Origin of the sequence: Aliiroseovarius sp. (assembly GCF_965228805.1) — a bacterium.
Classification (GTDB): domain Bacteria; phylum Pseudomonadota; class Alphaproteobacteria; order Rhodobacterales; family Rhodobacteraceae; genus JASBTN01.
Map to the genome: position 1 here is coordinate 1 of NZ_CBDDIE010000001.1, position 57,135 is coordinate 57,135.

Consider the following 57,135-nt stretch of genomic DNA (forward strand, 5'->3'; position numbering starts at 1 on the left):
GTCCAGGTGAGCACCTGCCGCCTCGCGCGCAGCCTCGATGCCGCTTTCTTCAAAGGCTTTGGAGATGGCAACTTTCCCCTCTCCCCAGGCGTTACGTGCGGCAAGCAGGTCATCAGAGGTAATCGGCATGGTGTCGTCCTTCTGGCTAGTCATGTTGGCATGTGGCTATTTAAAGCACCCCGGCCACATAGCAAGAGGCTCTGCGGCGTCAGATCTCGTCCTCGGGGTCCAAAATTGGGTCCAATACCAGCAGAAGCCGCGACTCTCCGCTGCCCCCGATCGGTGGTGATCGGTGCAGCAGGCCGGATCGGGGCTGTTCCGGCCAACGGGTGCCGCGCAGAAGGATCGGCGTGCCGGTGGGCAAGGTCAAGATGGGCTGCGGATCCGCATTCTGGCGCCCGATACCATACTGCGTGCCCGTGCCGCGATAGGTGCAGACCAGCCGCGCGGTCACGGCATCCACGTGGAATTTGCGACAGGCATTCGTCGTCACCACGTCCAGACGCAGCCGCAGATAGGGGGTGCGCATCACACCGGCGAAGATCTCGGCCAGGGCGGCGATGTCGTCGATCAGCCGCGTGCGGTCCTCCCCATCCGGCGTCGCGGCGGCGTCACAGGCATGACGCACCGCCTCGCGCACGCCAGCGGGGCGCAGGATCAGCCGGGTGCGGGGCAGCTGTGCGGGGGACAGCTGATCCATCCAGGCCTGAAAGCCCGGCAGAGGTTTACGCTGCCAGATCGCGGCCGCGCAATCCGGCGCATGAATGGCCGAGAGGCCCTCGGGGGTGTCGTCGATGCGCACCCCGGCAAGCCGATCCGGAAACAGCCTGTGCAACGCGGCGCTCTGCATCAACGCTGGCCCCAGCGCGGGAAGGGATCGGGCATGTCGGCCCAAAGCTCCGGCGTGAACGCATCGGCCTCGATCAGCGCCGCGTTCAGCCGCGCGCAGATTGCCTCGCGATCCATGGCGGTGCCGATGAAGACGATCTCCTGTCGGCGGTCGCCCCAGGGTTCGACCCAGTTCTTGGCAATCTCGGCCTGGGCCTGGGGGTGGGTCGGCAGGCGTTCCTCGGGCACCGAGGCCCACCAGAGCCCCAAGGGGGCGACCGAGGACAGGGCGCCCGCCAGGCTGTATTCCGCCGCCCAGGCGGGGCGCGTGGCGATCCAGAAATGCCCCTTGGCCCGGATCACACCGGGCAGGTCGCCGTTCAACACCGCGTGCAGCTTAACGGGGTCAAACGGCGCGCGGGCGTGGTAGGCGAAGGAGTCGATGCCGTATTCCTCGTCCTCGGGCGTGTGGTTGGCAAACCCATAAAGCTCCTTGGCCCACATCGGGTGCTCATGCGCCGTGTCGAAGTCGAACAGGCCGGTGTCCAGGATGGTATCTGCGGGCACGTCGGAATGATCGGTCTCGATGATCTTGGCATCGCCATTCAGCGCGCGGATGATCTTGCGCGCGGCATCGGTGCGCTCCGGCCCCGCGTCGGAGACCTTGTTCAGGATCACCACATCGGCGAACTCGATCTGCTCGGTCAGAAGGCTGACCAGGCTGCGGTTGTCCTCTTCACCCAGGCTCTCGCCACGGTCATTCAGAAAATCGTGGCTGGAGAAGTCCTGCAGCAGGTTCACCGCATCGACCACGGTAACCATCGTGTCCAGGCGGGCGACGTCGGACAGGCTTTCACCATGCTCGTCGCGGAAATCGAAGGTCGCGGCGACGGGCAGCGGTTCGGAAATGCCGGTGCTTTCGATCAGCAGGTAGTCAAAGCGGCCCTCCTCGGACAGGTGGCGCACCTCTTTCAACAGATCGTCGCGCAGGGTGCAGCAGATGCAACCGTTCGACATTTCGACCAGGGTTTCCTCGGACCGCGACAGTTCCGTGCCCTCGCGCACCAGATCGGCGTCGATGTTCACCTCGGACATGTCATTGACGATGACCGCGACGCGGCGGCCATCGCGATTGTTCAGGACGCGGTTCAGCAAGGTCGTCTTGCCCGCGCCCAGAAAGCCGGACAGCACGGTCACGGGCAGGCGGGCATCGGGAGTTGCGGTCATGTCATTCATTGTTGGCATCCTTTGCAGAAGGGGCTGGCGTGGCGCGCAGCATGTCGAAGCTGCGCTGCAATTCTGGGCGGGTGATGTCGCGGGCGATCACCACAATGCGCGAGGTCCGATCGCCGCCGGGCCAGTTGCGCACCGGCAGGGGCGGGTCGAAGATGTTCTGCACCCCGTGAAAGACAAAGGGCAGATCGACGCCCTCCAGGAATACGATCCCCTTGACCCGCAGGATGTCCTTTCCGCGCAGAGAGATCAGGGTGTTGAGCCAGGTGTCGAAGACCTTGTCCGACAGAGGTTCCTCCAGAATGATCGAGGCCGACCCGATCCGACTGTCATGCGGTGAGAAGGGCGCCGATGTGGTCGGCGCGCTGGCCCCGACAAGGCCCGAGAGGTTGGCCAGAGGGTCTGGCTGTACCCCTGCCCCGCCCGTTGCGTCCAAACCGCCAGCCGGGCGCATCCAGTCCAGCGCCTTTTGCGGCGTCACACCCACATGGATGCCCGACAGGCCCCAGATCTGCTCGGCGACGCCCTTGCCTTTGATCGCGTGGGTGATCCGCGCCGTCGGGTTCAGCCCGCGCAGGCGTTCTTCGAACATCACCACCTGGGTGGGGTCGACCAGGTCGGCCTTGCTGATCACGATCAGGTCAGCCATGGCGACCTGGCTGACGGCCTCGAATTGTTCGTCCAGGGTTGTCGGGCCATTGGCCGCATCGGCCAGGGTCACAACCCCATCCACCCGGGCGGCCTGGGCCAGGCTGCGATCGACCAGCATGGTCTGAAGGATCGGCCCCGGATCGGCCAGGCCCGTGGTTTCGATCACCACCCGGTCAAACTCCAGCTGCCCCACGTGGCGCCGGTTCAGAAGCGAGGCCATCGTCTCGGCCAGTTCGCCGCGCACGGTGCAGCACAGGCAACCGGATTTCATCAGCACCACGTCGTCGCTGGTGGTTTCCATCAGGTCGTGGTCCAGCCCCGCCTCGCCGAACTCGTTGACGATCACGGCAATCCGGCCCGAGCTTGCGTCATTCAGCAATGCGTTCAGAACGGTCGTCTTGCCCGCGCCCAGAAAGCCGGTCAGCAGGGTAACGGGAATGCGTGGGTCTTTCATGCCTGTCTCTCCAAGAGTGTCGCGGCGGGTCCGCCTGTGTGCCAGCGGCTGCGCCGCACAGGTAGTGTGCCGTTTCTGACCGGCGAGGGAATACGTTATATTATTACATAACACAACCCTTTCAATAAGACCCCGTGGCGCACAGGCCTGAAGCCGCCTGCGCGTAGGGCCTGACCTGTTCTGAACACCGTCGGAACCCGCTCGGAGTTCACCAACCAAAAAGCCCCGCCGATTGGCGGGGCTTTCGGTGTTTTCGGTGTGCAGGTCTCAGAGGATCTGGGACAGGAACAGCTTGGTGCGTTCGCTCTGCGGGTTGTTGAAGAACTCCTCGGGCTCGTTCTGTTCCACGATCTGCCCCGCATCCATGAAGATCACGCGGTTGGCGACCTCCTTGGCGAAGCCCATCTCGTGGGTGACGCAGAGCATGGTCATGCCCTCTTCCGCCAATTCCACCATGGTTTCAAGGACTTCCTTGATCATCTCGGGGTCAAGCGCCGAGGTCGGTTCGTCAAACAGCATGATCCGCGGCATCATGCAGAGCGAGCGGGCAATCGCCACACGCTGCTGCTGACCACCGGACAGCTGGCCCGGATACTTGTTGGCCTGCTCGGGGATCTTGACCTTTTCGAGGAAGTGCATCGCCGTCTCTTCGGCCTCCTTGCGGGGCGTCTTGCGCACCCAGATGGGCGCCAGCGTGCAGTTTTCCAGGATGGTCAGATGCGGGAACAGGTTGAAGTGCTGAAACACCATGCCAACCTCGGACCGCACCTTGTCGACATTCTTGAGGTCCGAGGTGAGCTCGGTGCCATCGACGATGATCTGGCCCTCCTGGTGTTCCTCCAGCCGGTTGATGCAGCGAATGAGCGTCGACTTGCCCGAGCCCGAGGGCCCCGCGATGACGATGCGTTCGCCCTGGTTCACGGTCAGGTTGATGTCACGAAGCACGTGGAAGTTGCCGCACCACTTGTTCATGCCGTTGATTTCAATCGCAACCTCGTCCGAGACGGACATCTTGGAACGGTCGGCGTGGTGGTCGAGTTCGATGGAAGACATATCAGGTCTCTCCTCTTAACGGGTGGCCGTCATGGCGGCGGCAAGATCCATCACCGCGTTGCCGACCGATTTGAACAGGGTGATGTCCTGCGCCGCACCGCGCCCGATCTTGCCCTGCGCCAACGCCTCAAGATCGCCGAGGATATCGTCGCAGGCGATGGCGCCGGTTTCCAGCGGGGTCTTCAGCTCGCCCGCCTCGATGGCGGCGAAGGGCGTGTCGACGAACAGACGCGCGCGCTGCAAGGCGCGGTCATCTGCCTCGCGCATGGCCGGGGTAAAGGCGCCGATCAGGTCCACGTGCTGACCGGGGGCCAGCCAATCCCCCAGCAGCAGAGGCTCCGTGGCCAGGGTGGCAGCGCTGATGATGTCGGCCTGCGGTACGGCCGATTGCAGGTCGGTCACCGCCTCAGCGTCCCAGCCCTCGGCACGCAGGCTTTCGGCCAGGCGCGCGGCGGCGTCAGGGAACAGGTCCCAGATGCGCAAGCGGTTGATCGGGCGCACGCTGCGGAAGGCGTCGGGCAATTGCGCCGCGACCCGGCCTGCGCCCAGAATCAGCAGGCTTGCGGCCTCGGGTCGTGCCAGATACCGCGCCGCCACGGCCCCGGCTGCCTCACGTTCGACCTGCGCCGTGTCATAGGTCACCAGCACCGACGGGCCGGCGGCCGAAACGTCCGCGTCCGTAAAGCCAGCGTTGATCGCCACGTTCAGAAGGCCTGGCACCTGCATTTCACCTGCCGCGTCCTCCAGCAGGCGGCACATCGGCCCGTCCTCGGTGGTGCGCCCGTCGTCGCAACCGACCAGCATCGGCGGGCGGCGTATCAGAAGTTTGGGGGTGATTTCCCCCTCCAACGCGTGGTGCAGCAGCTCGCAGGCTTCCACACCAACCTCTCGCATGTCCACATGCGGATAAGTACGGAAGGACACGGCAATCTGCGCCTGACCCGCCAGTTCGTCGGCGATATTGGCGTGCAGATCCAGGGTCACGGCCAGCGGAATGTCATCCCCGACAACAGCCCGGACCGCGCGCAGGAACTGGCAGTCGCCGTCCTCATCTGTTTCGGTCACCATCGCCCCATGCAGTGCGACGAACACGCCATCAAACGGCCCCTCTTCGCGCAGCCGACGGGTGCATTCATTGGTGATTTCTGCCCGGGCAGCCTCGGTCACCGGGCCGCCAGGTTCGGCATGGGCGGCGGTGATATAGAAGGCCTGCCAGTCGCGCGCCTCGGCGACCTCGATGGCGCCACCGACCTCCGACCCGGTGCCGCGGAAATTGGCCGGTATCTCATCGCCGGTGAACCAATGCGAGGCGTGAAAATCCTCCATCCCCGTGCGCATGACGGTAAAGGTATTGCTTTCATTGATGAACTCGATGATGGCGACGCGGTGGGTCATGCGACCTCCTTGCGCCCTGCGGCGCGGGCGCAGATGTATTCCAGCGCGAGGGACGCCCCCAGCAGGGCGGTCGTGCCGGTGGGGTCATAGGGCGGCGAAACCTCGACGATATCCATCCCGACAAAGTTCATCCCGACACTTCCGCGCAGGAACTGGAGGATGTCGTTCGGGGTCAACCCGTCCACCACCGGCGTGCCCGTGCCCGGCGCATAGGCCGGGTCCAGGCTGTCGATGTCGATCGACAGATAGGCCGGGCGATCCCCGACAACATCGCGCACCACCTTCAGCGCGCCACGCCAGCCGTGATCATGCAGCCAGTCGCGATAGAGCACCGTCATCGGATCGTCATGGTCATAGAAGGTGCGGATACCGATCTGGACCGAATGCGTGGGGTCGATCAGCCCGTCCTGGATCGCGTGATGCACGAAAGTGCCGTGATCGAACCAGTTGCTTTTCTGCGTGTCGCGATGGGCATCGAATTGCACCAGGGCCAGCGGTCCGTGCCGTTCGGCATGCGCCTTGAGCGCTGTATAGGTGGTGCAGTGATCACCGCCCAGCATCAGCGTGTCGGCCCCGGCCTGTGCGATATGGCGGGCCATGGCGACGGCGCTGTCGCGCATCTGGTCCGCCTGGCCACGGCGGAAGGGCACATCGCCGCAGTCCACCACCGACAGGATATCGAACGGGTCGAACCCCCAGGGCCAGACCTCGCCCCAGGCCAGCTGCGTCGAGGCCTCGCGCAGCGCGCTGGGGCCAAGCCGCGCCCCGGGCCGGGCCGAGGTGCTCAGGTCGAACGGAATGCCATAGACCCCGATATCAACCCCTTCCATATCCACGCTTGGGCGGCGGCGCAGGAAGGTGCGGATGCCGGAATAGGGCATTTCCACATGGGTGCCGTCCGGGCCGGGCGCGGTCTGAAACACCCCTTCGCGGCCGAACACGATATCATCTGACTGGATCTTCATTGTCGTCTTATCCGTTGTGTTGCAGCCAGGTATTGCGGTGTTCCAGCCTGCGCCAGATCGCCTCGATCACCAGCACCACCAGAAGGTAATTGGCCGCGGCGATGTAAAAGACGCTGAGGTCGAAGGTCTCGCCAAAGAGATAGCGCGCCTGCCCCATGACATCGCGTACGGTGATCACGCTGACCAAGGCCGACGCCTTGAGCAGCAACACCAGCTCATTGCCGAAGGCGGGCAGCATACGCGCCACGGTGATCGGCAAGACCAACAGGCGAAAGCGCTGGAACCTATGCAGCCCCAGGGCCAGACCGGCCTCGATGGTGCCTCTGGGAATGGTCAGGATGCCCCCGCGCAGGATCTCGGCCTGATAGGCGGCAGAGTTGAGGGTAAAGGCCAGCAGGCCGCAGTTATAGGCGTCGCGAAAGAACCACCACAGGCCCAGGGCTTTGAGCTCTCGGTGAAATTGCCCCAGCCCATAGTAGATGATGAAGATCTGAACCAGCAGCGGCGTACCGCGCACCAGGTAGATATATCCATAGGCCAGCCGCGACAGCAGCGCGGTCTTGCTTAACCTGGCGGCGGCCAGCGGAATGGCGAGGATGAAGCCAAAGACAAAGCCCAGCACGGTCAGGCTCACGGTGTTCTGGAGCCCTTGCGCCCAGAGGTCCAGATGATCGGCCAGATGGGTCAGCATGTCAGTGTCCCCCGATCAGATTGCGATTGGCGCGCCGCTCCAGCACCGTCTGGATGCGGCCCGACAGGAAGGCCAGCCCGACATAAACCAGGGCCAGAATCGTGTAGAAGAAAAACGGCTCGCGGGTGGAGGCGATCGCCATGTTCGCGTACCGCATCATGTCGTTGACCGCGATGATCGAAATCAGCGAGGTATCCTTCAGAAGGATCAGCCACAGGTTTCCGAAGGCCGGGATCGCATGGCGCCACATCTGCGGCAGGATCACCAGAAAGAATGCCTGTCCACGGTGCAACCCCATGGCAGCGGCGGCTTCGGCCTGACCCTTGCCCACCGCTTGATAGGCCGAGCGCACGACCTCGGACCCCAGGGCCGAAAACACCAGCGTCAGCGCGACCACCCCGGCGGCAAAGGCGTTGAGCGAGATATTGGCCTGCGCGACGAACAGCCCCGCGCCCAGGTTCTGAAGGCTTTGCAGCTGGTAATAGATAATGATCAGCGTCAGGATCTCGGGCAGGCTGCGAAACACGGTGGTATACCCCTTGGCCAGTCCCCGCACCCAGGCCCGCCTGGCCTGTTTGCCCCAGGCAATCAGGAAGGACATGATCAGGGCGAACGGGGCGGTCACAAGTGCCAGGGCCATGGTCACCCAGAAGCCGCGCAGCAGTTCATCCCCCCAACCCGCATCACCATAGGCAAGCAGGGACATCAGTTCAGTCATGGCGAAGGCTCCCCAAGATCCACCCGTCCGGGCGGCCGGAAAGGCGGGTCCACGCCCCGGCGTGGACCCGGCCCGGTTCAGTTGCCCAGATGCTCGGAGGCCTTCTGGGGCTGGGTCATGATGTCGAAGTCGAAATAGGCGCTGCGGATCCGGTCATAGGTGCCATCGGCAACGATGGCCGCCAGCGCCGCATTCAGCGCCGCGCGCAGGTCTTCGTCATCCTGACGCACGGCGATGCCGGTGCCCTTGGCAGTGTCGGGCAGGAAAGCCTGGTCCACGAATTCGCAGCAGGCGCCGCCTTCGCCTGCAGCCAGTCGCCCAGCACGAATTGGCTGGCCAGCACCAGATCGACCCGGCCGGTTTCCAGATCCAGCAGCGCATCATCCAGCTTGGGGTAGAGCTTGAGCTCGCTGTCGGGGAAATACTGCTCCAGGATATCGACCTCACCGGTCGCCGATTGGGTGCCGATCACCAGCCCCTTCAGATCCTCGGGCTGGGCCGCGCTCAGCCCGTGCCCCTCGGCGGCAACAAAGCGGATCGAGTTGAAATAATAGGGGGCCGAGAAGCTGACCACCTTGCTGAGTTCATCGGTAATGGTCATCGACGCGATGATCGTGTCGAACTTGTCGGCATTCAGCGCCGGGATGATCCCGTCCCAATCGGTGGTCACCCATTCACATTCGACCTGCATCCGGGCGCATAGCGCATTGCCGATATCAATGTCGAACCCTTTGATCTGACCCGCGCTGTCAAAGAAGTTGAACGGCGGGTAATAGCCTTCGGTGCCCATCCGCACCACTTTTTCCTCGGCAAAAGCGGCGCCGACGCACAGCGAGGCCACTACGGCCGTCATCGTGATTTTTGCAAACATGGTTTCCTCCCGATCGTCTGCGATCTCTGGTATTGAAGGATTCCCGACCGATGCGCCTAACTCAAATTTATAGTCTTCACATGTAGTATTTACGAAACTTATCCAATAGCGTTGCCGAATGAGTGATTTTGCCCGCAATCTGGACTGGAATCTGCTCTACACCTTCATGGTGGTGGCGCAGAACGAAAGCATGACCAAGGCCGCCGAGGAGCTGTTGCGCTCGCAACCGGCGGTGAGCCTGGCGATCAAGCGGCTGGAGACCAGCACCGGAAAGCGGCTGTTGAGCCGCAAGGGAAACCGGTTGGCCATGACACCGGCCGGACAGGCGCTCTTTGAACAGGCCAGCGAGATTTATTCCGCGATATCAAGGCTTCCGCTTACGTTCGAAGCCGCCCACACGCCTTGATCGGCAAGATTACCATTGCCTCGATTGACCAGGTTGACAGCGCCGATCTGAATGACCGGATCACGCAGTTCTTCAAGCAATATCCCGGTGTCGAACTGGAGATCCTGATCGGAACGACCGCGGACGTCATCCGCATGGTCGAGCTGGGCACGGCGACCCTGGGCCTGTGCGACGGGGTCATTCCGCGCAGCCTGACCCGTCGTGAGCTTTTGAACGAGCGTTTCGGCCTCTATTGCGGGGCCAAGTATCACCTTGCCGGGCGGCGCGACCTGGTGCCGGGCGACCTGCGTGGCGAACCCTTTGTCGGCTTTACCTTCGACGCGCTGAACCGGCGCGCCACGCGGACCAACCCGCTGGGGCAGACCATGGCGATGGGTTACGATGGGCGCGACAACCTGGTGCGCCTGACCCGCGAGGACGGGGTCGAGGAAACCGCCACCTATGACGGGCTGTCGCGGCGCATCACCGTCACCGCGCCGGACAATACGATCAGTTTTGCCTATGATCCCTCGGGCAATCTGGTCGAGGCGCGCGACGATGACAGCGCCTTCACCGTGACCTGGGACAACCGCCACCGGGTCGCGACGATTGCCACCGATGGCTCGGTCGGCCCGCAGCCCGCCGCCAGCCTGACCTATGCCTATGACCAGATCGGCCGGCGCCTGTCGGTCACTGACGGGCAGGCGGCCAGCTGGACCTACGGGTTCGACGAGAAATCGCAGCTGGAAAGCCTGACCGCGCCCTGGGGCGATGTCACCAGCCTGGCCTATGACCCGGCCGGGCGCCGGGTGGAGCTGTCCAGCCAGTCCGGCCGCCTGACCCGCGCCGCCTGGTCCGAGGACCGCCTGGCGGAACTGGAGCACTTCCAGGACGGCACGGCGATTGCCCGGTCTGGCTTCGACTATGCGGATGACGGCGCGGTGCGCCTGTTGCGCGACCTCGAGGACCCCGCCGCCTCCGAGACCCTGACCTATGACGCGATCGACCGGCTGATCATGGTCGCCCGCGGCACCCCGGCCGAAGATGGCGGCACCCCGATCCCGACCGAGGATTACGCCTATGACCCGGCGGGCAACCGCACCGCCGGCCCCGGCGCCAGCGGCCATGTGGTGGATGATCACAACCGCCTGCTGGAGACTTCGGAGTTCACCTACGCCTATGACGACAAGGGCAACCGCACCGCGCGCACACGCAAGTCCGAAGGGCGGGTCGAGACCTTCAGCTACAACGCGATGAACCAGCTGGTCGGCTATGACAGCGGCGACGGCACCCAGGCAGCCTATGCCTATGACGCCCTGGGCCGCCGCATCGCCAAGACGGTGAACGGCGTGACCACCGCCTGGGTGCATGACGTGGGCGACATGCGCGATGTGACCACCCATGACGCGCTCTTGGAGTTCGAGAACGGCACGCTCAGCCGCCGCTGGCTGTTCGGCGCACGGGTGGATGAACCGCTGGGCTTCGAGGCCTACACGGCTGACACCACCCCCGGCGCGGGCACCGCCTATGCGCTGCACGCCGACCGCCAGGGCTCGATCATCGCGGTGACCGACCAGGCCACCGGCACGATCGCCGCGCGCTACAGCTACGACGCCTTCGGCCAGCGCGAGGTGACCCTTTCCACGATCACCCAGGACTACGGGTTCACCGGGCGCGAATATGACGCCGAAAGCGGCCTCTACCACTACCGCGCGCGCCACTACGACCCGACCGAGGGCCGTTTCGTGCAGTCCGACCCCCTGGGCTTCGCCGCCGGAGACCTGAACCTCTTTGCCTACACCTGGAACAACCCGGCCAACTGGACCGACCCGAGCGGGCTGACCTCGACCGGAGGGGCCACGACGACCGCCGGTGTGGTGGGCATGGGCGGTGCGTCGGGCGCTGTCGTAGGTCAGGGCGCCCGCTGCGTTGCGCGCAAGATCGCGACCGCGCTCACCAGTGTCGCAATGAACTTGGCCGCGGGCCGGGAGGTGTTCCGGGGCAAATTCGTGAACCGCCCCGGTTGCCGCACCGGTTTCAAGGCCCCCAAATGCCGTTGCGCCGGGGGTGGAGCGGGTGGCGCCGCCGGAATGCTCGCGGGAAGCTCCTCCTTCGCGCCGGGCACCGAGGTCCTGACCCCCACCGGCAAGGTCGCCATCGAGACCTTGCGCGAGGGGGATCTGGTGGTGGCGCGCGACGAGGAGACGGGGCAGTCCGGCGTGTTCCCGGTGACCGCCGTCATGTCCCGTCAGGCGGTGGACCTGCTGTGGGTGACGCTGGAGAGTGAGGATGGGACGACCACCCGCCTCGGCGTGACCTCGGAACACCCGATGTTCGTCACCGGGCAGGGCTGGACCGCAGCGGGCGAGGTTGCGCCCGGAGACACAATCCGCAACGCCGATCTGGCCGAGTTGCGGGTGCTGGCGGTGGCGGCAGACACCCTCCCCACCCGCGTCCACAACCTCGAAATCGCAAGCGCCCACACCTATTTCGCAGGCGAACTGGAGGCCTGGGGGCATAATGCGTGGTATAATCTTGATCCCTTCAAGTATCCGACCAAACCGGCGGGTCCCGGTGGGACACGGTGCCAAGCATTTGACCCCGAAACGGGAAAATATGTGCGGCAAGTCTACGAGGGGACTATAATGGACTTTGCGACTGGCGTTGTTGCCGGAGCATCCGGCTCGGGTGCGCCTCCTCCGGATAACGATGCGGGAAGCAAGGGAAATACGTGTGGAAGTGCACTTGGAACGATCATTGACATCATTACCAAGTTCTAGCGAGAGTTGATCATGCAGGTTGTGACAGTCGTTTGGCAGGTCCTTCTTCTGGTGTTTGCTGCGTACGGGATCGGGTTCGTTCTCCTGGCGGTTCGGGCACATCTTGCCGCAGAGCGCATACTGGTGGGTCGCCTTGCGACTGCGCTTCAGCGGGCGTTTCGTTACATGGAGCCAAATGAGGTTTGTGTCTTCTCGACGCGGGATACGGGTATACAGTTGCATTTTCACAAGTATCGGGTTGCGCGTGAAGACGGAGAAAGCTCCGAGGGCGTGGACTGGATTATTCTCATGCAGCGGGCGGAGTGGAACGCCGGTTCCGCCATCGCACAGGTCTGCATGAAATGGGGGATCGAGGTGAAGTCGCTACCGGTGACGCCGAATATGACGGCCTGGTTCCTGGACCTGGGTGCGGAACCTCAAAGATATCAAAACGGCGTCAGCGACATTCTGGCCAGCCATTTCGGATTGAACGATAGCTCGGTCTTGAAGGCGCATGACAGAGATCTGATTACGCCGAACAAGACATATGAGAGGCTGCGGGCGCGGGCCCGTCAGCGCACGGTATTCCAGAACCTGAGGTTCGACCAGGAACACTTGTTCGAGCCAGGGCATGGCCTGCTCTCCCTCCGGCGTCCGGCGCCCGTGCAGATCCCACCGGGAGCTTCGAAATGAAGATTGCCTTCCTCGTTGCCTGCTCGCTCCTGCTCGGTTGCGCGTATGGGTTGGCCATCGTGGCCCGCCGGAGGTATCGCCGCCGTATCCGTTTGGGAATGCTTTCCTTTGGTGACCTGATCCGTGAAGTTACGCGCTTCTTCGGGCTTGGAAGAAGTGGTGAGTTCCTTGTGGCGGAAACCATGCGCTCTGGCCGGTTTTTCCAGTTCAAGCTGGTGCCTGGGTCGGATGGTGACCCCATGCTTGTTTCCGATATCCCACATGTGAATGTGCCCCGGGAAGCAATTCTTTCACTGGAAACCCACCTGTCCGACAGCAACTGGACCTGGACCCTGCACGAAGAAGAAGGGATGAAATTCACCCGGGTTCGGATCGGCGCGTCGCCTGAGGCCATTGAGCGCTTTCTAACGGGCCTGTGCACCCTTCTGGGGATCGGCGACACCGAAGTTTTCAATATTGCCGAGGGGAGCGCGACCTACAGATTCGATGGCATCGACTGAACAGGAAACGGAACCGAAGAAGTTTGATAGATTCTGACAGGTAAGAGGCACATTTCCACCCTTGTTCCGGCGATTGCGTCTTGTTTGATTTGTTACAGCCGTCTTTGCCCGCACCGCGCCGGAGATCTTGTGGCTGACCTTGGAGGGCGAGACTGGCGCCACCACCCGCCTCGGCGTCACCTCCGAACACCCGATGTTCGTGGCGGGGCTGGGCTGGACCGCAGCGGGCGAGGTTGCGCCCGGAGACACAATCCGCAACGCCGATCTGGCCGAGTTGCGGGTGCTGGCGGTGGCGGCAGACACCCTCCCCACCCGCGTCCACAACCTCGAAATCGCAAGCGCCCACACCTATTTCGCAGGCGAACTGGAGGCCTGGGGGCATAACTCCACGGCACCATCCTTGCCGCCCACGCGAGTTGCGCCGAATATCACACACAACTTCGGAAATGCTTGCCCTCTGCCGGGCACACCAGTTGAACATCCGCCGGTTCATGTGAACTTTACATTTGGTGGCAAGACGTATCGCTTGGGCGGAAATGGCAAGCCGATCCTGAACGATCCTCCGCTGCCACGAAATGTTGCAAAGGCCGTTGCGTGCCAGAAGGGGCTCATCCGCAGAACGGTCAACAAGATTCAGAGGTGGTATAAGTGGCATCAGAACTAGGAAATGCTGCGGTTGTCTATGTGCTTTACACCGGCCAGTCGCACCAGCCGGTTGGAGTCTTCTCGTCCAAGGAAAGAGCGGCCCGGTTCCTGATAGACAACGCGCTTTGGGGGAATGTGGCCAGGTATGAGCTTGACATGGCGCTGATGGATTTTGTCATGGCGCGCGTTGACATCGGGACATCCAAAGACCGCAATAATCCATCCGACGTCGCTGCGTTCTCATCGGCCCTTCCGCTGGTTCTCCAGGCTTCGATACGGGATGGAAGAGGAGAGATCGTGGACAGAGAGACTGGAGATACCTACTCGTTTTCCGACTACGCAGCTTTGTTGACGTAATAGCCAGCCGAACGCACAACGCCGACCTGGCCGAATTGCGGGTGCTGGCGGTGGAGGCAGACAGCCTCCCCACCCGCGTCCACAACCTCGAAATCGCCGAGGCGCATACCTACTTCGCGGGTGAGCTGGAGGCTTGGGGGCATAGCGCTCATCCCTTCGGTCCGAGAGGGGGAAGCGGTGTGGGGCCCTGGGCAAAGGGATGTGTTCCCTTCTCTCTCTTCCCCAAAGTCAATCCGAATGGAAAATATATTGGCACCGCCATGCAATCTGCTGTTAACGCTTTGGGGAATGCTTTCGGATGCCATACCTGTGGCTCTCCGAGCCCCGGCACGTCCAGCGGCAACTGGGTGGGCGACCACCAAGTGCCAAGGTCGACGGGGACACCAAAGGCCTTGTACCCTCATTGCTGCAGCTGTTCATCGCGGCAAGGGGGGTTGCTGCGCGGCGGAGGAAAACGATGATGTCTTTGATCGGGTCTGTTGAAACCTACGGTGGGCCTTTCGTGGTACTGCCCACCGCAAAGCTTGGAAAGTGGTCGGGCAACGAAGCAAATCAGTTCTTCGGCGACGAAGAGGAAAGCGACTACGAACGGCTGTGCGACATCGCAGCCCTCGGGGACCAACCCGATCCCGCGATCGGGGCGTTCCCTCTAATGACAGAGTTTCCCGCCCTTGAGGTGCATACCACGCAACAGGGGGTGCTGATTTCGCCATGCCTCCAGCTGGAAAGTGGGGATACCCTTGCCAATCTGATCTGCACAGGCCGCATCGTGCCCCCCCCGCCGGAATATGAGGTGGCCCTCCCACCAGATTTCCTGCCGCTTGCCATCTTTGATGCTGCCCATCCCGGTTCCGGGCTCAGCCCCGACCAATTCATCACCTTGGATGTCGAACAACTGGGGCAGCGGGTGCTTCGCGAGTACCGGTATTTCATCGATGACCTAACCGTCATCTGCTGGGGTATCCACTAGAAAGCCCACCCGCCTGGGCGTGACCTCGGAACACCCGATGTTCGTGGCCGAACAGGGCTGGCTCACCGCCGGAGAACTGACCCCGGGCGACGCGATCCGCAACGCCGACCTGCGCGCGTTGGTGGTGCTGGCGGTGGAGACCGACGACACACCTCAGCGCGTCCACAACCTCGAAATCGCCGAGGCCCATACCTACTTCGCCGGGGAGCTGGAGGCCTGGGGGCATAATGCCGTTTTCGACTGGGTGACCGGGCGCGTGACAAAATACCCGGAGCGAAGAAACAGAGGCTGCAAGCTTCAGCCACGAGGCAAGGACGGGCGGTGGAAATCCTATGATGACCAAGTCGTCTATACGGAGTCGGTCCCAGATGTCGCAACGGGCGTTGCAGCGGGGCTTGATCCAAGTGGATCCATCAGCCCCCAAAACTCTGGCGGGACAATGTACTCAAATCGGCGTAAGTTTCCTGTCGAAACTGTTTGGCGGATGAGATGGGATATTGGAGCTTTTTCCTCCTAGTCTTGGCTGTGGTCTTGGGCGTTGCGCTGATCGTACGTGGCCGGAGGGCATGGTTGGACATTGCGCGGTGGGCGCGGATGCCGAGCGACCACCTCCCGACAACACTCCACCGCGCCCAGATGGCCCTCGCGGATGGGGACATTCTGGCCTTTGATCACTGGAAATCCGGAGTTCGCCTGAACTTTCGCAAGTGGGGCAACTGTTTTGATTTGATCGTAATCGTCGAAGAGGGCGCGCGTGGCGACCTTCAACTGACCCTGGAGGCGACACGATTGGGGTTCGACAGTCACCGGTGCGCCCTTGATCGGGGCAGGGTTGCCCTGCTGATCGTGGTTTCAGGCCGGGACGGAAAAGACAGGCTGTCGAAGCTCCTGTCGTTTCTGGGAATCCCTCCCAAGTCGAAGCTGTTCCTGAACCGTTATGGTTGTGTTTATGCCCGACAAGCAAAACCCCGCAGCCATGGCGCAACGGGCCGCACGGGCGCCCGCACGATTTGACATCGCGGCCCTGATCTGTGGTGAACGAAACGCGAGCCCCCGCTTCGATACGCTTGATCGACAAAAACTGCAGGTCTTTGATCCCTAGAGCCGAATAGGTCGGGTTTTCCCTCCGCAACGCCGACCTCGCCGAGCTGCGGGTGCTGGCGGTGGAACAAGATCTTCTCCCGGTTCGGGTCTACAACCTCGAGATCGCCGAAGCGCATACCTACTTCGCGGGTGAGCTTGAGGCCTTGGGGGCATATGCGGTTGATGACAGAGGCCTCCTGCAGTTCATTGTGAAGCTGCAGCTCTGGGTCTATGTGAGGACCGCCAGGGATCGATCACCGCGGTGACCGGCCAGGCCAAGGGACTGATCCGCTGCACCGTACTATCCAGCGGGCAGGACATGTTCATCGCAAGCAGGACCGAGGTCAGCGGCGACGAGCCGGGGTTGGCATCCGTCGACACCGCCATCGCCACGCCATGTTTGCGCAACAGATCAATCGGCGGGGCCTGCGTCTCGCGCAGGGTATAGAAGGCGCCGGGCAGGATCACCGCGACCATGCCCTTGTCGCCCATCGCCGCCACGCCCTCTTCGTCCAGATATTCGATATGGTCAGCCGACAGCGCGCCGTAGCCCGCTGCCATCTTCGTCCCGCCCAGATTGGACAGCTGCTCGGCATGGAGTTTCACCGGCAGGCCCAGTTCACGCGCAACATCAAACACCCGCGCGACCTGTTCCGGCTGAAAGGCGATCCCTTCACAGAAGGCATCGACCGCGTCCACCAGCCCCTCGGCATGGGCGGCGCGCAGGGCGGGGATGCAGACCTCGTCGATATAGGCGTCAGCGCGCCCGGCATATTCCGCCGGCACCGCATGGGCGCCCAGGAACGAGGTTTTCACCGTGACCGGCCGCTGTTCAGCCAGCTTGCGCGCCACACGCAGCATGCGCAGCTCGGTCTCCTGATCCAGACCATAGCCGGATTTGACCTCGACCGTGGTCACACCTTCACGGATCAGCGCGTCCAGACGCGGCAGGGCCGAGGCCAGCAAAGCCGCCTCATCCGCCGCGCGCGTCGCCCTGACCGTGGAAACAATCCCGCCCCCGGCCCGCGCAACCTCCTCATAGGAGGCACCGTTCAACCGCATCTCAAACTCCACCGCGCGGTCACCGCCAAACACCAGATGCGTGTGGCAGTCGATCAGCGCAGGCGTGACCAGGCGGTGGCCCAGGGGGGTCTGCGGCAGGTCTGCCAGGGCCACGGGCAGCGTGGCCTCGGGCCCGACCCAGGTGATCCGCCCCGCCTCCACCGCAATCGCGGCGCCCCCTGTCAGCCCATAGCCCTCCCCCACCAGGGTGGCGGCGGTGAGCTGCGTGAAAACCTGTGCCGACATGCGAATCTGACCTCGTAGGGATGTTTCCTCTTTTCTGGTACATGTCATTGTGCAATATGTCTATGCATAATAAAGGAGGCGACATGGTGACTCTCTTTGCGAAACGCGCCCTGTTGGCAGAGGGCTGGGTGGAAAATCTGCGCCTTGAAATCACCGGCGGCGCGGTCACGGGCCTGACCCCGGACAGCGCGGCCCAGCCCGGTGACACGCGGGTCGACACCCTGCTGCCGGCGCTCGCCAACCTGCACAGCCATGCCTTTCAACGCGCCATGGCGGGCATGACCGAATATCGCCTGGCCGGGCGCGACAGTTTCTGGACCTGGCGCGATCTGATGTATCGCTTTACCGCGCATCTGGACCCGGAGGGGGTAGAGGCGATCGCGGCGCTGGTGCAGATGGAAATGCTGGAGGCGGGCTATACCTCGGTCGGCGAGTTTCATTATCTGCACCACCAGCCCGACGGGCAGCCCTACGCGCGGCTGGCAGAACTGTCGGACCGGATCATGGCGGCGGCGGCCACGACCGGCATTGGGCTGACGCACCTGCCGGTGCTCTACAGCTATGCGGGCGTGGGCGAGGTGCCGCTGGAGGCGGGGCAGCGGCGGTTCGGCAATAATGTGGACCGGTTCTGCGCCCTGGTGGATCAGGCACGCGGTGCCCTGCGCGATCTGCCCGGGGACTGCCGCATCGGCATCGCGCCGCATTCGCTGCGCGCGACCTCACCGCGGGATCTGAACACGGTGCTGGCCGCACATGGCGAGGGGCCAGTGCATATCCATATTTCCGAACAACCAAAGGAAGTTGAAGAGGTTCTGACCGGTCTGGGTGCCCGTCCGGTCGATTGGCTTTTGGACAACGCTCCGGTCGATGACCGCTGGTGCCTGATCCACGCCACCCACATGACCGAGGCCGAGACCCGCGCCATGGCCGCCAGCGGCGCGGTGGCAGGCCTCTGTCCGATCACCGAGGCGAACCTGGGCGATGGCCCGTTCAATGGCCCGACCTATCTGGCGGCGGGTGGGGCTTTTGGTGTGGGTTCCGACAGCAATGTGCGCATCTCGCTGACCGAGGAGCTGCGCACGCTGGAATACTCGCAACGCCTACGCGATCTGTCGCGCAATGTGCTGGTGGTGGGCGAAGGGTCGGTCGGGCAGAGCCTCTACTCGGGCGCGGCCAGGGGCGGGGCGCGGGCGCTGGGGCGCAGGGCCGGACAGATTGCGCTGGGGCAGCTCGCCGACCTCGTGGCGGTGGACGGCACCGACCCGGCGCTCTGCGCGCTGGAGGTCGATCAGCTGCTGGACGGGCTGGTCTTTGCCGCCAGCGACCGGGTGGTGACCGACGTCTGGGCGGCGGGCCGCCACCAGGTGCGGGGCGGGCGCCATGTGGCGCGCGAGGCGATCCTTGCGCGCTACCGCACCGCCATCGCCGAGCTTCTGCCTCGGCTGTGACGCCCAAAGCCTTTGCATCCCCAATAAAGCGCAGACATGATAGGAATATCACCGCGATAAAAGGAGCCTCCGCGTGCCAGACCCCAAGACCACCGGCTTTCAGGACATTCGCGACGAGGTGATCGAGCGGATCCAGACCCGCGTCTGGCCCCAGGGCAGCCTTCTGCCGACCGAGGTCGAACTGGCCGCCGAATTTGGCGTCGCCCGGGCCACGGTCAACCGCGCCCTGCGCGAGCTGGCAGACCAGGGCATCGTCACCCGCAAGCGCAAGGGCGGCACGCGAGTGGTCACCACGCCGGTGAAACAGGCGAAACTGCCGATCGCCGTGGTGCGCCAGACCATCGAGGAGATGAACGCCACCTATCGCTATGCGCTGGTCAGCCGCACGCTGATGGACTGCCCGCCCTGGCTGCAGGCCAAGCTGGGCCTGGCGGAACGGGCGCAGGTTCTGCACCTCAATTGCATGCATCACGCCGACAACCGCCCGTTTCAGTTCGAGGAGCGCTGGATCGTGGTCGACACCGTGCCCCATGTGGTGGACGAGGGGTTCCTGACCGTCGGACCCAATGAGTGGCTGCTGGCCGAGGTGCCCTTTTCAGATGCCGAGATCGCCTTCTCCGCCGTCCCCGCCGCCGGGTCCTTGCAGGAGTTCCTGGCCGTACCCACCGGTACGCCACTGTTTCAGATGGAACGCACCACCTGGTTTCGTGAACGCCCCGTCACCTTCGTGCGCATGACCTTCCACCAGGGCTATCAGATGCGCACGACCTATTAGGCCCGGTCATGTGGCTCAGGGGCTGCCGTCGCTCGGGGTCAATCTTTTCCGACCGGACGAACACGCGCCAATCCACGCGGATCGCTCAAGTGCCGAAACTGCTCAGCACGTTGCGGGTGATCTGTTCGACTTGCCAGTCGCGGCGGGTCAGCCCCATGACCCATTCGCAGGTGGCGGCGGTAAAAACCTCGCCCTTGCCGCGATGCCAATGCAGGATCACCCCGTTGCCACGGGTGCTTCGGTCGAGGGTCTCGTCAGTGACCTCGCCAAACATCGCTTGCGCCTTGAAGCGCGCATCGCCGTCGCCGATATAAGCGGTCTCGCCCCAAGTCCCGTGCACCGGCTCGACATTGGTGGCCAGCCCCACTGCCAGGATCTCCATCGCGGGATCGGCCCCATCGGCACCGGTGGCAAAGGGCAAGCCGTCCTCCATTCGCAGGTCCACACCGTCGACCTCATAGCCAAAGACGCGCGACCCCGCGCCCAGCTGATCGCCGTACCCCAGCTGCGTGCCCATGAGCGCCCAGTGACCCGGGCGGTAGACGGTAAAACCACCGCTGCCCTGGCCCGCGCAACGCCCAAGCCCCGCATAGATGCCCTTGAGCCCGTTTGCACCGAAGGTCTGCGCGCCGGGCCAGTTGACGGGTGCCAGCTCCCAGGCGGCGGTGACGAGGTGTTCGTCCTCGGTGCCCACAAGAGGGTCCTGATCAGCAGTGTATTTGTAGCAAATCTGCGTACGACCCTCATCCTCGATCCGGGTCTGCCACAGGAAGTTCCCGGCGAAACGCGCCACCCTGCCGCCGCCTTCGGTGAATCGGTCCACCGCATGGCGCATGTTTGCGGTCCAGTATTCGTCATGCCCCACGAAGATCGCGCATCTGTGGCGGGTCAGCAGGTCGGGTTCCGCCTCCAGATCATGCTGCGTGACAATGTCCAGCGCGAAGCCTTCCGCCTCCGCCCAGCGGGCGAAGTGCCTCTCATAACTGGCCCAACCTGCCGAGGCGTATTTCTTGGAATAGCCGTAGGCATAGGCCCATTCCATATAGGGGTATCGCACCATGGCACCGGGCGTGTGCGGCGCTTCGGGCAAGGCGCGCGGAGCCCCTTCGGGCAGTTTGCAAAAACCCCGGGTCCAGGGGCGTTGGGTCGAAACGACGGGCGAGAACGCATTGCCCTCGGGTCCGGTGATGCCCTCGTAATGGTTCGACCCGCCCCAGCAGTTATAGGCCAGCCAGGTGCCCGTGGCGCAGACCATCACGTAAGGCGCGGGTTGGGCCTCGGCGGCGGGGCGGACGAGGATCAGGTGATGTTCTTCCACCCGGTCGCCGTCACGTTCGGCGCGAAACGTGATCAGATAGCCGCCCGGGCGCCAGTCGGCGGGGATGGTGAAGCGGTGGGTCGCCTGCCAGTCGCAGCCGGTGACCGAGCAATCATCAGGCGTCTTCTGATGGGTGCCGGGCAGGCCTGTTTCGCGCAGAACAGGCTCATAGGTCAGCCCGTCGCGCCCGACCTCCAGATCCCAGGCCGCGGCGGTGGTGGAGACATGCAGCGCCACCTCCTCCCCGGGGTGGTAGCTCATGCGCGGCGTGTAGCCCCATATCTCCAACACTGCATCGTCCCGCGCGGGGCCGATGAAGTAATTGTCCAGGATATGGCGCGCCTTGGCGCGGGTGCGGGGCGTGGTGGCGGGGCCTGGGCTTTCGGATCGGGTCATGCGGTTCCTACTCCGGCAGGTATTTCGCCGACCAGGCCTCGCTGGCAGCACCGGAGTTGATCATGGCGGCGATGTGGTCCTCGGAAAAGCCCAAACCGGCCAGGATGCGCCGGGTATCCGCGCCGTATTTCGGCATGGGGCCGGGCACGGTAATGGCGGCATTGGCCGGGCGCACCGCGTTGGGGGCGACAAGGTCGCACCAACGGCCCATCGGGTGCTGGTCGTGGCGGATCACGCTGAAGGTGCCACGGGTCAGGTCGGCGTCGCCTGCACTTTCAGGCTGCAAAACCGCATCACGGGTGTCATGCAGCGATCCCAGCGGCATAACTGTGGCCGATGTGCCCGCCAGTGCGTCGGCCCAATGAGCGGCAGGGCGGGTGGCGAACCGGTCTGACAGCGCCTGCGGCAGCGCCACCTCCGACAGATCGGCCAGATCCGCCAGGTCGGTCACGCCGCGCAGGGCGTCCTGCCGCTCAGTGGGGGCGGCAAAGAACATCCAGCCATCCGCTGCCTTGTAGCAGTGGTAGAACGGCCCCCACCCCATTGCCTCGCGGCCTGCAGGTTCGTCGAAGGGCGCGCGCCCGTCGAAGTCATACATCAGCTGCGCCTGGATCAGATTGCCCGCCCCCGCCAGCGCCGCGCGGGCGATACCGCCCTTGCCGGTCTCATCCAGCCGCAAAAGCGCAGCCCCCAGGGCCACGCAGGCGCAATATCCTGTCAGCACGTCGATCGTGCCGAAGTGGGCATGTTCCTCGGGCGTGTCCATCCCGCCGCCAAAGCGCACCATGACCCCGGTCGCGGCCTGGGCCAGGTCGTCATAGCCCAGGTGGTCCGACTTGGGCCCGCGTGCGGGTCCGCCGAACGCGTCCAGTTGCACCAGGATCAGGCGTGGGTTGATCGCGGCCAGGCTGTCGGCATCCAGCCCCAGCGCATCGCGCTGTTCGTCGGTGCCGTTCATGGTGATGACATCGGTTTGTGCGATCAGGCGCCGCAGCGTCTCCTGCCCGTCATCCGCGCGCAGATTCAGCAGAATGCTGTCCTTGCCGCGATGGGCGTGCAAGCCGAAGACCACGGTGTTCCACGGGTCCACCGATGGCTCCACCGGCTGAACCGAGGTCACCTTGGCGCCGTACCGCGCAAGCGTCGAGCCAATGGTCGGCCCGGCAATGACATTGGTCAGGTCCAGCACTTTGAGCCCATTAAGCCACCCTTCGGAGCCGCCGCCCACCGCCCCCGCGCGCGGCGGTTCCGCCAGGATGGCATCAACCGGCGCGCTGTCCGGCCGAGGCCCTGCGCGTTTGTCCAGCGCGCCCGCATCATCGGCCAGCCAGGCCACATTTCCCATCTGACGCATCCTGCCGTGGCGCGGATCGTCCACTTCCACCACCAGACCCGATGCCAGCGCATGGGGGTCAGCCAGCCACTCGCGGCTGAACCGCTGCGCCGTGGCGGGAGCCTTGGCGGCACCGAACAGCGCCTCCCATTCCTGCGCAGGTTTGGTCAGGAACGCCGCCTTCATCGCCGAGGACACCCGTTCGCGATCCCGATCCCCGACCGGATAGTTACGCAGGGACCATTCATCCGGCCAATCTGCCGTATCCAGATAGGCATCAAAATCCGGCGACTCGTCGGCCAGGTCTTTCAGACCAAGCGTCTCCAGCACCCGGCGCGGGTGGGTTTTCACGCTGCCCGCAACCACATAGAACCCGCGCCCATCCGCGCAGGTATAGGTGCGGTAGAACGGGTCCAGGAACTCTTCCAACTCGGGAAAACTCAGGTTCATCGGCAGACCCTCGGCGGCGCGCCGGTCCAGTTCGACCTCCCGCGGGGATTTGTAGCGCTCGGGGTAATCCTCGATCTGTTCGCAGTTGTAGACGAGCCCTTCCAGAAGGGCCGAAGCCAGCGGCACCTCGATATGCTCGCCGCCATTTTCATCCCGCGCATGCAGGGCGAACTGCACCGCCATCGCCCCGAAACTGGCCCCATAGGCCGAGGCCAGCGTCAGCGGCGTGAAGGACGGGTTGATCCCCATCAGGCGACGATTGAGCCCCATATCGGTGAACTGCCCGGTGCGCGCGGCGATCACCGCCTCCCAGGCGGGCAGGTCGGCCAGCGCCGGATCGGTCGAGGCAAAGCCGGGCAGCGACAGCGACACGATGCGCGGGTTGATCGCGCTGAGGGCGTCCGGCCCCAGCCCCAGACGCTCCATCACGCCCGGGCGGAAGTTTTCGATCACCACATCGGCGCGGGCGATCAACGCGCGGGCGCGCTCCAACCCTTCGGGGGTCTTCAGGTCCAGCGTCAGCGCGGTTTTCCCGCGCGAGAGCATATCGGTCGCCGGTTCCTTCAGCCGCGGCCCGCCGGGCGGGTCAATGCGGATCACTTCGGCCCCCATGTCGGCCAGCATCATGCCGACAAGCGGCCCGGCCAGATATTGGCCGAAATCCAGGACACGTATGTGGCTGAGCGGGCGGGTGGTCATGTCTGTCTCTCCTGTCGCGCGGCGGCATGGGCCGTTGTTTTCGCCAGATTAGGATTGCCATTCCCTGCAAAGCCGCGCCAATCTGGTCAAAATTCGCGCGAATCCTGCCAAAATGACTGACCTGACCGTAAATATCCTGTTGTCCAAGGCCTATTCGAACATGGTTCTGGCCTGTCTTCTGGAGCCGCTGCGTGTGGTGCGCGACAGTGGGCATGCAGATGTGAGATGGACCATCCTGACTGCCGATGACGGGGCGGTGGTCAGCTCATCAGGCATTCGCGTCGAGCCGAACACGCCCCTTCGGCAGGCCGGACCGGCGGATCTGGTGCTGATGGTCGGGGGCGACGAGTTTCGCGCCGAGGTTCAACGGCATGCCGGGCTTCATCGCGTTTCACCGATTCTGCGTTCGGGTGTGGTGATCGGGGCGGCAAGTGCCCCGTGGCTGATGGCCGCCCTTGGCCTGCTGGACGGGCGGCGTGCCACGGTCCATTGGCAACTCAGCGAGGAATTCGCCGAAACCTTTCCGAAGGTCGATGCGACCACCACGAGGTTCGTGCGCGATGGCCGGTTCTGGACCTGTGGAAATGCCGCAACCGCGTTGGATCTGATCCTCCTTTTCATCGAGGAACGGTTCGGCCCCGCGGTGGCCTATGACGCTTCGGCCATGTTCCTGCAAGATAGCGCCCAGACCGATCTCGATCCTGCCAGCCCCCTGCCCCGGCTGCGCGGGCAGACCTCGGACACGGTGCAGCGACTGGTCGCGCACATGTCCGATACTCTGGAAACGCCGCTGCGCCTGAGCGCCCTGGCACGTGCGGCGAACATGTCGGAACGCAGCCTGTCGCGCCTGTTCAAACGCGAGCTGGGCGTGTCTCCCGGACGCTATTATCAGGTTTTGCGCCTGGCCCGCGCCCGCGACCTTGGGGCCAACACCCGGCTCAGCGTCGAAGAGATCGCCCTGCGCTGCGGGTTTTCTTCGGCCTCCGGACTGCGCAAGGCCTACCGCAATTGCTTCGGCACCTCGCTGCGGCGGGGTGCGCCGACGGTCTGAGCCCTGTCCCATGGGCGACCTCGGCGCCGTTTTCGGGCAAGCGACCGGGGCTTGGCCGGGCAAGATGGGCGGCAGGGAGGCACTCAGACATGACACCCACCGACCGGCTGAACATTATCACCGAGGACGCCATGTGCATCGGCTGCGGCCTGTGCCAATCCGTGACCGGGCGGGATGTTGTGCGCGTGGAAATCGTCGAGACCGGCTATGAACGCCCGGTGGTGCACGGGGCTCTGGACCACGCGACGGTCGACCGGCTGATGGAGCTCTGCCCCGGCACGCATGTCGAAGGCCTGCCGGAACGCGAGCGCACGCCCGCCACCAAGACCGACCTGATCTGGGGCGATTACCTGACCATGACCCTAGCCCATGCCGCCGACCCGGAGGTCCGCCATCGCGGCGCGACCGGCGGGGTTCTGACCGCTCTTGGCATGTATCTGATCGACACGGGCGAGGTGGATTTCATCCTGCAGGCCAAGGCGTCGAGCCGCGTGCCAACCTTCGGTGACGCCGCCCTGTCCCACAGCAGCGCCGAAGTGCTGGAGGCCGCCGGGTCACGCTACGGCCCAACCGCGCCGTTGGTGGAGGTGATGGCGCAACTGGATAAGGGCCGACCCTTCGCCTTTGTCGGCAAGCCCTGCGACATCGCCGCCTTGCGCAACCTGGCAAGGGTCGATGAGCGGGTGGACCGGCTGGTGAAATACATGCTGACCCCGGTCTGCGGCGGCTTCATGCCGCCCCAGGGCATGGCGCGATTCCTGCGCGACGAGCTGCACATCGACCCCGACCAGGTCACCGGCTTTCGCTATCGCGGATACGGCTGCCCCGGCCTCACTCGGGTCGAGATGGCCGACGGCACCGTGCACGAGCGGCGCTACACCGATTTCTGGGGCACGGATGAAAGCATGTGGATGCTGCCCTTTCGCTGCAAGGTCTGCCCGGACGGGATCGGCGAGGCGGCGGATATCGCCGCCTCGGACACCTGGCCAGGGGGCTCGCCGGATCCCCGGACCGAGGATGACGACCCCGGCACCAACGCCATGGTCATCCGCAGCGCGCGCGGCGCCGATCTGGTCGACCGGGCCATCGCGGCGGGTTACCTGACCCTGACCGGCCCGGTCGACCCGCGCTACATGGACAGCGTGCAGCCGCACCAGCGGGCCAAGAAACTGGCGGTGGGGTCGCGGCACGCCGGGCTGCGGGACGCGGGCAAGACCGTTCCGCGCACCGAACGGCTGCGGTTGGATGCCCTGACCGAGGCGCTTGGGCCGGAAGAGGCCGCGCGGCAGCGCGCGGGCACACGGGAAAGGGTGCGCATCGGCAAGGCAACAGAGCCGACACCCAAGGTCTGATCGAACGGATCAGACTGGAAAGATCGCCTTCCACGCCGCGCCATCGTCCAGGGCGGCCGGACCCAGGGCCAACACCCCGCTGCCCTTCCGCGCGAAACTGGTCAGGTCGTCGTGCAGGCAGGCTCCGCCCGCCTCGGCAATCAGCAGCAACCCCGCCGCCGCGTCCCACAGGTTCAGGTGTTTCTCATAAAACACATCCGACCACCCGGCGGCCACGCTGAGCAACCCGGTGCAGGCCGCGCCGCTGCGCCGGTAATCCGCGCCACGCGCCACCACCTGATCAATCTGCGTCAGATGTTCTCCAAGGTCGATGCGCGGCGAATACCCAAGCTGCACCAATGCGATGGAGGCTTCACGCCGCGGCGCCACCTTCTCGCCGTTGATCCGGATCCCCGCGCCACGTTCGGCGGCGGCGATCCGCCCCTGGTCCGGACAGGAAATCACCCCGTGGGTGACCTGCCCCGCCACGACACGGGCAATGCAGATGCCCCAGTCCGGCAGACCCTTGAGGTAGTTCGTCGTGCCATCAATCGGATCGACCACCCAGAAGGTCTCGGCCGCGCCACCGCCTTCCTCCTCGCCCAGGATCGCGTCGTCGGGATAGGTTTCGGCAATGCGACGACGGATCAGGCTTTCGACCTGCTGATCGGCATGGGTGATGAAATCCATCTTTCCCTTGACCGACACGAAATCCACCGGCGCCTCGGCCCGCAGACCCTGGGCCAACCGCCCGGCCTCCTCGGCAAGATCGGTGGCGAATGTCAGTTCGGGGGAGGGCGTCATGTGGTCTGCTTTCTTGTTGTTGCCCGGTGTCTCGGCGAAATGCCGATCTCCAGGATTTCATGGGGTCGCGCCGGGTCGGAGATGCGTTTGAGGATCAGCTCCACCGCATCCACCGCGGCGGCCTCGTAACATTGGCGAATGGTCGACAGCTGATAGGATTTCCAACCCGCCTGCGGGATGTCGTCGAAACCTACCACCTGCACGTCATCGGGCACGCGTACGCCATGGGCCAGGCGCAGGCCGTCGAGGAAACCCAGCGCCAGCAGATCGGTTGTGCAGAAGACGGAATCCGCCCCGGAGTTCTTCACGAACAGATCCGCCGCCGCCAGGCCGCTTTCGTAATCCTGGCTGTCGGTCGGGATTGCATCGACCGACACGCCCGCTGCCATACAGGCGTCGGAAAAGGCCTGGGCGCGACCCAGAACCGAATAGGTGCGGTCGCGGGGTTCCAGCACGGCAAAACGGGTGCCACCGCCTTCACGCAACATGTCAAAGGCCATCTGCCCCGAGGCGGCGATGTCGATCAGCACCCCATCCGCCCCACGCATATTGGCGTCGCGGTTGATCAGCACCACCGGCACATTGAGCTGCGCGCATTCTTCTATGATGGCACTGGGCGGGGTGCCCGAGGTGATCATCATGCCGGACACCGAATAATTCAGCAGCCGTTCGACCAGGCCGGTCTGATCCTCGCCCCCCTCCAGCGTCACCAGGATCGGGGTGTACCCATTGGCCAGAAGCTCCCGCGCGGCGGCCCGCACCTGTGAGGCGCGATAGGGCGTGTCGAGCCGCGAGGCAACGATGCCCACCAACCCGGAGGAGCTGGTCTGCAGGCTGCGGGCCAGGAAATTCACGCGGTAGCCCAGCTCCCGCGCCGCGTCGATCACCTTCTGGCGGGTCTCGTCCGACATGCGCCCCTGCCCCGACAGCGCGCGGCTGACCTGGCTGCGGTGCACGCCGGCCAGTTTGGCGACGTCGAAGGAGGTGGGTTTCTTGTGCGGCGTGTCAGTCATCGCGGGAAAAGGTCTGGTTCAGATAGTCGCGGAACAGGAAAGGAAAATGCAGATTGACGATATCGGGACGGACCTCGGTGATCTTGTAGAACATGTCCCGATTGCGGCCCATGTAGGCGAGCATACTGCGCAGGCCCATGCGGCGACAGTCTGCAATCTCAGACAAATCGTCCTGCATGGTGTATTCGATGATTTCCGGCGACAGCGCCTGCGCGGCCTCGAGCGAGGGCACGTCCTGGCGGCGCACCATCAGCCGCGCCTCGGCACTGGCCGCGCGCAGGATCCGCAGGTGTTCCATCGTGTAGGACCAAAAGAAACAGCGATCCAGCATGTCGGCCCGGATCACCTCGGCCAGCACTTTCGCGGCATCGACGGTCTTCAGCTCGACATAGAACTGCCCGTCATAGAGCTTGGCAAGCTCCAGGAACGCGGCAAAACGCGGGATGCGTTCACCGGCGTAGAAGCTTTCATAGCGGCTGCCCGCATCCACGTCCTTGAGCGAGGCCAGGTCGCGCCAGGACAGCGCGCCGCGCGCGGTGGTGCAGCGGTCCAGATCGACGTCATGGAACACCACCACATGGCCATCCGCCGTCTGGCGCAGGTCCAGTTCGACATAATCGAACCCGGCGGCAAAGGCGCAATGGGCACCCGACAGGGTGTTTTCCGGTGCGAATTCGCAGGCGCCACGGTGGCAGGCGACCTCGACCGGCCATTGCACCGGGGGGCGAAACGGGTGCACCAGTTCCGGCCGGTCCGAGCAGATGCCCAGCACCGGCAGTTCGCGCAGCACCGCCATGCGGTCGGGGTCTTCCTCGTGCCAGAGCACGACCTTCTGCCCGCGCCGGTCGACCTCGGCGAAGAATTCCGGCGTCAGCTCGTCCTGCGGACGCTCCATATGCTCCCAGCACAGGTGGATCACATCCGCGCCCGCGGCAAATTCGAACGGATCGACACCGACCGGCACCAGGACCGAGCGCGGATAGGGGCTGTCCGCCTCCTGCAGCATCCTGGCCGCGCGCGGATCGAAGGCGCCCAGGATGGCCTTTTCGATGCCGTGGGATTTCAGCGCCTCCAGCGTGGGCAGGGTGGCGTGGGTGTCCTTGATATCGGCGTAGATGCCTGCCCCCTTCTCGACCGCCAGCGCCAGGACCTCGGCGAAGGGCACGGCGGGCACCGCCTGCGCGCGGGCCTCTTCCGCGATCTGTGCAGCGGTCAGGGAGGACAACCGCTGCCCATCCGGGAAGGCCGCATCGTGATAGGTGATCAAGGTGCCGCAGGCGGCCGAACGGATGTCGACCTCCCACATGTCCGCGCCCAAACGCGCGGCCTTCTCATAGGCGGCCAGGCTGCAATCGGCCGCATAGGCGCTGGCCCCGCGATGCGCGATCGAATAGGGCCGCTTGGGGGACAGCCAGTCGCTCATACCCGCGCGCCCTGCATGTCGAAGATCAGCGCCTGGGTGGTGTCGAAACCCCAGTCGACCTCCTGCCCCAGCATGAGCCCGGTACCCGCCGACTGGATCGAGCGCACCAGCTTGCCCGAGGGCAGCTCGATGTCAAAAAGGTCCTCGCGCCCCTGGGTTTCGACAAATCGCACGATGCCCTTCAGCCCGGTGCCGAATTGCGGCCCGACATGTTCGGGACGCAGCCCGACCTCATGCCCGCCCGCTGGCGGGGTGAACCCGGGCAGGTCCGCTGTATCCACGAAGGAGATCGGCGGGTTGCCCAGGAACCCCGCGACGAACTTGTCCTGCGGGTTGCGATACATCTCGGTCGGGGTGTCGATCTGCGCGATCTTGCCCTCGTTCATCAGGGCGATGCGGTCGCACATCGACATGGCCTCGACCTGATCGTGCGTGACCAGGATCGCGGTCAGCCCGGTCTCCTGCTGGATGCGGCGGATTTCCGAGCGCATCTCCAGCCGCAGCTTGGCGTCGAGGTTGGCCAGCGGTTCGTCCAGCAGCAGCACATCGGGCTTGCGCACCAGCGCACGGGCGAGGGCCACGCGCTGTTGCTGGCCGCCCGACAGCTGCGCCGGGCGACGCTCAAGCAGGGCCTCGATATGCACAAGCTCGGCCATCTCCTGCACCCGGCGGCGGGTCTCGGCCGGGTCGACCTTCTGCACCTTCAGGGGGAAGGCGATGTTTTCGAACACCGACATATGCGGGTAGAGCGCGTAGTTCTGGAACACAACGCCCACGTTGCGCTCCTGACTGGGCAGGTGGGCCACGTCGCGCCCGCCGAACTTCAGCTGCCCGCCGTCGATCCGGTGGATGCCGCAGATGGCAAAGAGCGTGGTGGACTTGCCGCAGCCCGAAGGGCCCAGAAGCGCCAGCATTTCGCCGGTCTTCACGGCCAGGGTCATGTCTTCGATGACGGCCACGCCATCGAAACGTTTGGTGAAATCGATAAGGTCGAGTTGCATCAGCCCTTCGTGCCTCCGCCATAGATGTTCATGAGTTTGTTCTGGAAGACGATGTAGATCACGACGACGGGCATGGCATAGAACAGGCCCACCGCCTTGAAGAGATCGAAATCCGCTTTGGTATCGTCGAGGATCAGCGCCTGCATGTAGGTCGCCAGAACCTGCGCGTCCGAGCCCGGCGCCAGCACCAGGGGCAGGACGAATTCGGACCAGCCCGACAGGAACGAGAAGATCAGGATCGCCGCCAGACCGGGCTGCACCTGCGGCAACACCAGCTGCCACCAGACGCGGAAGCGCGAGGCGCCGTCCTGCACGCCGGCCATCTCGATCTCCCACGGCACGGTGTCGTAGAACCCCTTCATGATCCAGATGCCGAAGGGCAGTTCCAGCGCGGTCTTGACGATGATGACGCCGATCAGCGTGTCATAAAGACCCAGCAGCTGCAGGATCAGGAAGATCGCGATGATCAGGGTCACGGTCGGAAAGGCGTGCAGCACGATCAGACCGGCCAGGAAGAAGCCGCGCGCCGGAAAGTTCAGCCGCGACAGCGCATAGCCCGAGGTGAGCGAGATCAGCGTCACCACCGTCGCCGTGGAGGTGGCGAAGATGAAGGTGTTCAGCGTGACCTGCCAGATGCCCGCGCGCCCGGTGTCGAGGTTGCTCCACAGGAAGCGGAAGTGCTCGATGGTGAACCCGTTGGGGACCAGTGACCCGGGGGCCTTGGTGGTGAAACTGTCCATGATCTGGAAGGCGAACATGATGACCAGCGGCAGCGAAAAGACGCTCAGCACCGCCAGCACCGGCCAGTTGCGGAAATTGTGTCGCATGGATAGTTACCCTTCGATCAGCGGCTTGCCGACAAGCGTCTTGAAGTTGAACAGGCGCAGGTAGAACAGGCTGGCCAGGATGCCGATCACGACCAGCACCAGGGCAAAGGCCGCACCCAACCCGTATTGCAGATTGCCGCCGTAGTTGTTCAGCGCGGTGTGATAGGCGGCCAGGGCCCAGACCTCGGTCGACCGGCCGGGTCCGCCTTCGGTGGACAGCAGGATGTATTCGAACGAGGTCAGCAGCGACAGCGTCTGATACGAGGTGGTGAACAGGATCGGCCAGCGTAGTTGCGGCAGGATGATGTAGCGCACCTGTTGCCAGCGGTTGGCCCCGTCCACTTCGGACGCATAGAGCATCGAGGACGGGATCGCCCGAATGGCCGATGAGAACAGGATCATCCCCATCGAGGCGCCGACAAAGCCGTTGATCAGCACCACCGCCACCCAGGCATGGGTCGAGGTGTCCAGCATCCAGTTCTTCGGGCTGATGCCAAAATAGCTGGTAATGGTCGAGATGAAGCCGGTGTCCCAGGTGAACCATTTCCACATCAGAACATAAAGCACCGGCGGCAGGATGCGCGGCAGGAACCAGATGGCGCGGAAGGTCGCGGCCTGGGCCGACGGCAGATAGAAGGTCGACAGCGCCAGGAACAGGCCGAAACCGATGTTGAACGTGAGCGTAAAGGTCACATAGATCAGCGTATTGCCCGCATAGCGCCAGGTGGATGGCAGGGTGAACAGCAGCTTCACGTTCTCGGTGGTCCACACCCAGCCGGTATAGGCCTGCCGGGTGACCTGTGCGTGGTCCTCGGCAGGAATGCCGCCTTCGCTCAACGCCGCGCGAAAGGCTTCCTCGGTCAGGTAGCGTTCGTTCAGGATCGAGCGTTTGAACAGCTCGGCGGCTTCCTTGCGGTCGCGGGTCTTGCGGATGCGGTTGCGCTTCAGGTCCTTCAGCGCGCGTTCCATGTCGCGCCGGGTGGCGAATTGGGCGCCCGCGTGCAGCTTGGCGAACTCCTCGGCGGTCGCTTCACCGAAGCCCTCCGCCAGGGCCGCCAGCCCCGCCTCGTCCACGGTGTACCCCGCGTTTTCCAGAAGGGCGATGGTGTCGGCGGGCAGGCCCGCATCGCCAAGCGCCCTCAGCGCGCTTTGATTGAGCGTATACTCCCCACCCTTGATGCCGGTGGCCGTGCTCATGTTGGTAAAGGCGAACATCCCCGTCAGAAGGACGGGCGCCAGGAAAAACAGAACCACCACGATCAATGCGGGCGAGAGGAACCCCAGGCCCAACCAGTTCATGCGCGTCATGCAGCTGTCTCCGCAGTTTGAGAGAGGGCGGGAGGCGTCGCGAAAACGCCCCCCACCGGTTCGGGTGAGCTTAGCGAACGATCAGTTCGTCGCCCAGTTTGGCGCGCAGCTCGGCCTCGACCTCGGCCACCGCCTCGGCCGGGGTCTTCACGCCGGTCCAGGCCGCTTCCAGACCCTTCCACAGACCTTCCGAGAAAGTACCGTACTGGATGTGGTTGGGCTGCGCATTGGCCGCGCTCAGCAGGCGTTCGGTCGCAAGCGAGGCCCATTCGTCATTGGCATAAAGCTCGATGTTCGACTGCTGATGGGTAATGCCCAGGTGGGCCGACTTGATCGCGTGCAGCGCGTTCATGCGCGGCTCGGAAGCGATCTTGACCAGCTGGGCGGCGATGTCCTCATGCGCGTCGTCGGTCTGATCGGTGATCAGATAAACCAGCGGATGGGTGATCGTGTTGGCGCGGCCGCCTTCGTTGCCCGCCGGGATCAGCGAGAACTCGATCGTGCCGAAGAAGTCGTCATTGCCTTCCTTGCCGGTGTAACGGGCATAGTGCCAGGTGCCACCGTGCCACAGCGCGGCCTTGCCGTTGGCGACCTCGTTGTACCACTGGCCCCAATCGGTGCCGATGTGGTTCTTGCGCGTCACGCCCGCAGCAACCGCATCGACGAAGAACTGGTACATCGCTTCCATTGCGGCCTTGTCCAGCACCAGCTTGCCCGTTTCCGGATCCTGCAGCGTGCCGCCGAAGGACTGGTAGAACTGGGCATAATCCGGGCCGTTCGACGGGCGCGGATAGAAACCGTAACCCTCTTCGACCAGGCCCATTTCAACCGCGCGCTTGGCGTCTTCCAGGACGTTTTGCAGGCTGTATTCACCCGAGGCCACCTTTTCCGGCAGCGCGGCGATCTCGTCATCGCTGTAGCCGATACCGCGCATGGTGTCCTTCCAGAAGAAGAACGGGCGGCTTTCGGCGTCCTGCGGCAGGCCCCACTGGACCCCGTCAAAGGCGGCGATTTCCATCAGGTTCTCGTAAATGTCGTTCAGCGGCCAGGCGTCCATGTCCAGGTAGTCCTCGGCCGGGACGATCAGGCCCGCCTGTGACCAGGGGGCGATGTCCAGATGCGAGGTGACGACGATGTTCGGCGCCGAGCCCGCCTCGGCGGCCAGGGTCACGGCCTGTTTGAATTCTTCCCACCCGCCGAAGTCGCGTTTGCTTTCGACGGTGATGTTGAGCTCCTCGCCTTCAATGGCGCGCTCGCGCATCAGCATTTCGGCGGCCAGTTCGATGGCCTCCATGCGGTAACTGTCCGCTTCGTTCGACCCGCCGGCCCAAACAGTAATGGTTACGTCTTCGGCCATGGCGGCGGTGCCGGCAAGAACAAGCGCCGTCGTGGCAAGGAGGTTACGCAGATTAGTCATTTTTGAAGTCCCGATCTGTGGTTTGTGAGAGACGTTTATTCAGTGTGAGCACACGTGTGCGCAATCAGAATTAGTCGATTCTTGTAACAGATCAATAAAAGTTTTCACGGCGGGATTCGCGGAACGTGATTTTTGCGTGGGGTCACGCAAGGGGTTGAACCGCATGCACAAATCGTGATGTTCCCCGGGCCATGCTGCGGTTGCGGCACGCACCCGGATTATAGTTTTTGCAAGCGGTTGCAAGATTTTTTGCAATTCGGCGGCACTTCACATTCTGCACCGCGGAAACGGCGTTTCCCGGGGTGTGGAACGGGCCTGGGCGGGACCGTGAGGCCCTCCGAGACGGGGTGCAAAAAACTTCTCCGCGCGGTGTGAAAACGGGGTTCACCGGCAGAAACACACCCCGAATCCGCCGGTTCGCATGCGGACATCGGCCCAAATCACGCTGCGTGGGACAGGAGTCCCTGACGCCCCGCGCACGAACCCCACACATCCCGGCAAAACCCAACACAAAATGCCGCTTTCTGGTTGCATCTGGAAAATTTTGGGCGCTAACGTGATCGGAATTGACTGGAACTGTGGAAAATCAATGTCGCAAACCCACCGAGAGCTGGAATTGATGGAGGCGCTGCGCCGTCTGGGCGGGTCGGCCCGCAACACGGACCTGGCCAAGGCGCTGGATGTCTCCGAGGAAACCGTGCGCCGCACCATCAAGGCGCTGTCCAAGACCTCGATGGTGGCGCGTGTGCGCGGCGGGGCCTATCTGGTCGGCACCCAGAACGACCCGAGCTTTTTCCGCCGCATCACCCAACGCCCGGCCGAGAAACGCCAGATCGCCCAGGCCGTGAGCGCGCTGATTTCCGACGGCATGACCCTGTTTCTGGACGTGGGATCGACCACCGCCTTCGTCGCCGAGGACCTGCGCGCACGCCGCAACCTGACCGTGGCCACGAACTCGATCGGCGTGGCCCAGACCCTGGTCAACGTGAACGGCAACCGCGTGCACCTTCTGGGCGGCGAGATGCAGGCGGACGAACGCGGCACCTTCGGCCATGTCACCCATCGCCAGGCGCAGCGGCTGGTCTATGACATGGCGCTCTTCAGCTCCGATGCGGTCTCGGCCCGCAAGGGGTTCCTGTATCAATCCGGCGCCGAGGCGGAGCTGGCCCAGGTGGTCGCCGAGGTGGCCGAACAGGTGCTGGTTGCCTTTGACCACGGCAAATGCGCCGAAACCGCGCCCTACATCGGCCCCGACCCGCGCCATGTGACCCGCGTGGTCACCGACAAGCCCCCCGCCAAACCGCTGGCCAAGGCGCTGACCGGCTGGGGGATCGACACGCTGGTTGCAGAACCCACCACGCGGGAGGTCTGAATGCCGATCCTGACCTTCCTCCTTGAATTGGCCGGGGCGACGATGCTCCTGCTCTTCGCCGTGCGCATGGTGCGTACGGGGATTGAGCGCAGTTATGGCGCCTCGTTTCAGCGCGTGCTGACCGGGCAACGCACCCTGGCGCAGGCCGGGCTGTCGGGCATGGTGTTGGCGATGGTGCTGCAAAGCTCCGCTGCCGTGGCCTTGCTGACCGCCGGCTTCTCCGCCACCGGGCTTTTGGGCTTTCCCACCGGGCTGGCCATTATCCTCGGCGGCGATCTGGGGTCGGCGATGATCATCCAGATCCTGTCCTTCCGCCTCGACTGGCTGGTGCCGATGCTCCTGGCGGCGGGCGGTTACCTTTTCGTCAAGACCGAGGCGCGCAAGGCCCGGCAGATGGGGCGCATCCTGATGGGCGTGGCCTTCATCCTGATTTCGCTGCGCTTTCTGCGCGAGGCAATGGACCCGATCCGCGAAAGCGCCTTTCTGCCCGCCATCGCGGGCCACCTGGCGCGCGACTATGTCACCGCCTTCCTGGTGGGTGGCGCGCTGGCCTTCGTGATGCATTCCAGCGTCGCGGCGATCCTGATGTGCGTGACCCTGGTGCAGATCGAGGCGATCCCCTTTGCCGCCGGCCTGTCCCTGATGCTGGGGGCCAATTTCGGCTCCGGCTTCATCCCGGTCTGGCTGTCGCGCGGTATGGCGCCCGCGGCCCGGCGGCTGGTCTGGGCCAATGTGGCGCTGCGTGGGGGCTGGGCGATCCTGATCCTCGTCGCGCTCAACCTCATCTTCGGGGCCGGGCTGATGGCCATGCCCGAGGGCGGCCAGGCCCTGGTCACCGCCCATATCGCCTTCAATGCCTCGCTGTTCCTGCTGGCCCTGCCCTTCTGCCGCGCCCTGGAAGGCCCCGCGCGCAGGCTGCTGCCCGACCCGGAGCGCCCCGACGCCAGCCTGCCCGACGCCCTGCGCCCCGCCTCCGCGCTGGACCAGACGCAGGTCGCCAACCCGTCCCAGGCGTTGGCTTGTTTGAAACGCGAAGTGCTGCGGATGGGCGACCTGGTCGAGGCGATGTTCCGCCCCGCGCTCGACCTCTACAAGGGGGGCACGAAAGAGGAAATCGCCCGTCTGCGCGAGATGGATGACGAGGTCAACGCCTGTCTGTCCGGCATTCGCGAATACGTCGCCGCCCTGCCCACCGACCGCTATTCCAAGGCGGAACAGAAACAGGCGCGCGACCTGATGGAATACGCGATCCGGCTTGAAACCGCCGGGGATGTCGTGGCCAAGCGCCTGACCGTGCTGGCCGACCGGATGCGGCGAAAGGGTTCGGCCTTTTCCAGGGAAGGGCGCACCGAGCTGCGCCGGATGCATGAATGCATCCTGTCCAACATGGGGCTGGCCTCGAACATCCTGATCTCGGACGACCTGGAAAGCGCGCGATTGTTGAGCCTGGAAAAGACCGAGGTCAAACGCGCCGAACGCGACAGTCGAAAACGCCACCTGAAACGGCTGCAACAGGGTGGGCGCGACAGTTTCGAAACCTCGGACATCCACCTCGAAACCCTGCGCGCCTTTCGCGAGTTCAACAGCCATATCGCCGCCGTCGCCTATCCGATCCTCTACCGCAACGGCCAACTGCTGGAGACGCGCCTGATCGAGGAGATGGACAGCGAGACGGCCAGCGGCTGAATGCGCCCACTTGCCCCCCTTGCCCTGGCGCGCAGATGCTGAAACCTTGGCGACATTGATCGCACGAAAGGACCCCCCGTGCTGGACGACCTCGACCGCCGCATCCTGGCGCTTTTGCGCAGCGACGCGCGCCTGCCCACAGCCAAGATCGCGGCCCAGCTGGGCGTGGCACGCACCACCGTGCACACGCGCATTGCGCGGATGGAGGAACAGGGCGTGATCGCGGGCTATTCCGTCGTACTGCGCGACCCGTCCCGTGAAAGCGTCGTGCAGGTGGTCATCATGTTGGAGGTGCAGCAGAAGGAAACCGCGCGTATTATCAAGCGGTTGGAAGGCTACCCGGAAATCCGCCTCTGCCTGTCGATCAATGGCGACTTCGACCTGCTTCTCTCCGCCGAGGCACCCCGGATCGAAGACCTGGACGTGCTGGTCGACGAGCTCGGCGCCATTCCCGGCGTGCTGCGCACCAATACCTCGGTCGTCTTCGGGCGACGCATCGACAGATAGCACAACATGACGAAATTCTCGTCACCCTGACGATCATATCCTCCGAATCGTCACATTGATCCCTACGATCTGAACATCACCTGCGTCAAACTGTCCAAAGCGTTTCGAGAATAACCTGCCCGGCTGGTTGTTCTCGAAGCGCCCGCAAGGCGCGTGAGGAGCGCAGCGTTTCGTCTCGAACCCGACACGGGTCCAAGGCGAAGCGCTTTTAGAACAGGCAAGACGGAGGAGCGCATGTCCTGGAATATCTGCGTTGTAGGGGCCGGCAAGATCGGCCAGATGATCGCGACCCTGCTCAAGGGATCACCGAATTACCGCGTGACCGTGGCGGATCACGACCTCAAGGCGCTGGCGGAGATCGCCAAGCTCGGCGTGGCGACGAAACAGATCGACGCGACGGATGAGGCGGGCCTGGCCGAGGGGCTGAAAGGCTTCGACGCGGTGCTCTCCGCCGCGCCCTTCTTCCTGACCCCGGCCATCGCCAAGGCCGCCAAGACCGCCGGCGCGCATTATTTCGATCTGACCGAGGATGTGGCCGCCACCGACACCGTGCGCGCCCTGGCGCAAGACAGCAAAACCGCCTTCATGCCGCAATGCGGTCTGGCCCCCGGTTTCGTGGGCATCGCGGGCGCCGCCCTGGCCGCCGAGTTCGACGATCTCGACAGCCTGCACATGCGCGTGGGCGCACTGCCGCTCTATCCGACCAACGCGCTGAAGTATAACCTCACCTGGTCCACCGACGGGCTGATCAACGAATATTGCAACCCCTGCGACGCCATCGTGGCAGGCGAGCGGGTCAAGACCGCGCCCTTGGAGGATTACGAACGTCTGGGCCATGACGGCGTGGAATATGAATGTTTCAACACCTCCGGCGGTCTGGGCACCCTGCCCGAGACGCTGAATGGCAAGGCGCAGGCGGTGTCCTATCGCTCGATCCGCTACCCGGGCCATTGCGACATCCTGAAACTGCTCTTGCACGATCTGGGGCTGGAACGCCGCCGCGACCTCTTGAAGGAGATCTTCGAAACCGCCCTGCCCCGCACCGACCAGGACGTGGTGCTTGTCTTCTGCACCGCCAAGGGCCGCATCAATGGCGAGCTGCGCGAAAAATCCCTGATCAACAAGAGCTTCGCCCGCCAAATCGACGACGCAACATGGAGCGCCATCCAGGTCACCACCGCCGCCGGTATCCTGGGCGCCGTGGACCTGATGCGCACCGGCAAACTGCCCACCCAGGGCTTCGTCAAGCAGGAGCAGATCAAGCTCGACGATTTCCTGAACACCGAATTCGGCCAGCTCTACCGCGCTGGCGACACAAACCCCATGAACAAGGCGGCCTGAGATGAAGGACATTCACGTGACCCCCGAAACCACCCTGTCGAACCTGGACCTGACCCCTGCCGAGCTGACCGGCGGCAGCCTGCGCGTGACCTCGCCAATTGATGGCCGCGTATTGGGCGAAGTGACCGAACTGCCCGTCAGCGAGATGGCAGGCGTCTTCGCCCGCGCCCAAGCCGCCTTCAAGGCCTGGCGCACCGTGCCCGCGCCGCGCCGGGGCGAGTTGATCCGCTTGTTGGGTGAAGAACTGCGCGCCGCCAAGGACGATCTGGGCGCGCTGGTCAGCTGGGAGGCGGGCAAGATCACCTCCGAAGGGCTGGGTGAGGTGCAGGAGATGATCGACATCTGCGACTTTGCCGTGGGCCTGTCGCGCCAGCTTTACGGGCTGACCATCGCGTCGGAACGCCCCGGCCACCGGATGATGGAGACCTGGCATCCCGTAGGCCCGGTCGGTGTGATTTCCGCCTTCAACTTCCCGGTTGCGGTCTGGTCCTGGAACGCGGCGCTGGCGCTCGTGTGCGGCAACCCGGTGATCTGGAAACCGTCCGAAAAGACGCCCCTGACGGCGCTGGCCTGCCAGAAGATATTCGAACGCGCGCTGGCCCGGTTCGGCGACGCGCCCGATGACCTCTTGCAGGTCCTGATCGGCGGCGCGGACCTCGGCCAAGCGCTGGTTGCCAGCGAAGAGGTGCCCGTCATCTCCGCCACCGGGTCCACCCGCATGGGCCGCGCCGTGGCCCCCATCGTCGCGGGCCGCTTTGGCAAGTGCATTCTGGAGCTTGGCGGCAACAACGCGATGATCGTCGGCCCCTCTGCCGACCTTGAAATGGCCGTGCGCGCCATCGTCTTTTCCGCCGTCGGCACCGCCGGTCAGCGCTGCACCACCCTGCGGCGCCTGATCGTGCACAACTCGATCCGCGAAGACCTGGTCGCGCGGCTCAAGAAGGCCTATGCGGGCCTGCCCATCGGCAACCCGCTGGAGGACGGAACCCTGATCGGTCCGCTGGTCGACGAGGCCTCGGGCGCGGCGATGAGCGCGGCCCTGGACGCCGCGAAAGCCCAGGGCGGCGCGGTCTTCGGCGGCGCGCGCGTGACGGATGGCGTGCCCGAGGGCGGCACCTACATGCAGCCCGCCATCGCCGAAATGCCCGCCCAATCGGAGGTCGTGAAAACCGAAACCTTCGCGCCGATCCTTTACGTGCTGGGCTATGACGCGTTCGACGAGGCGCTCGCGATCCAGAACGACGTGCCGCAGGGCCTGTCCTCCTGCGTCTTTACCCTGAACATGCGCGAGGCCGAACAGTTCCTGTCGGCGGCGGGCTCGGACTGCGGCATCGCCAACGTCAATATCGGCCCGTCCGGTGCGGAAATCGGCGGCGCGTTCGGGGGCGAGAAGGAAACCGGCGGCGGGCGCGAAAGCGGCTCGGACGCGTGGAAGAGCTATATGCGCCGCCAGACCAACACGGTGAACTACTCCGCCGAACTGCCGCTGGCGCAGGGCGTCAAGTTCGACATCTAAGTCGCCATTGAAACTGGCAGGCAGGCGCGGCCCTACCCCCGCGCCTGCCTGAGCAACCAATCGGAAAACAGCTGCGCCGCCTCATTGCGCTGCCCCAGGGGCGTGGCGATGAAATAGGCGCTGTCCGACCCTCCCGCGACCTCCCCCACCACCTGCAAGGCACCCGAGGCCAGCTCTGCCTCGACCAGGTACGATGGCAGGATCGCCGCCCCCAACCCGGCCACGGCCCCGGCAATCAGCATGGTGAACTGGTCAAACCGCAGCCCCGCAAACACCGCCCGCGCGCCCAGCCCCAGTTGGTCGTGATACCCGGCCCAAAGATCGGGCCGCGAGGTCAGGTGCAAGAGCGGCAGGTCAAAGACCTGTTCGGGCGTGGCCACCCCATGGGCGCGGATCAAATCCGGCGCGGCGGTCACCACCAGATGCTCCGGCTGCAAGTGCCGCAGCCGCGCGCCCGGCCAGTCATCCCGCCCGAAGTGAATGGCCAGATCCTTACGCCGTTCCTCCAGGTTGAAGGGCTGGGTGTAGGATTGCAGCTCCAGCTCGATGCCCGGATGGCGCGCCTTGAAATCCGGCAGGCGCGGCACCAGCCAGCGCGCGGCAAAGGTCGGTAAAACGGCCAGCGTCAGCAAGGACGCCCCCTGCCCTGCCGCAATCGCCCGGCCAATGGTGCCGGAAAGTCGCTCCAGATCCCCCGACAGCTCCGCCTGCAAGGCCCGCCCGGCCTTCGACAGCCGCACCGCGCGGCCGACCCGGCGAAACAGCGACACACCCAAAGTGGCCTCCAATTCGCGCACCTGCCGACTGACCGCGCCCTGGGTCACGCCCAGTTCTTCGGCGGCCATGGTATAGCTTTCATGCCGCGCGGCGGCCTCGAAACTGCGCATCAGGGCAAGGGACGGAAGGGCGCTGTATTTCGGCACGGCAACTCATGAGCTTTGGTCATTAATATGATACATATACACGCCTTATCCTCAAGTGATTTCCCCACTAGACTCCGCCGGACCCAGACCACGAGGCCCGCCATGACCTTCCAACGCGCCACCCGCCTGAACGGCATTGAACTCTCTGAAATCGTGCAGATTTCCGAGGCTGCGCGACGCCTGCGTGCCGAAGGGCGTGATATCCTGGCGCTGTCCACCGGAGAGCCCGACCTGCCCACCCCGCCCCATGTGGTCGCTGCCGCGCATGAGGCCGCCTTGGCCGGCAAGACCAAATACCCGCCCACCGCCGGGGTGCCCAAGCTGCGCGCCGAGATCGCCCAGCAGGCCGGGGTGACACTGGATCAAGTCGTGGTTTCCACCGGCGCGAAACAGGTCATCGCCAATGCCATGCTGGCCACGCTGAACCCCGGCGACGAAGTCATCATGCCCGCCCCCTATTGGACCAGCTATTCCGATATCGTGCGCCTGGCCGGTGGCACGCCCGTGGTGCTGCCCTGCCCGATGGAGCAGGGGTTCAAACTGACCCCCGAGCAGCTCGCCGCCGCCATCACACCGCGCACCCGCTGGCTGATGCTGAACACGCCGTCAAACCCCTCCGGCGCGATCTATAGCCGCGACGAAATCGCCGCCCTGGCGCAGGTGCTGGCCCACCACCCCCAGGTCTGGGTGCTGGCGGATGAGATCTATGCCCACCTCAGCTACGTGCCCTTTACCTCGGTCGCCGAAGCCGCGCCGCAGTTGACCGACCGCATGTTGATCGTGAACGGCGTCGCCAAGGCCTGGTCGATGACCGGCTGGCGTATCGGCTGGGGCATCGGGCCTGCGGACCTGATCAAGGCGATGATCACGGTGCAGGGCCAGCTGACGTCCGGCGCCTGTTCGATCTCGCAATGGGCATCGCTCGCGGCAATCACCGGCGACCCGGCGCTCCTGGACCAACGCCGCGCCATCTTCGCCGCCCGCCGCGCCCTGGTGGTGGATGCGCTGAACGCCATCCCCGGCGTGACCTGTGCCGCGCCTGATGGTGCCTTCTACGCCTTCCCGTCGATTGCCGGGCTGCTGACGGAAAACGGCGGGCGTCTTGACAGCGATGCCGCATTCTGCGCCTGGCTGCTTAACGAGGCCGGTGTCGCCCTCGTGCCCGGCCGCGCCTTCGGATTGGCTGGACATGTCCGCCTCTCCTTCGCGTATGCTGAAGACACGATCACGGCGGCGCTGGCGCGCCTGACCTCCGCCCTTGAAAGGACCCCCGCATGAAACCGCAATCCGCCCCGCATCTTGGCCCCTTTTCCTGGTCCGACCCTTTCCTCCTCGAAGACCAGTTGGCCGAGGACGAGCGCATGGTGCGTGACGCCGCCGCGGCCTACGCCCAGGACCGGCTCATGACCCGCGTCACCGACGCCTTTGCCACGGAAACCACCGACCCCGAGATCTTTCGCGAGATGGGCGAGATGGGCCTCTTGGGCACCACCATCCCCGAGGCATATGGCGGCATCGGCGCGGGCTATGTGACCTATGGTCTGGTCGCGCGCGAGGTGGAGCGGGTGGACAGTGGCTACCGCTCGATGATGAGCGTCCAGTCCAGCCTGGTCATGTACCCGATCTACGCCTATGGCACTGACGAACAACGCAAAAAATACCTGCCGAAGCTCGCCAGCGGCGAGTTCATCGGCTGTTTCGGCCTGACCGAACCAGACGCGGGCAGCGATCCCGGAGCCATGAAAACCACCGCCAAGAAGACCGATGGCGGCTACGTTCTGAACGGGTCCAAGATGTGGATCTCCAACGCGCCGATCGCGGATGTTTTCGTCGTCTGGGCGAAATCCGACGCCCATGAGGGGAAAATTAAGGGTTTCGTGCTTGAAAAGGGCATGGCCGGGCTGTCGGCCCCGAAAATCGAAGGAAAACTCTCGCTGCGCGCGTCGATCACGGGCGAGATCGTGATGAATAATGTCGAGGTGGGCGCGGATGCGCTGCTGCCCGATGTCGAGGGGCTGAAAGGCCCGTTCGGCTGCCTGAACCGCGCGCGTTATGGCATCGCCTGGGGCGCGATGGGCGCCGCCGAAGCCTGCTGGCACGGCGCGCGGCAATATGGGCTGGATCGCAAGCAGTTCGGGCGTCCGCTGGCGCAGACGCAACTGTTTCAGCTGAAGCTCGCCAACATGCAGACCGAGATCACCCTGGGCCTGCAAGCCGCGCTGCGCGTCGGCCGCCTGATGGACGAAGCGAAAGCCGCACCCGAAATGGTCAGCCTGATCAAGCGCAACAACTGTGGCAAGGCGCTGGAAATCGCCCGCCACGCCCGCGACATGCACGGCGGCAACGGGATCAGTCAGGACTTCCACGTGATGCGCCACATGGTGAACCTCGAGACCGTGAACACCTACGAAGGCACCCACGACGTGCACGCCCTCATCCTCGGACGCGCACAGACCGGGTTGCAGGCGTTTGTTTAAAGGGCGGAGCCGGGGGCTGTCTGCCCCGTCGCCCATGCCGCTCGGACCAATGGCGCGGCATGGGCAACCCCCGAGGATATTTCTGGAAAGATGAAAAGGGCAGGACATGGATCGCGCCGCCATCGTACATGAGAACTTCCTGCGTCGGGTCGCGGCGGGGGATCTGCCCGCCGGCGCGCCGCCTGCCGGGCCGCTGGACAGCGCGCGCGCCGTGGGGCTCTATCGCGCGCAATGTCTGAGCCGGGCGCTCGACCGGCAAAGCCGCGCGATGCAGAAGGCGGGCCAGGGGTTCTATACCATCGGCTCGTCTGGACATGAGGGCATGGCCGCCGTCGCCGCCGCCCTGCGCCCGACCGACCCGGCCTTCCTGCATTACCGCGACGCGGCCTTTCAGATCGCGCGGTCGGACCAGGTGCCCCGGCAGAATCCGGCCTGGGATATCCTCTTGTCGTTCGCCTCCTCCAGCGAGGACCCGATCAGCGGCGGGCGGCATAAGGTGCTGGGATCGAAGGAGTTGTGCATCCCGCCGCAGACCTCGACCATTGCCAGCCACCTGCCCAAGGCGGTCGGCGCGGCCTATGCCATTGGCGCGGCCCGCCGCCACCGGCCCGAACACGCGGACATGCCCGATGACGCCATTGTCTATTGCTCCTTCGGCGATGCCTCGGCCAACCATTCCACCGCGCAGGGCGCCTTCAACACCGCGCAGTGGACGGCCTATCAATCCGTGCCCCTGCCGCTTCTGTTCTGCTGCGAGGACAACGGCATCGGCATTTCCACCAAGACGCCCAAGGGCTGGATTGCCGCCTCTTTCGCGCACCGCCCGGGGTTGAAGTATTTCACCTGCAACGGGCTGGATATCTTCGAGACCTACCAGGTCGCCGAGGCCGCCGCCGAATACGTGCGGACCCGCAAGAGGCCCGCCTTCCTGCACATCCGCACCGTGCGGCTTTATGGCCATGCGGGCGCCGACATGCCCACCACTTACATGCCGAAGGCCGAGGTCGAGGCGGAGGAGGCAAACGATCCGCTTCTTCACTCCGTGCGCCTGCTGCGCGAGGACGGCGCGCTCATGCCCGAGGCCGCGCTGGCGATCTACAATGACACCAACGCGCGGGTGGCCCGCGTGGCCGATCAGGCCGTGACCCGCCCGCGTTTGCAGACCGCCAACGATGTGATGGAGAGCCTCATTCCCCCCGCCCGCAGCTGCGCAGCAACGAATGGCCCTGATCCTGACCGGCGCGCCGAGGTCTTCGGCGGCGACCTCAAGGCCCAGGCCGAGCCGCAGATCATGTCGCGGCTGTTGGGCTGGACCCTGACCGACCTCATGCTGGAACACGGCGAGGTGGTCATGATGGGTGAAGATGTGGGGCGCAAGGGCGGCGTCTATGGCGTCACGCAGAAGCTGCAGGCCCGCTTCGGCCCCGACCGCATGATCGACACGCTGCTGGACGAACAATCCATCCTGGGGCTTGCGATTGGCATGGCGCAGAACGGGTTCCTGCCGATGCCGGAGATCCAGTTCCTCGCTTATCTGCACAATGCCGAAGACCAGCTCAGGGGCGAAGCCGCCACCCTGCCTTTCTTCTCGAACGGGCAATATACCAACCCGATGGTCCTGCGGATTGCCGGGCTGGGGTATCAGAAGGGGTTCGGCGGGCATTTCCACAATGACAACTCGGTCGCCGTCCTGCGTGACATTCCGGGGCTGATCCTGGCCTGTCCGTCGAACGGCGCGGATGCCGCCATGATGCTGCGCGAATGCGTGCGGCTGGCGCGGGAGGAGCAGCGGCTGGTGGTGTTCCTTGAGCCCATTGCGCTCTACCCGATGCGCGACCTGCACGAGGCGGGGGATGGTGGCTGGATGCGACCCTATCCCGCCCCGACCGAACGCATTCCCTTTGGCGAGGTCGGTGTCGACGGGGACGGCGACGACCTGGCGATTGTCACTTTCGGCAACGGCACCTACCTGTCCCACCAGGCCCGCGCCGCGCTGGAGGCCGACAGGATCAACACCCGCATCATCGACATGCGCTGGCTGTCGCCTCTGCCAAAAGAGGCCCTGACCCGCGCGATCGCTGGTGCCAAACGCATCCTGATCGTCGATGAAACCCGTCACCACGGCGGCGTGGCCGAAGCGCTGATGGCGCATTTCCACGAGGCCTGCGACGTGCCGCTCGCCCGCACCACCGCGCATGACAGTTTCATAGCCACCGGCCCGGCCTATGCCGCGACCATGCCGTCGAAGGACAGTATTGCGGCGGCGGCACGGGCGCTGATGGAGGAGGGGAAATGAGCCTAACCCTCCCAAAACACCCGCCCCACCATCACGGTCAATTCGTGAGCGAAGTCACTCCCGTCGGCAACCTTGTGGACTTCAAGGACCAAGTGGATGGCTCTGTCGTATTTGACACCGTGTGTTTTCATGTTTCGCACCAGCCCTTCGTTGAAAAGGGGCAGGGAAAGGATACCGGGGTATTTCATCGTTGCTCTCCATTGAATCTGAGTTGCGGAGAGCATCGGGCAAGACAAAATGCGCCCCAATGCACACAAGCCTAGAGGGGTCGACATGAAGAAAACTGCCGTCATCATCTGCCCCGGTCGGGGCACCTATAACAAGCCGGAGCTCGGCTATCTCTCGCGCCATTTCCCGGACGCCGCCCTGTTGACCCGCTTCGATGACATGCGTCAGACCGCAGGCCAGGACACGCTCAGCGCGCTCGATGGCGCCGCGCGCTATTCGGTGGCGAAACACACCCGCGGCGACAATGCCTCGGCCCTGATCTATGCTGCCACGCTGGGGGATTTCCGCGCGCTCAACACCGAGACCATCGAGGTGGTCGCGGTCACCGGCAACTCCATGGGCTGGTATAGCGCACTGGCCTGTGGCGGGGCGCTGTCGCCTGAAGATGGCTTTACCGTGGTCAACACCATGGGCACGCTGATGCAGGAGAGCCTGATCGGCGGGCAGCTGATCTACCCTTTCGTGGACGAAAGCTGGGCCCCGAACCCCGCCCGCAAGGCGGAGCTGTTGGAGCTGGTCGACAGCCTCAACACTGGCGCGGCCACTCTGACCCTGTCGATTGACCTGGGCGGCATGCTGGTGCTGGCGGGCAACGAGGCGGGGCTCGCGGCGTTCGAAGCCGCCGTGCCCGTGGTGCAGGAGCGTTTCCCCATGCGGCTCGCCAACCACGCCGCCTTCCATTCGCATCTGCAAGCCCCGGTCGCCGCCGCCGGGCGCGCGCGTCTGGGCGCGGATCTGTTCACCCAGCCCGACCTGCCGCTGGTGGACGGGCGAGGTCACATCTGGTGGCCCGGCGCCTGTGATCTTAGTGCTCTCAGGGATTACACGCTGGGCCATCAGGTCGTGGAGACCTATGATTTCACCGCCGCCACGCGCACGGCGGCGCGGGAATTCGCCCCCGATCTGTTCATCGTGCCCGGCCCCGGCACCACCCTGGGCGGGGCCGTGGCGCAGAGCCTGATCCTGGCCGACTGGGCCGGGATGGGTGACAAATCCGCCTTCCAGACCCGCCAGTCCGCCGATCCGATCCTGGTGTCGATGGGCATGGATGACCAACGCGCCCAAGTGACCTGAACCAAACAAGGACCCCGCCATGCCCCGTTTCGACCAGTTCGCCGCCGATCTTTCCTATGACGACCTGCCGGATGCGGCGCTCTGGACCCTGCGCCGCTCCTTTCTGGACACGATGGGCGTGGCGGCGGTGGGGTCCACCACGCCGATGTCGGCCATTGCCCGGCGCACGGCCCCCCTGATCTTCGGTGCGGGTGGCGCGGGGGCTTCGCGCATGTTGATGGATGGGCGCTCGGTCAGCCCGGTCGGCGCGGCCATGGCCGGGGCCTTTACCGTCGACAGTATCGACGCCCATGACGGCACCACGCCCTGCAAGGGGCACGCGGGGTCGGCGATCTTTCCCGCGTTGATCGCCATGGCGCAGGCGCAGACCGACGCGCTGGACGGCAAGCGTTTTGCCGAGGTCCTGGCCACGGCCTATGAGGTCTCCTATCGCGCCGGTCTGGTCCAGCACGCCACCTGTGCCGACTACCACACCTCGGGCGCCTGGACCGCCGTGGGCGTGGCGGCGGCGGGCGCAAAGCTGCTGGGCGGGAACGCCGATCAGATCCGCCAGGCGGCGGGCATCGGCGAATACCACGGCCCGCGCAGCCAGATGATGCGCTGTATCGACCACCCGACCATGGTGCGTGACGGGGTCGGCTGGGGCGCGCCCTCGGGCGTGACGGCAGCCTACCTGGCGATGGAGGGCTTTACCGGCGCCCCGGCGCTGACCTGCGAGGGGGCGGAGAGCGCAGAATTCTGGGCCGACCTCGGCAGCGGCTGGCGGCTGGTGGATCACACCCATTACAAGGCCTACCCCTGCTGCCGCTGGGCGCATCCCTCGTTGGATGCAGTCGCCGCCCTGCAGGCAGACCACGGGTTCACCCACAGGGATATCGCCAAGGTCGAAATCCGCACCTTCCACTACGCCACCCGCCTCGCGGGCCACGAACCGAAGACCCAGGACGAGTTCGCCTATGCCATCGCCTTCCCGGTCGCCGCCATGTTGGTGCGCGGGCAGGTCGGGGTCGCGGAACTATCGGATGCCGCGCTGAGCGACCCCGAGATCTTGGCCCTGAGCCACAAGGTCACCCTGATCGACGACGACGAGATGACACGGATTTCCACCGACAAACGCTGGGCGCAGGTCACGATCACCCTGACCGACGGGCGCCGGTTCAAAGACGCCCCGCGCAGCCCGCGTGGCGACGCCGACCTGCCGCTGTCGGATGGGGAAATCCGCGCCAAGTACGACCAGCTTGCCCGCCCGGTTCTGGGTCAGGCGCGGGCGGATGAGATCGCCGCATTGGCCGTGGAATTCGACGCGCTGGACGCGGATGGTCTGACCCGCCTTCTGACCCTCTGCACCGATCCGGTCGGGGCCTAACCCGCCCCGCCCCGCTGCCTGAGCCGCTGAAAGCTCATCGAGATATGGGCGCGTTGCATATGGGCCACGGCCTCCAGATCACCTGCACGCAGGGCCAGGCGGATCGCCTCCAGCTCGTGGTGAAAGATGCGGAATTCTTCGGTCAGGTCCAGCTGCGCCTCGATCGCGGCGGTCAGCCACAGGCGTTTGGTCTTGTAATAGAGCCGTTCCAGCATCTCGCGCAGGGGGGCATTTGCGGTCAGCTCCAACAGGGTCTGGAACACCTCCATATCGAACCGGGTAAAGGCGCGCGGCGTGCCGGAGGTGATCATCTCGGCCCCGCGATCAATCAGCCCGTCCAGGCGCACCATGAAGTCAGGCCCGGGCACCACCGGGTCAAGCCGCCCGGTCAGCTCGGTCAGCTCCAGCCGCAGGCGGTATTCCTGCTCCAGCTCGGAAATCTCGGCATCGGTCACGATGGTGCCAACCCCGTGCACGGATTGCACCAGGCCTTCATCCTCCAGCCGCGCCAATACGCGGCGCATGGGCGTGCGGGAGGTGCCGAACTCCTCCGCCAGAGCCACCTCCGACAGGCGGGTGCCGGGTGGGTAGTCCAGCAGGCAGATGCGCTGGCGGATCTCGTGATGCATCGCGTCATGGCGGTCGCGCACGCTGGGGGTGGTGTCGCCCTGATCGTCAGTCATGGAGCCTCTCTGCCAGCCGTTCCAACATGCCCAGACACTGCGCCAGCTGGTCCAGCGCGATATATTCATCTGCCTTATGCGCCTGCTCGATCGAGCCCGGCCCGCAGACAACCACATCCGTGCCCAGGGCCTGGAAAATACCGGCCTCGGTGCCAAAGGCAACCAGGTCGGCGGTATTGGCCCCGGTCAGCTCGGCGACGATGCGGCGGGCTTCGTTTTTGTCGGTCGGGATCAGCCCCGCCACCTCGCCGATCACCTCCAGGTCAATCGTCGCCTCCGGATGCACCGCGCGCATCTGCGGCAGCAGGGTTTCCGCGCAGAGCCGCCGCAGGCTGTCCTTGACGAATTCCGCGTCCCCCGGCTGCACGGGCCGCATTTCCCAATCCACCTGAGCGGTGGGGGCAATCACGTTATGTGCCACGCCGCCGGTCAGGGCGCCGACATTGACCGTGGTCCAGGGCGGATCAAACCGCCCGCCCGCAGGCGCCATCGCGCGCAGCTGATCCTTCAGCCCCAACAGGTGATGCACATAGCGCACCGCGTATTCCACCGCGTTCACGCCGTGGTCGGGCAGCGACCCGTGGCCCGGCAGGCCGGAGAACCGCGTGGTGTATTCGTAACAGCCCTTGTGCCCTTCGATGATGCGCATCTCGGTCGGCTCACCAATGATGGCAATACCGGGGGTCAGGCCGCGCGTTTTCAGCACCTCGGCCAGGTGCTGCGCGCCGAAACAGCCGATCTCCTCGTCATAGGTAAAGGCAAAATGCAGCGGGCGGTCGGCGACCTGCGCCGCGAAACTCGGCGCCATCGCCAGACAGGCGGCAATGAACCCCTTCATGTCGCAGGTGCCGCGCCCGTACAGCCGCCCGTCGCGTTCCACCATGCGGAACGGATCGCTGGTCCAATCCTGATCCGTCACCGGCACCACGTCACTATGCCCCGACAGCAGGATACCCCCGTCCCGCTCCGGCCCCAGCGTCGCAAACAGATTCGCCTTGGTGCCACAGGGCGCGGTGATCAGCTCAACCCGCGCGCCCGCATCCTCCAGCAGCCCGGCCATATGGGCGATCATCGCCAGATTGCTGTCGGCGGACACGGTGGGAAAGGCGATCAGCTCGCCCAGGATCTCGGTCGTGCGGGTCAGGGCCTCCATGATCACTCCTTGACGAACAGCCTGCGCGGCACGTCGCACAGCGCCTCCGCCGACCCGTTCTCGGTGATCAGAATCGTCTCGGTCGTCTCCAATCCCCACGTGTCCATCCACAGGGCGGGCATGAAGTGGAACGTCATGCCGGGCTGCAAGACGGTGGTGTCCTCGGTGCGGATCGAGGCCGAGCGTTCGCCCCAATCCGGCGGATAGCTGAGGCCAATCGGATAGCCCATACGCCCCTCGCGCTGGATACCATGTTTCGCCAGCACGGACATGAAGGCATTGGCAATGTCGCAGGTGCGATTGCCCGCGCGGGCGGCGTCGAGCCCCGCCTCGATCCCCTCCAACTGCGCCTGTTCGGCATCCAGCATCTCCTGCGGCGGTTTGCCCAGATAGACGGTCCGGCACAGCGGCGCGTGATAGCGGCGGTAGCAGCCCGACAGTTCAAAGAACGTCGCCTCGCCCGCCCGCATCGCATCACCATTCCAGGTCAGATGCGCGGCGGTGGCGTCCAGACCCGAGGGCGTCAGCGGCACGATGGCCGGATAGTCGCCCCAATCCTCCCCCACCCCGGTAATCCCGGCGTGAAAGATATCCGCTACCAGGTCGTTCTTGCGCACCCCGGGGGCGGCGCGGTCGATGGCGGTGGTGATGACCTTTTCCGAGATCCGCGCGGCCTTGCGGATAAACCCGATTTCCTCGTCCGATTTCACCAGCCGCTGCCAGTTCACCAGCGCGGTGGCATCGACCAGGGTTGCACCCGGCAGCTCCTCCCCCAGCACCGCATGGGCCTTGGCGGAGTAATAATAGTTCTCCATCTCCACCCCGATGCGCGCGTTCCCGTGCCCCAGCGCGCGAATGTGACCCGCGAGGTCCTGCATCGGGTGGCGCTCGATCGATTGCACGTAATGGTCGCCGTAGCCGTGAATGTTGTCCGCCTCCATCCAGCAGGTGCGGCCCGCGCCGATACTGTCCATGTGGCGCCCCCACCACACCGGCGCGCCCTCCATCCCCAACAGCACCCCCTGGTGCACGTAGAAGGACCAACCGTCATAGCCGGTCAGCCAGGCCTGGTTCGACGGATCCGTGACCAGGATCAGGTCAAGCCCCGCTTCGGCCATCGCGGCGCGGGTCAGGGCGATGCGGCGGTCATATTCGACCTGCGAGAAGGGGGCGGTTCCCTGGGGCATTCTTGATCCTTTCCGGGCTATGAGATCTTGTGATGTATACAACCACATTTCTTTTATGGTGTCTTTTGTCGATTGCTGTAGGTTTTCAGCCGAAATGCAAGCGATTCTGATCGCGTTGTGTACATATTCTACCATCTGCCCATGAAAGGACGCGCCTGATGCTCAAGAACGACCAGCTGGACCAATGGGACCGCGACAGTTTCTTTCACCCCTCGACCCACCTGGCGCAGCACGCGCGCGGCGAGGCCGCGAACCGGGTGATCAAGACCGCGCAAGGCGTGCATATCGAGGACCGCGACGGCACCCGCCTCTTGGACGCCTTCGCCGGGCTTTACTGCGTGAACGTGGGTTATGGCCGACAGGAGATTGCCGAGGCGATTGGCGAACAGGCCAAAGAACTTGCCTATTACCACGCCTATGTCGGCCACGGCACCGAAGCCTCGATCACGCTCGCCCAGATGATCCTGGACCGCGCGCCCACGAACATGTCCAAGGTCTATTTCGGCCTCGGTGGCTCGGACGCGAACGAGACCAACGTCAAGCTGATCTGGTACATGAACAACATCCTTGGCCGCCCGGAGAAGAAGAAGATCATCTCGCGCTGGCGGGGCTATCACGGCTCGGGTCTGGTGACAGGCTCGTTGACGGGGCTTGAGCTGTTTCACCGCAAATTCGACCTGCCGCTGGCGCAGGTGATCCATACCGAAGCGCCCTATTATTTCCGCCGCGCCGACCTGGATCAGACCGAAGACCAGTTCGTGGCCCATTGCGTGGCCGAGCTGGAAGCGCTGATCGAACGCGAAGGCGCCGACACCATCGCCGCCTTCATCGGCGAACCGGTTCTGGGCACCGGCGGCATCGTGCCCCCGCCTGCGGGCTATTGGGCCGCGATCCAGGCAGTGCTGAAGAAACACGACATCCTGCTGGTCGCTGACGAGGTCGTCACCGGCTTTGGCCGTCTGGGCAGCATGTTCGGCTCGGATCACTACGGGATCGAGCCCGATATCATCACCATCGCCAAGGGGCTCACGTCTGCCTATGCGCCGCTGTCGGGCTCCATCGTGTCCGACAAGGTGTGGAAGGTGCTGGAGCAGGGCACGGACGAAAACGGCCCCATCGGTCACGGCTGGACCTATTCCGCCCATCCCATCGGCGCGGCGGCGGGGGTGGCGAACCTCAAACTGCTGGACAGCCTCGATCTGGTGACCAATGCAGGCGAAACGGGCGCCTATCTGAACCGCACCATGGGTGAGGCGCTGGCCGATCACCCGAACCTGGGCGAGGTGCGCGGCCAGGGCATGCTTTGCGCCGTGGAACTCGTGAAAGACCGCGACAGCCGCAGCTTCTTCGACCCTGCCGACAAGATCGGGCCTCAAATTGCCGCGAAGCTCTTGGAGCAGGACAAGATCATCGCCCGCGCCATGCCGCAGGGCGACATCCTGGGCTTTGCCCCGCCCTTCTGCCTGACCCGGGACGAGGCCGACCAGGTCGTCGCGGGCACGGTCCGCGCGGTCAAATCCGTGCTGGGGTAGCACCCACAAGGTGGATTGACCGGCCCACAGGATTGCTCTAGCCCTAGGCCTACGCAGGGGAGTCCCGCTTAGGGGACTGAGAGGCTGACAGGGCATATGCCCGGTGACGCGACCCTTTGAACCTGACCCAGTTGACACTGGCGTAGGAAGCTAGGCGCGACCCGGGGGGCATCCCCCTTGCGACAGCCGACCACGGGGGCGATCCGTCCCCGGCTCCCTCCCAAGCTCACCTGGTGTCTTCATTGAGTGCAAGCTTGAGGAGCGCCAAACATGAACGTCCCGAACCCGAAAATCACCACCGGAGGTCTGCCCGCCTCCCGCAAGATCTATGTGAACGGCACCCTGCACCCCGACCTGCGCGTGCCGATGCGCGAGATTTCCGTGCACCCCACCGCGGGCGAGCCACCCCTGCCGGTCTATGACAGCTCCGGGCCTTATACGGACCCGGACGTGGTGACCGATATCAAACAGGGCCTCGCCCCGCTGCGCCGCAACTGGATCCTCGCGCGCGGTGATGTCGAGGAATATGATGGCCGCGAGATCAAACCCGAGGACAACGGCTTTGCAGAAGGGAATGACGGGGGCGACAAGCTGACGCCCGAATTCCCGGTCAAACCCCGCCCCCTGCGTGCGAAGGACGGCAAGGCCGTGACCCAACTGGCCTATGCCCGCGCCGGCATCGTCACGCCCGAGATGGAATTCATCGCCATCCGCGAATACCAGCTGCGTGACCTCGCCCCCTGCCACGGCCAGCCGCGCGACGGCAATGACTGGGGTGCCAATATCCCCGACTACGTCACTCCGGAGTTCGTGCGGGACGAGGTGGCGGCGGGCCGCGCCATCATCCCCTCGAACATCAACCACCCGGAAAGCGAACCGATGATCATCGGCCGCAATTTCCTGGTCAAGATCAACGCCAACATGGGCACCTCCGCCGTCACCTCCTCGATGGAGGAGGAGGTCGACAAGATGGTTTGGGCGATCCGCTGGGGCGCCGACACCGTGATGGACCTGTCCACGGGGCGCAACATCCACAACACCCGCGAATGGATCGTGCGCAACAGCCCCGTGCCGATCGGCACCGTGCCGATGTATCAGGCGCTGGAGAAGGTCAACGGCATCGCCGAGGATCTAACTTGGGAGGTCTTCCGCGACACGCTCATCGAACAGGCCGAACAGGGGGTGGATTATTTCACCATCCACGCAGGCGTGCGCCTGCACATGGTGCCGATGACCGCCAACCGCGTGACCGGCATCGTCTCGCGCGGCGGGTCCATTATGGCGAAATGGTGCCTGCATCACCACAAGGAGTCGTTCCTTTACGAGCACTTCAACGAGATCTGCGACATCTGCCGCAAGTATGACGTGGCCTTTTCCCTCGGCGACGGGTTGCGCCCCGGCTCCATTGCGGATGCCAACGATGAAGCGCAGTTTGCCGAGCTCGAGACCCTGGGCGAACTGACCAAAATCGCCTGGGCCAAGGACTGCCAGGTCATGATCGAAGGCCCCGGCCACGTCGCCATGCACAAGATCAAGGAAAACATGGACAAGCAGCTGGAATGCTGTGACGAGGCACCCTTCTACACGCTCGGCCCGCTCACCACCGACATCGCGCCGGGCTATGACCACATCACCTCCGGGATCGGGGCGGCCATGATCGGCTGGTTCGGCTGCGCGATGCTCTGTTACGTCACGCCCAAGGAGCACCTCGGCCTGCCCGACCGCGACGACGTGAAAACCGGGGTGATCACCTACAAGATCGCCGCCCATGCCGCCGACCTGGCCAAGGGCATTCCCGGCGCGCAGCGGCGCGACGACGCGATCTCCCGCGCCCGGTTCGAGTTCCGCTGGGAGGACCAGTTCAACCTTGCCCTCGACCCGGAAACCGCGCGTGATTTCCACGACCAGACCCTGCCGAAACAGGCCCATAAGGTGGCGCATTTCTGCTCCATGTGCGGGCCGAAGTTCTGCTCCATGCGGATTTCCCACGACATCCGCGCCGAGGCGCAGAAGGAGGGCATGGCGGCCATGGCGGAGAAATTCCGCGAGAGTGGTGAGCTTTACATGCCCGCCGAGGCCAAGCCGGAGCTGGAGCCGGGCGAATGATCACCATCGCAGGGGCCGGCGTCGCCGGCCTCGCCTCCGCCTATGAGCTGGCGAAACGCGGGGCCGAGGTAATCCTCTACGAGGCCGGATCCTCCCCCGCCGACAACCCAAGCAGCTGGTTCGCGGGCGGCATGCTCGCCCCCTGGTGCGAGGGCAAGGTGGCCGACCCCGAAGTCGTGCGCCTCGGCGCAGGCGCGATCAACTGGTGGGCGCAGTTCACGCCCGTCACCCGCAAGGGCACGCTGGTCCTGACCCCGCCCCGCGACCGGGCCGAGCTGGACCGCTTCGCCCGCCGCACGGATCGTCACCGCTGGGTGGATGCGGGCGAGATCGCGATGCTGGAACCGACCCTTGAAGGCCGGTTCCAACGGGGCCTTTTCTTCGAGGATGAAGCCCACCTCGACCCCCGCCGTGCGCTCATCGACCTGACCGCCGCCGTGCAGGCTATGGGAGTGGACATTCGTTACGACACCCCCGCCCCCGACCGGATCGACGTGGACTGTCGCGGCATGGCCTCCGATCTGCCCGGCCTCAGGTCGATCCGTGGCGAAATGGCCATCATCGAGGCCCCCGAGGTGCAGATCACCCGCACCCTGCGCCTGCTTCACCCGCGCATCCCGCTCTACCTCGTGCCGCGCGGCGACGGGATCTACATGATCGGCGCCACCATGGTCGAAAGCGCCTCGTGGAAGCCGATCACCGTGCGCTCGCTGCTGGAACTCTTGGGCGCCGCCTTCACCCTGCACCCCGCCCTGGGCGAGGCCTCGGTGATCGAAACCGGCGCAGGGCTGCGCCCCGCCTTCGCCGACAATATCCCCGCGCTCAAGCACCGGGGCGAGACAACCCACGTGAACGGCCTCTACCGCCACGGCTACCTGCTGGCCCCGGCCCTGGCCGGTCAGCTTGCCCGCCAATTCTTTCAGGAACCCGCTGATGATCATCACAGTCAACGCCGAACCGCGTGAGGTTCAGGCCACCACCCTCGCCGACGCCCTGCCCGAACTTGGCTTTACCAGCGCCGCGCTGGCCACCGCCTTGAACGGCACTTTCGTGCCCCGCGACGCGCGTCCCGCGACCCCGCTCACCGACGGCGACCGGCTGGAAGTCCTCGCCCCGATGCAGGGAGGCTGACCATGCAGCTCTACGGCACCGAAATCACCTCACGGCTGCTTCTGGGCAGCGCCGGGTACCCCTCCCCCGCCCATCTGGCGGACGCGATCAGCGCCAGCGGCACCCAGATCGTCACCGTCTCCCTGCGCCGCGAAACCGCGCAAGGGTCGGGCGCGGGCTTCTGGGATCTGCTGCGCGACACCGGCGCGCGCATCCTGCCCAACACCGCCGGGTGCCATACGGCGGCAGAGGCCATCACCACCGCGCAAATGGCACGCGAGATCTTCGCCACCCCCTGGATCAAGCTCGAGGTCATCGGCCATTCCGACAACCTGCAACCAGATGTCTTTGCCCTGGTCGAGGCCGCGCGCGAACTAACCCAGCAGGGCTTCCAGGTCTTCCCCTACACCACCGACGACCTTGTG

At 64.8% G+C, this 57,135-nt stretch carries 51 protein-coding genes and 1 pseudogene (1 of these 52 only partly in view); 28 read left to right on the forward strand and 24 right to left on the reverse strand.

Annotated elements, in window-relative coordinates; genetic code table 11:
- Window positions 1-208: 208 nt before the first annotated feature.
- From ACO07D_RS00005 to ACO07D_RS00050, 10 genes are all read right to left on the reverse strand, one after another.
- On the reverse strand, window positions 209-850 hold the full coding sequence (locus ACO07D_RS00005; protein ID WP_421700871.1) for a DUF1826 domain-containing protein: 642 nt from the start codon (window positions 848-850) through the stop codon (window positions 209-211).
- Entirely contained in the window at window positions 850-2,055 is a 1,206-nt protein-coding gene (locus tag ACO07D_RS00010; RefSeq protein ID WP_421701001.1) for a GTP-binding protein, read from the reverse strand. The genes ACO07D_RS00005 and ACO07D_RS00010 overlap by 1 nt, the downstream gene beginning before the upstream one ends.
- A gap of 1 nt (window position 2,056) precedes the next feature.
- Window positions 2,057-3,166: a CobW family GTP-binding protein gene (locus tag ACO07D_RS00015; RefSeq protein ID WP_421700872.1), complete on the reverse strand. Its 1,110-nt coding sequence runs from the start codon at window positions 3,164-3,166 to the stop codon at window positions 2,057-2,059.
- A gap of 267 nt (window positions 3,167-3,433) precedes the next feature.
- On the reverse strand, window positions 3,434-4,219 hold the full coding sequence (locus tag ACO07D_RS00020; protein ID WP_421700873.1) for an amino acid ABC transporter ATP-binding protein: 786 nt from the start codon (window positions 4,217-4,219) through the stop codon (window positions 3,434-3,436).
- A 15-nt stretch (window positions 4,220-4,234) separates the two neighbouring features.
- Window positions 4,235-5,614: a M81 family metallopeptidase gene (locus ACO07D_RS00025; RefSeq protein WP_421700874.1), complete on the reverse strand. Its 1,380-nt coding sequence runs from the start codon at window positions 5,612-5,614 to the stop codon at window positions 4,235-4,237.
- The gene (speB, locus tag ACO07D_RS00030; RefSeq protein ID WP_421700875.1) at window positions 5,611-6,579 is read right to left on the reverse strand and encodes an agmatinase; all 969 of its coding nucleotides are present in this window, start codon (window positions 6,577-6,579) and stop codon (window positions 5,611-5,613) included. Before speB ends, ACO07D_RS00025 begins: the two co-directional genes overlap by 4 nt.
- A 7-nt stretch (window positions 6,580-6,586) precedes the next feature.
- Window positions 6,587-7,270: an ABC transporter permease gene (locus ACO07D_RS00035; RefSeq protein ID WP_421700876.1), complete on the reverse strand. Its 684-nt coding sequence runs from the start codon at window positions 7,268-7,270 to the stop codon at window positions 6,587-6,589.
- Between the two features lies 1 nt (window position 7,271).
- Window positions 7,272-7,988, reverse strand: a complete 717-nt coding sequence (locus ACO07D_RS00040) for an ABC transporter permease (RefSeq protein WP_421700877.1) — start codon at window positions 7,986-7,988, stop codon at window positions 7,272-7,274.
- A gap of 77 nt (window positions 7,989-8,065) precedes the next feature.
- Window positions 8,066-8,218, reverse strand: a complete 153-nt coding sequence (locus tag ACO07D_RS00045) for a transporter substrate-binding domain-containing protein (RefSeq protein WP_421700878.1) — start codon at window positions 8,216-8,218, stop codon at window positions 8,066-8,068.
- Entirely contained in the window at window positions 8,182-8,859 is a 678-nt protein-coding gene (locus ACO07D_RS00050; protein ID WP_421700879.1) for a transporter substrate-binding domain-containing protein, read from the reverse strand. Before ACO07D_RS00050 ends, ACO07D_RS00045 begins: the two co-directional genes overlap by 37 nt.
- A gap of 118 nt (window positions 8,860-8,977) precedes the next feature.
- Between ACO07D_RS00050 and ACO07D_RS00055 the strand changes: the two genes are divergently transcribed.
- From ACO07D_RS00055 to ACO07D_RS00095, 9 genes and pseudogenes are all read left to right on the forward strand, one after another.
- Window positions 8,978-9,265, forward strand: coding sequence for a LysR family transcriptional regulator (locus ACO07D_RS00055; RefSeq protein WP_421700880.1), 288 nt, complete (start codon window positions 8,978-8,980; stop codon window positions 9,263-9,265).
- Complete coding sequence (locus tag ACO07D_RS00060; protein ID WP_421700881.1) at window positions 9,262-12,024, forward strand: RHS repeat-associated core domain-containing protein; 2,763 nt, start codon at window positions 9,262-9,264, stop codon at window positions 12,022-12,024. The genes ACO07D_RS00055 and ACO07D_RS00060 overlap by 4 nt, the downstream gene beginning before the upstream one ends.
- Before the next feature lie 12 nt (window positions 12,025-12,036).
- Window positions 12,037-12,696, forward strand: coding sequence for a hypothetical protein (locus ACO07D_RS00065; protein ID WP_421700882.1), 660 nt, complete (start codon window positions 12,037-12,039; stop codon window positions 12,694-12,696).
- Window positions 12,693-13,196 (forward strand): hypothetical protein, encoded by a 504-nt coding sequence (locus tag ACO07D_RS00070; protein WP_421700883.1) that lies wholly within the window; start codon window positions 12,693-12,695, stop codon window positions 13,194-13,196. Before ACO07D_RS00065 ends, ACO07D_RS00070 begins: the two co-directional genes overlap by 4 nt.
- A 103-nt stretch (window positions 13,197-13,299) precedes the next feature.
- Window positions 13,300-13,860, forward strand: a pseudogene (locus ACO07D_RS00075) (polymorphic toxin-type HINT domain-containing protein); the annotation flags it as partial.
- Entirely contained in the window at window positions 13,845-14,198 is a 354-nt protein-coding gene (locus ACO07D_RS00080) for a DUF7710 domain-containing protein (protein ID WP_421700884.1), read from the forward strand. The pseudogene ACO07D_RS00075 and the gene ACO07D_RS00080, both read left to right, overlap by 16 nt.
- 403 nt (window positions 14,199-14,601) lie before the next feature.
- The gene (locus tag ACO07D_RS00085) at window positions 14,602-15,168 is read left to right on the forward strand and encodes a hypothetical protein (protein WP_421700885.1); all 567 of its coding nucleotides are present in this window, start codon (window positions 14,602-14,604) and stop codon (window positions 15,166-15,168) included.
- Window positions 15,169-15,187: 19 nt separating this feature from the next.
- A complete protein-coding gene (locus ACO07D_RS00090; RefSeq protein WP_421700886.1) occupies window positions 15,188-15,685 on the forward strand; it encodes a polymorphic toxin-type HINT domain-containing protein in 498 nt (165 codons plus the stop codon).
- A 119-nt stretch (window positions 15,686-15,804) separates the two neighbouring features.
- On the forward strand, window positions 15,805-16,182 hold the full coding sequence (locus tag ACO07D_RS00095) for a hypothetical protein (protein WP_421700887.1): 378 nt from the start codon (window positions 15,805-15,807) through the stop codon (window positions 16,180-16,182).
- A gap of 273 nt (window positions 16,183-16,455) precedes the next feature.
- Here the strand turns inward: ACO07D_RS00095 and hutI are convergent, their stop codons facing one another.
- Complete coding sequence (gene hutI / locus ACO07D_RS00100) at window positions 16,456-17,559, reverse strand: imidazolonepropionase (protein ID WP_421700888.1); 1,104 nt, start codon at window positions 17,557-17,559, stop codon at window positions 16,456-16,458.
- Window positions 17,560-17,642: 83 nt separating this feature from the next.
- On the opposite strand from hutI, the gene ACO07D_RS00105 reads away from it, so the two are divergent.
- Window positions 17,643-19,007, forward strand: coding sequence for a formimidoylglutamate deiminase (locus ACO07D_RS00105; protein ID WP_421700889.1), 1,365 nt, complete (start codon window positions 17,643-17,645; stop codon window positions 19,005-19,007).
- A gap of 73 nt (window positions 19,008-19,080) precedes the next feature.
- Complete coding sequence (locus ACO07D_RS00110; RefSeq protein WP_421700890.1) at window positions 19,081-19,782, forward strand: GntR family transcriptional regulator; 702 nt, start codon at window positions 19,081-19,083, stop codon at window positions 19,780-19,782.
- 85 nt (window positions 19,783-19,867) lie between these two features.
- On the opposite strand, the gene ACO07D_RS00115 is transcribed toward ACO07D_RS00110, so the two are convergent.
- Both ACO07D_RS00115 and ACO07D_RS00120 read right to left on the reverse strand, forming a co-directional pair.
- Entirely contained in the window at window positions 19,868-21,496 is a 1,629-nt protein-coding gene (locus tag ACO07D_RS00115) for a N,N-dimethylformamidase beta subunit family domain-containing protein (RefSeq protein WP_421700891.1), read from the reverse strand.
- Window positions 21,497-21,503: 7 nt separating this feature from the next.
- Window positions 21,504-23,978, reverse strand: a complete 2,475-nt coding sequence (locus ACO07D_RS00120; RefSeq protein WP_421700892.1) for a CoA transferase — start codon at window positions 23,976-23,978, stop codon at window positions 21,504-21,506.
- A gap of 112 nt (window positions 23,979-24,090) precedes the next feature.
- Between ACO07D_RS00120 and ACO07D_RS00125 the strand changes: the two genes are divergently transcribed.
- Both ACO07D_RS00125 and ACO07D_RS00130 read left to right on the forward strand, forming a co-directional pair.
- Entirely contained in the window at window positions 24,091-25,029 is a 939-nt protein-coding gene (locus tag ACO07D_RS00125) for a GlxA family transcriptional regulator (RefSeq protein ID WP_421700893.1), read from the forward strand.
- Between the two features lie 89 nt (window positions 25,030-25,118).
- Window positions 25,119-26,381 (forward strand): Coenzyme F420 hydrogenase/dehydrogenase, beta subunit C-terminal domain, encoded by a 1,263-nt coding sequence (locus ACO07D_RS00130; RefSeq protein WP_421700894.1) that lies wholly within the window; start codon window positions 25,119-25,121, stop codon window positions 26,379-26,381.
- Window positions 26,382-26,390: 9 nt separating this feature from the next.
- Here ACO07D_RS00130 and ACO07D_RS00135 read toward each other — a convergent pair whose 3' ends face one another.
- From ACO07D_RS00135 to ACO07D_RS00165, 7 genes are all read right to left on the reverse strand, one after another.
- Window positions 26,391-27,164: an inositol monophosphatase family protein gene (locus ACO07D_RS00135; protein WP_421700895.1), complete on the reverse strand. Its 774-nt coding sequence runs from the start codon at window positions 27,162-27,164 to the stop codon at window positions 26,391-26,393.
- Entirely contained in the window at window positions 27,161-28,177 is a 1,017-nt protein-coding gene (locus tag ACO07D_RS00140) for a LacI family DNA-binding transcriptional regulator (protein ID WP_421700896.1), read from the reverse strand. Before ACO07D_RS00140 ends, ACO07D_RS00135 begins: the two co-directional genes overlap by 4 nt.
- Window positions 28,170-29,600, reverse strand: coding sequence for a glycerophosphodiester phosphodiesterase (locus ACO07D_RS00145; RefSeq protein WP_421700897.1), 1,431 nt, complete (start codon window positions 29,598-29,600; stop codon window positions 28,170-28,172). The genes ACO07D_RS00140 and ACO07D_RS00145 overlap by 8 nt, the downstream gene beginning before the upstream one ends.
- Window positions 29,597-30,601 carry an ABC transporter ATP-binding protein gene (locus ACO07D_RS00150; RefSeq protein ID WP_421700898.1) on the reverse strand — a complete coding sequence of 335 codons (1,005 nt, stop codon included), beginning with the start codon at window positions 30,599-30,601 and terminating at the stop codon, window positions 29,597-29,599. The genes ACO07D_RS00145 and ACO07D_RS00150 overlap by 4 nt, the downstream gene beginning before the upstream one ends.
- The gene (locus ACO07D_RS00155) at window positions 30,601-31,428 is read right to left on the reverse strand and encodes a carbohydrate ABC transporter permease (protein ID WP_421700899.1); all 828 of its coding nucleotides are present in this window, start codon (window positions 31,426-31,428) and stop codon (window positions 30,601-30,603) included. The genes ACO07D_RS00150 and ACO07D_RS00155 overlap by 1 nt, the downstream gene beginning before the upstream one ends.
- Window positions 31,429-31,434: 6 nt before the next feature.
- Complete coding sequence (locus ACO07D_RS00160) at window positions 31,435-32,736, reverse strand: carbohydrate ABC transporter permease (protein WP_421700900.1); 1,302 nt, start codon at window positions 32,734-32,736, stop codon at window positions 31,435-31,437.
- A 70-nt stretch (window positions 32,737-32,806) separates the two neighbouring features.
- The gene (locus ACO07D_RS00165) at window positions 32,807-34,153 is read right to left on the reverse strand and encodes an ABC transporter substrate-binding protein (protein WP_421700901.1); all 1,347 of its coding nucleotides are present in this window, start codon (window positions 34,151-34,153) and stop codon (window positions 32,807-32,809) included.
- A gap of 589 nt (window positions 34,154-34,742) precedes the next feature.
- On the opposite strand from ACO07D_RS00165, the gene ACO07D_RS00170 reads away from it, so the two are divergent.
- The 5 genes from ACO07D_RS00170 (at window position 34,743) to ACO07D_RS00190 (ending at window position 40,575) form a co-directional block, all read left to right on the forward strand.
- The gene (locus ACO07D_RS00170) at window positions 34,743-35,525 is read left to right on the forward strand and encodes a DeoR/GlpR family DNA-binding transcription regulator (protein ID WP_421700902.1); all 783 of its coding nucleotides are present in this window, start codon (window positions 34,743-34,745) and stop codon (window positions 35,523-35,525) included.
- Complete coding sequence (locus tag ACO07D_RS00175; RefSeq protein ID WP_421700903.1) at window positions 35,526-37,211, forward strand: Na/Pi cotransporter family protein; 1,686 nt, start codon at window positions 35,526-35,528, stop codon at window positions 37,209-37,211. It begins immediately after the preceding gene.
- Window positions 37,212-37,289: 78 nt separating this feature from the next.
- The gene (locus tag ACO07D_RS00180; protein WP_421700904.1) at window positions 37,290-37,718 is read left to right on the forward strand and encodes an Lrp/AsnC family transcriptional regulator; all 429 of its coding nucleotides are present in this window, start codon (window positions 37,290-37,292) and stop codon (window positions 37,716-37,718) included.
- Between the two features lie 234 nt (window positions 37,719-37,952).
- A complete protein-coding gene (locus ACO07D_RS00185; RefSeq protein WP_421700905.1) occupies window positions 37,953-39,059 on the forward strand; it encodes a saccharopine dehydrogenase family protein in 1,107 nt (368 codons plus the stop codon).
- Window position 39,060: 1 nt separating this feature from the next.
- A complete protein-coding gene (locus ACO07D_RS00190; RefSeq protein WP_421700906.1) occupies window positions 39,061-40,575 on the forward strand; it encodes an aldehyde dehydrogenase family protein in 1,515 nt (504 codons plus the stop codon).
- A 32-nt stretch (window positions 40,576-40,607) separates the two neighbouring features.
- Here ACO07D_RS00190 and ACO07D_RS00195 read toward each other — a convergent pair whose 3' ends face one another.
- Window positions 40,608-41,462 (reverse strand): LysR substrate-binding domain-containing protein, encoded by an 855-nt coding sequence (locus ACO07D_RS00195; protein WP_421700908.1) that lies wholly within the window; start codon window positions 41,460-41,462, stop codon window positions 40,608-40,610.
- Between the two features lie 138 nt (window positions 41,463-41,600).
- On the opposite strand from ACO07D_RS00195, the gene ACO07D_RS00200 reads away from it, so the two are divergent.
- The 5 genes from ACO07D_RS00200 to ACO07D_RS00220 all read left to right on the forward strand — a co-directional run bounded on the left by ACO07D_RS00200 (window position 41,601) and on the right by ACO07D_RS00220 (window position 48,939).
- The gene (locus ACO07D_RS00200; RefSeq protein ID WP_421700910.1) at window positions 41,601-42,776 is read left to right on the forward strand and encodes a pyridoxal phosphate-dependent aminotransferase; all 1,176 of its coding nucleotides are present in this window, start codon (window positions 41,601-41,603) and stop codon (window positions 42,774-42,776) included.
- Window positions 42,773-43,975: an acyl-CoA dehydrogenase gene (locus ACO07D_RS00205; RefSeq protein ID WP_421700911.1), complete on the forward strand. Its 1,203-nt coding sequence runs from the start codon at window positions 42,773-42,775 to the stop codon at window positions 43,973-43,975. The genes ACO07D_RS00200 and ACO07D_RS00205 overlap by 4 nt, the downstream gene beginning before the upstream one ends.
- Before the next feature lie 106 nt (window positions 43,976-44,081).
- Window positions 44,082-46,271, forward strand: a complete 2,190-nt coding sequence (locus tag ACO07D_RS00210; protein ID WP_421700912.1) for a dehydrogenase E1 component subunit alpha/beta — start codon at window positions 44,082-44,084, stop codon at window positions 46,269-46,271.
- Between the two features lie 273 nt (window positions 46,272-46,544).
- Window positions 46,545-47,573, forward strand: a complete 1,029-nt coding sequence (locus ACO07D_RS00215) for an ACP S-malonyltransferase (RefSeq protein WP_421700913.1) — start codon at window positions 46,545-46,547, stop codon at window positions 47,571-47,573.
- A 19-nt stretch (window positions 47,574-47,592) separates the two neighbouring features.
- Window positions 47,593-48,939, forward strand: coding sequence for an MmgE/PrpD family protein (locus ACO07D_RS00220; protein WP_421700914.1), 1,347 nt, complete (start codon window positions 47,593-47,595; stop codon window positions 48,937-48,939).
- Here ACO07D_RS00220 and ACO07D_RS00225 read toward each other — a convergent pair.
- Genes ACO07D_RS00225 through ACO07D_RS00235 form a run of 3 tightly spaced genes read right to left on the reverse strand, consistent with a single transcriptional unit; the run spans window position 48,936 to window position 51,962 of the window.
- Entirely contained in the window at window positions 48,936-49,622 is a 687-nt protein-coding gene (locus ACO07D_RS00225) for a GntR family transcriptional regulator (protein WP_421700915.1), read from the reverse strand. The two genes, ACO07D_RS00220 and ACO07D_RS00225, sit on opposite strands and share 4 nt — an antisense overlap.
- Window positions 49,615-50,775 carry an acetylornithine deacetylase gene (gene argE, locus ACO07D_RS00230; protein WP_421700916.1) on the reverse strand — a complete coding sequence of 387 codons (1,161 nt, stop codon included), beginning with the start codon at window positions 50,773-50,775 and terminating at the stop codon, window positions 49,615-49,617. The genes ACO07D_RS00225 and argE overlap by 8 nt, the downstream gene beginning before the upstream one ends.
- Before the next feature lie 2 nt (window positions 50,776-50,777).
- Window positions 50,778-51,962, reverse strand: a complete 1,185-nt coding sequence (locus ACO07D_RS00235) for a M24 family metallopeptidase (RefSeq protein WP_421700917.1) — start codon at window positions 51,960-51,962, stop codon at window positions 50,778-50,780.
- Window positions 51,963-52,120: 158 nt separating this feature from the next.
- Between ACO07D_RS00235 and ACO07D_RS00240 the strand changes: the two genes are divergently transcribed.
- From ACO07D_RS00240 to ACO07D_RS00260, 5 genes are all read left to right on the forward strand, one after another.
- The gene (locus ACO07D_RS00240) at window positions 52,121-53,494 is read left to right on the forward strand and encodes an aspartate aminotransferase family protein (protein ID WP_421700918.1); all 1,374 of its coding nucleotides are present in this window, start codon (window positions 52,121-52,123) and stop codon (window positions 53,492-53,494) included.
- A gap of 270 nt (window positions 53,495-53,764) precedes the next feature.
- Window positions 53,765-55,600, forward strand: a complete 1,836-nt coding sequence (gene thiC / locus ACO07D_RS00245; protein WP_421700919.1) for a phosphomethylpyrimidine synthase ThiC — start codon at window positions 53,765-53,767, stop codon at window positions 55,598-55,600.
- Window positions 55,597-56,565 (forward strand): FAD-dependent oxidoreductase, encoded by a 969-nt coding sequence (locus tag ACO07D_RS00250; protein ID WP_421700921.1) that lies wholly within the window; start codon window positions 55,597-55,599, stop codon window positions 56,563-56,565. Before thiC ends, ACO07D_RS00250 begins: the two co-directional genes overlap by 4 nt.
- The gene (gene thiS / locus ACO07D_RS00255; RefSeq protein ID WP_421700922.1) at window positions 56,534-56,731 is read left to right on the forward strand and encodes a sulfur carrier protein ThiS; all 198 of its coding nucleotides are present in this window, start codon (window positions 56,534-56,536) and stop codon (window positions 56,729-56,731) included. The genes ACO07D_RS00250 and thiS overlap by 32 nt, the downstream gene beginning before the upstream one ends.
- A 2-nt stretch (window positions 56,732-56,733) precedes the next feature.
- Window positions 56,734-57,135: the 5' portion of a thiazole synthase gene (locus ACO07D_RS00260; RefSeq protein ID WP_421700923.1), read on the forward strand. Its footprint extends 366 nt past the window's final position; the window shows 402 of its 768 coding nt (coding positions 1-402); it begins with the start codon at window positions 56,734-56,736; the stop codon falls past the right edge of the window.

Excerpts from the sequence above, each read along its gene's own strand:
- ACO07D_RS00130 (WP_421700894.1), top strand. The coding sequence starts at position 25,119 with ATGACACCCACCGACCGGCTGAACATTATCACCGAGGACGCCATGTGC.
- ACO07D_RS00155 (WP_421700899.1), bottom strand. The coding sequence starts at position 31,428 with ATGCGACACAATTTCCGCAACTGGCCGGTGCTGGCGGTGCTGAGCGTC.
- ACO07D_RS00165 (WP_421700901.1), bottom strand. The coding sequence starts at position 34,153 with ATGACTAATCTGCGTAACCTCCTTGCCACGACGGCGCTTGTTCTTGCC.
- ACO07D_RS00205 (WP_421700911.1), top strand. The coding sequence starts at position 42,773 with ATGAAACCGCAATCCGCCCCGCATCTTGGCCCCTTTTCCTGGTCCGAC.
- ACO07D_RS00170 (WP_421700902.1), top strand. The coding sequence starts at position 34,743 with ATGTCGCAAACCCACCGAGAGCTGGAATTGATGGAGGCGCTGCGCCGT.
- ACO07D_RS00120 (WP_421700892.1), bottom strand. The coding sequence starts at position 23,978 with ATGACCACCCGCCCGCTCAGCCACATACGTGTCCTGGATTTCGGCCAA.
- ACO07D_RS00235 (WP_421700917.1), bottom strand. The coding sequence starts at position 51,962 with ATGCCCCAGGGAACCGCCCCCTTCTCGCAGGTCGAATATGACCGCCGC.
- ACO07D_RS00145 (WP_421700897.1), bottom strand. The coding sequence starts at position 29,600 with ATGAGCGACTGGCTGTCCCCCAAGCGGCCCTATTCGATCGCGCATCGC.
- ACO07D_RS00015 (WP_421700872.1), bottom strand. The coding sequence starts at position 3,166 with ATGAAAGACCCACGCATTCCCGTTACCCTGCTGACCGGCTTTCTGGGC.
- ACO07D_RS00040 (WP_421700877.1), bottom strand. The coding sequence starts at position 7,988 with ATGACTGAACTGATGTCCCTGCTTGCCTATGGTGATGCGGGTTGGGGG.
- ACO07D_RS00070 (WP_421700883.1), top strand. The coding sequence starts at position 12,693 with ATGAAGATTGCCTTCCTCGTTGCCTGCTCGCTCCTGCTCGGTTGCGCG.
- thiS (WP_421700922.1), top strand. The coding sequence starts at position 56,534 with ATGATCATCACAGTCAACGCCGAACCGCGTGAGGTTCAGGCCACCACC.
- ACO07D_RS00035 (WP_421700876.1), bottom strand. The coding sequence starts at position 7,270 with ATGCTGACCCATCTGGCCGATCATCTGGACCTCTGGGCGCAAGGGCTC.
- thiC (WP_421700919.1), top strand. The coding sequence starts at position 53,765 with ATGAACGTCCCGAACCCGAAAATCACCACCGGAGGTCTGCCCGCCTCC.
- ACO07D_RS00220 (WP_421700914.1), top strand. The coding sequence starts at position 47,593 with ATGCCCCGTTTCGACCAGTTCGCCGCCGATCTTTCCTATGACGACCTG.
- ACO07D_RS00095 (WP_421700887.1), top strand. The coding sequence starts at position 15,805 with ATGGCCCTCGCGGATGGGGACATTCTGGCCTTTGATCACTGGAAATCC.
- ACO07D_RS00055 (WP_421700880.1), top strand. The coding sequence starts at position 8,978 with ATGAGTGATTTTGCCCGCAATCTGGACTGGAATCTGCTCTACACCTTC.
- ACO07D_RS00020 (WP_421700873.1), bottom strand. The coding sequence starts at position 4,219 with ATGTCTTCCATCGAACTCGACCACCACGCCGACCGTTCCAAGATGTCC.
- ACO07D_RS00140 (WP_421700896.1), bottom strand. The coding sequence starts at position 28,177 with ATGACTGACACGCCGCACAAGAAACCCACCTCCTTCGACGTCGCCAAA.
- ACO07D_RS00160 (WP_421700900.1), bottom strand. The coding sequence starts at position 32,736 with ATGACGCGCATGAACTGGTTGGGCCTGGGGTTCCTCTCGCCCGCATTG.
- hutI (WP_421700888.1), bottom strand. The coding sequence starts at position 17,559 with ATGTCGGCACAGGTTTTCACGCAGCTCACCGCCGCCACCCTGGTGGGG.
- ACO07D_RS00175 (WP_421700903.1), top strand. The coding sequence starts at position 35,526 with ATGCCGATCCTGACCTTCCTCCTTGAATTGGCCGGGGCGACGATGCTC.
- ACO07D_RS00225 (WP_421700915.1), bottom strand. The coding sequence starts at position 49,622 with ATGACTGACGATCAGGGCGACACCACCCCCAGCGTGCGCGACCGCCAT.
- ACO07D_RS00105 (WP_421700889.1), top strand. The coding sequence starts at position 17,643 with ATGGTGACTCTCTTTGCGAAACGCGCCCTGTTGGCAGAGGGCTGGGTG.
- ACO07D_RS00025 (WP_421700874.1), bottom strand. The coding sequence starts at position 5,614 with ATGACCCACCGCGTCGCCATCATCGAGTTCATCAATGAAAGCAATACC.
- ACO07D_RS00005 (WP_421700871.1), bottom strand. The coding sequence starts at position 850 with ATGCAGAGCGCCGCGTTGCACAGGCTGTTTCCGGATCGGCTTGCCGGG.
- ACO07D_RS00135 (WP_421700895.1), bottom strand. The coding sequence starts at position 27,164 with ATGACGCCCTCCCCCGAACTGACATTCGCCACCGATCTTGCCGAGGAG.
- ACO07D_RS00050 (WP_421700879.1), bottom strand. The coding sequence starts at position 8,859 with ATGTTTGCAAAAATCACGATGACGGCCGTAGTGGCCTCGCTGTGCGTC.
- ACO07D_RS00115 (WP_421700891.1), bottom strand. The coding sequence starts at position 21,496 with ATGACCCGATCCGAAAGCCCAGGCCCCGCCACCACGCCCCGCACCCGC.
- speB (WP_421700875.1), bottom strand. The coding sequence starts at position 6,579 with ATGAAGATCCAGTCAGATGATATCGTGTTCGGCCGCGAAGGGGTGTTT.
- ACO07D_RS00010 (WP_421701001.1), bottom strand. The coding sequence starts at position 2,055 with ATGACCGCAACTCCCGATGCCCGCCTGCCCGTGACCGTGCTGTCCGGC.
- argE (WP_421700916.1), bottom strand. The coding sequence starts at position 50,775 with ATGGAGGCCCTGACCCGCACGACCGAGATCCTGGGCGAGCTGATCGCC.
- ACO07D_RS00125 (WP_421700893.1), top strand. The coding sequence starts at position 24,091 with ATGACTGACCTGACCGTAAATATCCTGTTGTCCAAGGCCTATTCGAAC.
- ACO07D_RS00065 (WP_421700882.1), top strand. The coding sequence starts at position 12,037 with ATGCAGGTTGTGACAGTCGTTTGGCAGGTCCTTCTTCTGGTGTTTGCT.
- ACO07D_RS00185 (WP_421700905.1), top strand. The coding sequence starts at position 37,953 with ATGTCCTGGAATATCTGCGTTGTAGGGGCCGGCAAGATCGGCCAGATG.
- ACO07D_RS00215 (WP_421700913.1), top strand. The coding sequence starts at position 46,545 with ATGAAGAAAACTGCCGTCATCATCTGCCCCGGTCGGGGCACCTATAAC.
- ACO07D_RS00190 (WP_421700906.1), top strand. The coding sequence starts at position 39,061 with ATGAAGGACATTCACGTGACCCCCGAAACCACCCTGTCGAACCTGGAC.
- ACO07D_RS00210 (WP_421700912.1), top strand. The coding sequence starts at position 44,082 with ATGGATCGCGCCGCCATCGTACATGAGAACTTCCTGCGTCGGGTCGCG.
- ACO07D_RS00240 (WP_421700918.1), top strand. The coding sequence starts at position 52,121 with ATGCTCAAGAACGACCAGCTGGACCAATGGGACCGCGACAGTTTCTTT.
- ACO07D_RS00195 (WP_421700908.1), bottom strand. The coding sequence starts at position 41,462 with ATGCGCAGTTTCGAGGCCGCCGCGCGGCATGAAAGCTATACCATGGCC.
- ACO07D_RS00200 (WP_421700910.1), top strand. The coding sequence starts at position 41,601 with ATGACCTTCCAACGCGCCACCCGCCTGAACGGCATTGAACTCTCTGAA.
- ACO07D_RS00250 (WP_421700921.1), top strand. The coding sequence starts at position 55,597 with ATGATCACCATCGCAGGGGCCGGCGTCGCCGGCCTCGCCTCCGCCTAT.
- ACO07D_RS00150 (WP_421700898.1), bottom strand. The coding sequence starts at position 30,601 with ATGCAACTCGACCTTATCGATTTCACCAAACGTTTCGATGGCGTGGCC.